The 57,024-nt window shown below is 72.5% G+C and carries 51 protein-coding genes (2 of these 51 only partly in view); 26 read left to right on the forward strand and 25 right to left on the reverse strand.

Annotated features, from left to right (window positions below; genetic code table 11):
• Positions 1 to 1,834, reverse strand: partial view of a (Fe-S)-binding protein gene (locus tag ABWI07_RS11830; RefSeq protein WP_353818528.1) — the 5' portion only. 314 nt of this gene lie to the left of the window's left edge; the window shows 1,834 of its 2,148 coding nt (coding positions 1–1,834); it begins with the start codon at positions 1,832 to 1,834; its stop codon lies beyond the left edge, outside the window.
• A gap of 286 nt (positions 1,835 to 2,120) precedes the next feature.
• On the opposite strand from ABWI07_RS11830, the gene ABWI07_RS11835 reads away from it, so the two are divergent.
• Positions 2,121 to 2,720: a TIGR03086 family metal-binding protein gene (locus ABWI07_RS11835; protein ID WP_149260480.1), complete on the forward strand. Its 600-nt coding sequence runs from the start codon at positions 2,121 to 2,123 to the stop codon at positions 2,718 to 2,720.
• Here ABWI07_RS11835 and ABWI07_RS11840 read toward each other — a convergent pair.
• The gene (locus ABWI07_RS11840) at positions 2,717 to 3,367 is read right to left on the reverse strand and encodes a hypothetical protein (protein ID WP_353818529.1); all 651 of its coding nucleotides are present in this window, start codon (positions 3,365 to 3,367) and stop codon (positions 2,717 to 2,719) included. The genes ABWI07_RS11835 and ABWI07_RS11840 overlap by 4 nt on opposite strands.
• 90 nt (positions 3,368 to 3,457) lie before the next feature.
• Positions 3,458 to 4,666: an acetyl-CoA C-acetyltransferase gene (locus ABWI07_RS11845; RefSeq protein ID WP_149260482.1), complete on the reverse strand. Its 1,209-nt coding sequence runs from the start codon at positions 4,664 to 4,666 to the stop codon at positions 3,458 to 3,460.
• A 163-nt stretch (positions 4,667 to 4,829) separates the two neighbouring features.
• Here ABWI07_RS11845 and ABWI07_RS11850 point away from each other — a divergent pair, with 163 nt between their 5' ends.
• Entirely contained in the window at positions 4,830 to 6,371 is a 1,542-nt protein-coding gene (locus ABWI07_RS11850) for a 3-hydroxyacyl-CoA dehydrogenase (protein ID WP_149260483.1), read from the forward strand.
• A 4-nt stretch (positions 6,372 to 6,375) separates the two neighbouring features.
• Here the strand turns inward: ABWI07_RS11850 and ABWI07_RS11855 are convergent, their stop codons facing one another.
• The 3 genes from ABWI07_RS11855 to ABWI07_RS11865 form a co-directional block, all read right to left on the reverse strand.
• On the reverse strand, positions 6,376 to 7,452 hold the full coding sequence (locus ABWI07_RS11855; protein ID WP_353818530.1) for a CU044_5270 family protein: 1,077 nt from the start codon (positions 7,450 to 7,452) through the stop codon (positions 6,376 to 6,378).
• A gap of 2 nt (positions 7,453 to 7,454) precedes the next feature.
• A complete protein-coding gene (locus ABWI07_RS11860; protein ID WP_235036930.1) occupies positions 7,455 to 8,024 on the reverse strand; it encodes an RNA polymerase sigma factor in 570 nt (189 codons plus the stop codon).
• 85 nt (positions 8,025 to 8,109) lie between these two features.
• Positions 8,110 to 9,612, reverse strand: a complete 1,503-nt coding sequence (locus tag ABWI07_RS11865; RefSeq protein ID WP_353818531.1) for an MFS transporter — start codon at positions 9,610 to 9,612, stop codon at positions 8,110 to 8,112.
• 111 nt (positions 9,613 to 9,723) lie between these two features.
• Here ABWI07_RS11865 and ABWI07_RS11870 point away from each other — a divergent pair, with 111 nt between their 5' ends.
• Complete coding sequence (locus ABWI07_RS11870; protein WP_149260487.1) at positions 9,724 to 10,437, forward strand: TetR/AcrR family transcriptional regulator C-terminal domain-containing protein; 714 nt, start codon at positions 9,724 to 9,726, stop codon at positions 10,435 to 10,437.
• A gap of 43 nt (positions 10,438 to 10,480) precedes the next feature.
• Here the strand turns inward: ABWI07_RS11870 and ABWI07_RS11875 are convergent, their stop codons facing one another.
• The 6 genes from ABWI07_RS11875 to ABWI07_RS11900 form a co-directional block, all read right to left on the reverse strand.
• Positions 10,481 to 11,707 (reverse strand): hypothetical protein, encoded by a 1,227-nt coding sequence (locus tag ABWI07_RS11875; protein WP_149260488.1) that lies wholly within the window; start codon positions 11,705 to 11,707, stop codon positions 10,481 to 10,483.
• On the reverse strand, positions 11,704 to 12,342 hold the full coding sequence (locus ABWI07_RS11880) for an RNA polymerase sigma factor (protein WP_149260489.1): 639 nt from the start codon (positions 12,340 to 12,342) through the stop codon (positions 11,704 to 11,706). Before ABWI07_RS11880 ends, ABWI07_RS11875 begins: the two co-directional genes overlap by 4 nt.
• 135 nt (positions 12,343 to 12,477) lie before the next feature.
• Entirely contained in the window at positions 12,478 to 13,644 is a 1,167-nt protein-coding gene (locus tag ABWI07_RS11885) for a CU044_5270 family protein (protein ID WP_353818532.1), read from the reverse strand.
• A complete protein-coding gene (locus ABWI07_RS11890; RefSeq protein WP_353818533.1) occupies positions 13,637 to 14,260 on the reverse strand; it encodes an RNA polymerase sigma factor in 624 nt (207 codons plus the stop codon). Before ABWI07_RS11890 ends, ABWI07_RS11885 begins: the two co-directional genes overlap by 8 nt.
• Positions 14,261 to 14,334: 74 nt before the next feature.
• Positions 14,335 to 17,694, reverse strand: a complete 3,360-nt coding sequence (locus ABWI07_RS11895; protein ID WP_353818534.1) for a S8 family serine peptidase — start codon at positions 17,692 to 17,694, stop codon at positions 14,335 to 14,337.
• A gap of 197 nt (positions 17,695 to 17,891) precedes the next feature.
• Positions 17,892 to 18,263 (reverse strand): CU044_2847 family protein, encoded by a 372-nt coding sequence (locus tag ABWI07_RS11900; protein WP_353818535.1) that lies wholly within the window; start codon positions 18,261 to 18,263, stop codon positions 17,892 to 17,894.
• A 14-nt stretch (positions 18,264 to 18,277) separates the two neighbouring features.
• Here ABWI07_RS11900 and ABWI07_RS11905 point away from each other — a divergent pair, with 14 nt between their 5' ends.
• The 6 genes from ABWI07_RS11905 (at position 18,278) to clpB (ending at position 29,023) form a co-directional block, all read left to right on the forward strand.
• Entirely contained in the window at positions 18,278 to 21,721 is a 3,444-nt protein-coding gene (locus ABWI07_RS11905) for an nSTAND1 domain-containing NTPase (RefSeq protein WP_353818536.1), read from the forward strand.
• A 336-nt stretch (positions 21,722 to 22,057) separates the two neighbouring features.
• Complete coding sequence (dnaK, locus tag ABWI07_RS11910) at positions 22,058 to 23,923, forward strand: molecular chaperone DnaK (RefSeq protein WP_149260493.1); 1,866 nt, start codon at positions 22,058 to 22,060, stop codon at positions 23,921 to 23,923.
• Positions 23,917 to 24,570, forward strand: a complete 654-nt coding sequence (grpE, locus tag ABWI07_RS11915; RefSeq protein WP_353818573.1) for a nucleotide exchange factor GrpE — start codon at positions 23,917 to 23,919, stop codon at positions 24,568 to 24,570. Before dnaK ends, grpE begins: the two co-directional genes overlap by 7 nt.
• 84 nt (positions 24,571 to 24,654) lie before the next feature.
• Complete coding sequence (dnaJ, locus tag ABWI07_RS11920; RefSeq protein WP_149260495.1) at positions 24,655 to 25,824, forward strand: molecular chaperone DnaJ; 1,170 nt, start codon at positions 24,655 to 24,657, stop codon at positions 25,822 to 25,824.
• Positions 25,825 to 25,829: 5 nt separating this feature from the next.
• Complete coding sequence (locus ABWI07_RS11925) at positions 25,830 to 26,276, forward strand: heat shock protein transcriptional repressor HspR (RefSeq protein ID WP_149260496.1); 447 nt, start codon at positions 25,830 to 25,832, stop codon at positions 26,274 to 26,276.
• Between the two features lie 149 nt (positions 26,277 to 26,425).
• Positions 26,426 to 29,023 carry an ATP-dependent chaperone ClpB gene (gene clpB / locus ABWI07_RS11930; protein ID WP_353818537.1) on the forward strand — a complete coding sequence of 866 codons (2,598 nt, stop codon included), beginning with the start codon at positions 26,426 to 26,428 and terminating at the stop codon, positions 29,021 to 29,023.
• Between the two features lie 90 nt (positions 29,024 to 29,113).
• Here clpB and ABWI07_RS11935 read toward each other — a convergent pair whose 3' ends face one another.
• The 7 genes from ABWI07_RS11935 to ABWI07_RS11965 all read right to left on the reverse strand — a co-directional run bounded on the left by ABWI07_RS11935 (position 29,114) and on the right by ABWI07_RS11965 (position 34,325).
• Positions 29,114 to 29,485 (reverse strand): hypothetical protein, encoded by a 372-nt coding sequence (locus ABWI07_RS11935; protein WP_149260498.1) that lies wholly within the window; start codon positions 29,483 to 29,485, stop codon positions 29,114 to 29,116.
• A gap of 22 nt (positions 29,486 to 29,507) precedes the next feature.
• A complete protein-coding gene (locus ABWI07_RS11940) occupies positions 29,508 to 29,963 on the reverse strand; it encodes a roadblock/LC7 domain-containing protein (RefSeq protein WP_149260499.1) in 456 nt (151 codons plus the stop codon).
• Between the two features lie 46 nt (positions 29,964 to 30,009).
• Entirely contained in the window at positions 30,010 to 30,693 is a 684-nt protein-coding gene (locus tag ABWI07_RS11945) for a hypothetical protein (RefSeq protein ID WP_353818538.1), read from the reverse strand.
• 64 nt (positions 30,694 to 30,757) lie between these two features.
• Entirely contained in the window at positions 30,758 to 31,177 is a 420-nt protein-coding gene (locus ABWI07_RS11950; RefSeq protein ID WP_235036931.1) for a hypothetical protein, read from the reverse strand.
• Positions 31,178 to 31,339: 162 nt separating this feature from the next.
• Positions 31,340 to 32,584 carry an RNA polymerase sigma factor gene (locus ABWI07_RS11955; RefSeq protein ID WP_353818539.1) on the reverse strand — a complete coding sequence of 415 codons (1,245 nt, stop codon included), beginning with the start codon at positions 32,582 to 32,584 and terminating at the stop codon, positions 31,340 to 31,342.
• Positions 32,563 to 32,913, reverse strand: coding sequence for a YciI family protein (locus ABWI07_RS11960; RefSeq protein ID WP_353818540.1), 351 nt, complete (start codon positions 32,911 to 32,913; stop codon positions 32,563 to 32,565). The genes ABWI07_RS11955 and ABWI07_RS11960 overlap by 22 nt, the downstream gene beginning before the upstream one ends.
• A 14-nt stretch (positions 32,914 to 32,927) precedes the next feature.
• A complete protein-coding gene (locus ABWI07_RS11965; protein WP_353818541.1) occupies positions 32,928 to 34,325 on the reverse strand; it encodes an MFS transporter in 1,398 nt (465 codons plus the stop codon).
• A 161-nt stretch (positions 34,326 to 34,486) separates the two neighbouring features.
• On the opposite strand from ABWI07_RS11965, the gene ABWI07_RS11970 reads away from it, so the two are divergent.
• The 5 genes from ABWI07_RS11970 (at position 34,487) to ABWI07_RS11990 (ending at position 41,142) form a co-directional block, all read left to right on the forward strand.
• Entirely contained in the window at positions 34,487 to 35,476 is a 990-nt protein-coding gene (locus ABWI07_RS11970; protein WP_353818542.1) for an NAD-dependent epimerase/dehydratase family protein, read from the forward strand.
• Between the two features lie 106 nt (positions 35,477 to 35,582).
• Complete coding sequence (locus ABWI07_RS11975; protein ID WP_353818543.1) at positions 35,583 to 37,208, forward strand: DUF7800 domain-containing protein; 1,626 nt, start codon at positions 35,583 to 35,585, stop codon at positions 37,206 to 37,208.
• 185 nt (positions 37,209 to 37,393) lie between these two features.
• On the forward strand, positions 37,394 to 38,782 hold the full coding sequence (locus tag ABWI07_RS11980; RefSeq protein WP_353818544.1) for a sigma-70 family RNA polymerase sigma factor: 1,389 nt from the start codon (positions 37,394 to 37,396) through the stop codon (positions 38,780 to 38,782).
• Between the two features lie 282 nt (positions 38,783 to 39,064).
• On the forward strand, positions 39,065 to 40,408 hold the full coding sequence (locus ABWI07_RS11985) for an NYN domain-containing protein (protein WP_353818545.1): 1,344 nt from the start codon (positions 39,065 to 39,067) through the stop codon (positions 40,406 to 40,408).
• 86 nt (positions 40,409 to 40,494) lie between these two features.
• Positions 40,495 to 41,142 (forward strand): tetratricopeptide repeat protein, encoded by a 648-nt coding sequence (locus ABWI07_RS11990; RefSeq protein WP_235036933.1) that lies wholly within the window; start codon positions 40,495 to 40,497, stop codon positions 41,140 to 41,142.
• 446 nt (positions 41,143 to 41,588) lie between these two features.
• Here the strand turns inward: ABWI07_RS11990 and ABWI07_RS11995 are convergent, their stop codons facing one another.
• A complete protein-coding gene (locus ABWI07_RS11995) occupies positions 41,589 to 42,113 on the reverse strand; it encodes a lipase family protein (RefSeq protein WP_500210836.1) in 525 nt (174 codons plus the stop codon).
• A 59-nt stretch (positions 42,114 to 42,172) separates the two neighbouring features.
• On the opposite strand from ABWI07_RS11995, the gene pyrE reads away from it, so the two are divergent.
• Complete coding sequence (gene pyrE / locus ABWI07_RS12000; RefSeq protein WP_353818546.1) at positions 42,173 to 42,709, forward strand: orotate phosphoribosyltransferase; 537 nt, start codon at positions 42,173 to 42,175, stop codon at positions 42,707 to 42,709.
• Here pyrE and ABWI07_RS12005 read toward each other — a convergent pair.
• On the reverse strand, positions 42,706 to 43,107 hold the full coding sequence (locus ABWI07_RS12005; RefSeq protein ID WP_149260509.1) for a hypothetical protein: 402 nt from the start codon (positions 43,105 to 43,107) through the stop codon (positions 42,706 to 42,708). The genes pyrE and ABWI07_RS12005 overlap by 4 nt on opposite strands.
• Positions 43,108 to 43,179: 72 nt before the next feature.
• Entirely contained in the window at positions 43,180 to 43,905 is a 726-nt protein-coding gene (locus ABWI07_RS12010) for a DedA family protein (protein ID WP_308800803.1), read from the reverse strand.
• Between the two features lie 169 nt (positions 43,906 to 44,074).
• Here ABWI07_RS12010 and fbaA point away from each other — a divergent pair, with 169 nt between their 5' ends.
• From fbaA to ABWI07_RS12030, 4 genes are all read left to right on the forward strand, one after another.
• The gene (gene fbaA, locus ABWI07_RS12015) at positions 44,075 to 45,097 is read left to right on the forward strand and encodes a class II fructose-bisphosphate aldolase (protein WP_149260510.1); all 1,023 of its coding nucleotides are present in this window, start codon (positions 44,075 to 44,077) and stop codon (positions 45,095 to 45,097) included.
• 76 nt (positions 45,098 to 45,173) lie between these two features.
• Positions 45,174 to 45,623, forward strand: coding sequence for a winged helix-turn-helix transcriptional regulator (locus ABWI07_RS12020; protein WP_149260511.1), 450 nt, complete (start codon positions 45,174 to 45,176; stop codon positions 45,621 to 45,623).
• A gap of 191 nt (positions 45,624 to 45,814) precedes the next feature.
• A complete protein-coding gene (locus tag ABWI07_RS12025; RefSeq protein WP_268843259.1) occupies positions 45,815 to 46,429 on the forward strand; it encodes a TIGR03086 family metal-binding protein in 615 nt (204 codons plus the stop codon).
• An 84-nt stretch (positions 46,430 to 46,513) separates the two neighbouring features.
• Positions 46,514 to 47,044: a GNAT family N-acetyltransferase gene (locus tag ABWI07_RS12030; protein ID WP_235036934.1), complete on the forward strand. Its 531-nt coding sequence runs from the start codon at positions 46,514 to 46,516 to the stop codon at positions 47,042 to 47,044.
• Between the two features lie 29 nt (positions 47,045 to 47,073).
• Here the strand turns inward: ABWI07_RS12030 and ABWI07_RS12035 are convergent, their stop codons facing one another.
• Positions 47,074 to 47,868 carry an SAM-dependent methyltransferase gene (locus ABWI07_RS12035; protein WP_149260514.1) on the reverse strand — a complete coding sequence of 265 codons (795 nt, stop codon included), beginning with the start codon at positions 47,866 to 47,868 and terminating at the stop codon, positions 47,074 to 47,076.
• A 271-nt stretch (positions 47,869 to 48,139) separates the two neighbouring features.
• Between ABWI07_RS12035 and ABWI07_RS12040 the strand changes: the two genes are divergently transcribed.
• The 3 genes from ABWI07_RS12040 to ABWI07_RS12050 all read left to right on the forward strand — a co-directional run bounded on the left by ABWI07_RS12040 (position 48,140) and on the right by ABWI07_RS12050 (position 50,991).
• Positions 48,140 to 49,009, forward strand: a complete 870-nt coding sequence (locus ABWI07_RS12040; protein ID WP_149260515.1) for a hypothetical protein — start codon at positions 48,140 to 48,142, stop codon at positions 49,007 to 49,009.
• A gap of 102 nt (positions 49,010 to 49,111) precedes the next feature.
• On the forward strand, positions 49,112 to 49,534 hold the full coding sequence (locus ABWI07_RS12045; RefSeq protein WP_149260516.1) for a DUF3151 domain-containing protein: 423 nt from the start codon (positions 49,112 to 49,114) through the stop codon (positions 49,532 to 49,534).
• Between the two features lie 173 nt (positions 49,535 to 49,707).
• Complete coding sequence (locus tag ABWI07_RS12050; protein ID WP_149260517.1) at positions 49,708 to 50,991, forward strand: adenylosuccinate synthase; 1,284 nt, start codon at positions 49,708 to 49,710, stop codon at positions 50,989 to 50,991.
• A gap of 23 nt (positions 50,992 to 51,014) precedes the next feature.
• Here ABWI07_RS12050 and ABWI07_RS12055 read toward each other — a convergent pair whose 3' ends face one another.
• The gene (locus tag ABWI07_RS12055; RefSeq protein ID WP_149260518.1) at positions 51,015 to 51,230 is read right to left on the reverse strand and encodes a hypothetical protein; all 216 of its coding nucleotides are present in this window, start codon (positions 51,228 to 51,230) and stop codon (positions 51,015 to 51,017) included.
• On the opposite strand from ABWI07_RS12055, the gene ABWI07_RS12060 reads away from it, so the two are divergent.
• Positions 51,217 to 52,059: a glycerophosphodiester phosphodiesterase family protein gene (locus ABWI07_RS12060; protein WP_353818547.1), complete on the forward strand. Its 843-nt coding sequence runs from the start codon at positions 51,217 to 51,219 to the stop codon at positions 52,057 to 52,059. The two genes, ABWI07_RS12055 and ABWI07_RS12060, sit on opposite strands and share 14 nt — an antisense overlap.
• Before the next feature lie 219 nt (positions 52,060 to 52,278).
• Here ABWI07_RS12060 and ABWI07_RS12065 read toward each other — a convergent pair whose 3' ends face one another.
• Positions 52,279 to 53,364: a magnesium and cobalt transport protein CorA gene (locus tag ABWI07_RS12065; RefSeq protein WP_149260520.1), complete on the reverse strand. Its 1,086-nt coding sequence runs from the start codon at positions 53,362 to 53,364 to the stop codon at positions 52,279 to 52,281.
• A 368-nt stretch (positions 53,365 to 53,732) separates the two neighbouring features.
• Here ABWI07_RS12065 and purD point away from each other — a divergent pair, with 368 nt between their 5' ends.
• The 3 genes in view from purD to purB are tightly spaced (at most 34 nt apart) and all read left to right on the forward strand, a layout consistent with a single transcriptional unit that may run on beyond the window.
• Entirely contained in the window at positions 53,733 to 54,983 is a 1,251-nt protein-coding gene (purD, locus tag ABWI07_RS12070) for a phosphoribosylamine--glycine ligase (protein ID WP_149260521.1), read from the forward strand.
• A 34-nt stretch (positions 54,984 to 55,017) separates the two neighbouring features.
• Positions 55,018 to 56,163: a low temperature requirement protein A gene (locus ABWI07_RS12075; protein WP_149260522.1), complete on the forward strand. Its 1,146-nt coding sequence runs from the start codon at positions 55,018 to 55,020 to the stop codon at positions 56,161 to 56,163.
• Positions 56,156 to 57,024: the 5' portion of an adenylosuccinate lyase gene (gene purB / locus ABWI07_RS12080; protein ID WP_149260523.1), read on the forward strand. The gene runs 442 nt beyond the window's last position; 869 of the gene's 1,311 nt are visible here — the first part of the coding sequence; its start codon is at positions 56,156 to 56,158; the stop codon falls past the right edge of the window. Before ABWI07_RS12075 ends, purB begins: the two co-directional genes overlap by 8 nt.

Raw genomic sequence — 57,024 nt, forward strand, 5'->3', positions numbered from 1 at the left:
TGACGCCGGGGACGGTCGCCATGATGTCGCGCGGCTGCTTGTAGACCTTGTTGTGGCGGCCGAGGAAGCAGGGGTCGTGGTAGGTGATGTTCTCCTCGATCGGCGTGACCGGGGTGAGCTTGCCTTCCTCGACGAGGTGCGCGAGCAGCTGGGTGTGGTGGACGACCTCGTAGTTCCCGCCGATCTGCGGGTACTCGTTGGCCAGGGTGTTGAAGCAGTGCGGGCAGGTCGCGACGATCTTCTTGACGCCCGCGTCGTTCAGCGTCTCGACGTTCTGCTGGCCGAGCATCTGGAAGACGAACTCCATGCCGAGGCGGCGGGCCGGGTCACCGGTGCACGCCTCCATGGGGCCGAGGACGGCGAACTTCACGCCCGCGATGTGCAGCAGCTCGGCGACGGCCTTGGTCGTCTTCTTGGCTCGGTCCTCCAGGGCGCCGGCGCAGCCGACCCAGAAGAGGTACTCGGTGTCCTCGGAGACCTTGTCGTCGACGACGTCGACCTCGAAGTCGAGCTCCTCGATCCACTCGAGGCGCTTCATCTCGGACATGCCCCACGGGTTGCCCTTGTTCTCGAGGTTCTTCAGCATGACGCCGGCCTCGGACGGGAACGAGGACTCGATCATGACCTGGAAGCGGCGCATGTCCAGGATGTGGTCGATGTGCTCGATGTCGACCGGGCACTGCTCGACGCACGCACCGCAGTTGGTGCAGGACCACAGGACGTCGGGGTGGATGACGCCGTCGTCGCCGACGAGGGCCTTGTCCACCTCCATGGCGAGCTTCTGCTCGTCGGTGAACTTCTGCTGCTGGTCCTCGGACGCCGTGAAGTAGGGCGCCTTGGCCAGCGCGTGGTCGCGCAGCTCCAGGACGAGCATCTTCGGCGACAGCGGCTTGCCGGTGTTCCAGGCGGGGCACTGCGACTGGCAGCGACCGCACTCGGTGCAGGTCGCCATGTCGAGGAAGCCCTTCCAGGTGAAGTCCTCGATCTTGCCGCGGCCGAAGACGTCCTCGTCGGGGTCGGCCTCCTCGAAGTCGAGCGGCTTGCCGCCCGACATCATCGGCTGCGCGGCGCCGAGGCCGTCCGGGCGGCGCTTGAACATGACGTTCAGCGGGGCCAGGAAGATGTGCAGGTGCTTGGAGTGGACGACGAAGACCAGGAAGACCAGCGCGACGCCGATGTGCAGCAGCAGGCCGACCGACTCCAGGACCTCCAGCGTGTGGTCGCTCAGCCCGTCGAACAGGTGCCCGACGGCGTAGGAGAAGTAGGCGCCCCTGCCGTAGTCGAGGTTGCCGCTGGCCCACTCCACGCCGCGGAAGAAGAACATCGTCCAGATCACGTTGAAGATCATGAAGAGCGTGATCCAGGCGCCGGACAGGTGCGAGCCCTTGAACCGGGACTTGCGGTCCAGCCGCTTCGGCGAGTTCTTGATCCGGATCGCGGTGAAGACGATCAGGCCGGCGGTGCAGGCGAGCGCGATCGTGTCCTGGACGAAGCCGATCGGCGGCCAGGTCTGCAGGCCCGGGACCTTGGCGTCCAGCCCGAACAGCAGCGCGACGGCCGCCTCCAGGTAGACCGTGATCAGCAGGATGAAGGCCCACATGACCGCGGCGTGCGAGACTCCGGCGAGCGTCCACTTCAGCAGCTTGCGCTGGCCGAGGACCTCGACGGCCTGGCCCTCCACCGCTTTGGCGGGCTCACGCTTGACCTGCAGCGTCCGCTGGGGGTCCGGCTGCCCGCTCTTGGCGATCGCGTACAGGAACAGCACTCGCCTCCCGGCGAGCGCCAGCGCGACCGCCGTTCCGGCGAGCCCGATGACCAACGTGATCCAGAACACTGTTCCGTCCTCCTGGGGTACGGGCGATGGCAGCCAGCGTAGGGCTCGCGTCAGACTGCTCTCCATCCGGGGCCCGAATACTACTCGGCAGTAGCTTACGCGTCACATCCCCTGGTCAGCACCATCTGTGCCGATTTCCGGACCGCCAAGGCCTTCGATCTCCGCCGCATACCCTCGCCAATACCCGCGCACCGATGAGTATCCGCCGGATCACGAGTCCATACCACGTGGCGGGACGCGTCCACCCGCGTCCCGTCCAGCGGTATCCGATACGGAGGGACTCCCGATGACCCCGATGCCCGACCTCGGCCCCGCCGCCCGGCGGATGGCAGGGCTGCTCGCCGACGTGCCCGACTCCCGGCTCACCGGGCCGACGCCCTGCGAGGGCATGTCGCTCGGCGCCCTCGTCGACCACGTGAACGGCCTGGCCCTGGCCTTCACCTGGGCGGCGAAGAAGGACTTCCCGGAGGGCCCGTCGCAGCCGCCGTCCGCCGACGCCGCCCGGCTCGACCCCGACTGGCGGGCCCGCGTCCCCGAGCGGCTCGACGCGCTCGCGGCGGCCTGGCGCTCCCCGGACGCGTGGCAGGGCATGACCCAGGCCGGCGGCGTCGACCTCCCCGGCGACCAGGCCGGCAACGTGGCGATGAACGAGCTGATCGTGCACGGCTGGGACGTCTCCCGCGCCACCGGCCGCCCCTACGACGTCGGCAAGGAGGAGATCGAGGCGTGCCTGGCCTTCGTCGCCCCGGCCGTCGAGCAGAGCGGCGGCCAGGGCATCCCGGGCCTGTTCGGACCGGCCGTCGACGCGGGAGCGGACGCGTCCGCGCTGGACCGCCTCATCGCCATGACCGGCCGGGACCCGTCCTGGACGGCGGAGCGGAGCTAGTCCTCCGAGGGCTCCGAGACCTGCACGAGAAGGTCGTGGACGAAGTACGCCTCCATCGGCCGCCCGTCGAGCTGGAACGGCACGACGTGGTAGTAGGCGTAAGGACTCCGCGTGGGCTCCCAGCCGAAGAACGCCTCGGCCTCCGGCCTCAGGACCGACCAGGGGCGCATGCCGTCCGCCGACCGCATCGGCTCACCCGCCCGGCGCACGAACCGGCGGTCGAGGACGTAGTCGCCGGTCTCGGTGTCCAGGCTGGTGTGCTCCAGCCAGAAGTCGGGCCAGAGCGGGAGGGCGAACCGGTGCCGGGAGGGGCCGCCGCCGACCGGATCGCCCAGGACCGCCGCCAGGTCCTTGATCTTCGGCGCCTCCATGGCGGCCCACCGGCCGGCCTCCTCCACCAGGCCGGCCGGCGGGTCGTCATACGGGGCCGGCGGTTCCGGGAGCGCCTCGGGGGCGATGCCGCGCATGTCGCGGAGCACGGAGAGCTGGTAGCCCTCCACGGTCATCGAGCGCGGGGGACGCGGCTCGGGGTCGGCGAACCGCTCGCACGACCAGCACCACCAGGGCTCGGGGCGGCCCATGCAGTCGCCCGTGTAGTAGACCTCACGGCTCTCGTGCCGCCGGTACGGCCCGTCGTCGACGGGCATACCGGCCACCACGGGGACCAGCGGGCCGTCACACCGTTCGCACCTCGGGTTCATGGCCCTTCAGACGCCGGCGGCCCCCGCGGTGTTCGGTCAGACCCGCTCGAAGATCGCGGCGAGGCCCTGGCCGCCGCCGATGCACATCGTCTCCAGGCCGTAGCGGGCCTCGCGGCGGTCCATCTCGCGGGCGAGGGTGGCGAGGACGCGGGCGCCGGTCGCGCCGACGGGGTGGCCGAGGGAGATGCCGGAGCCGTGCACGTTGACGCGGTCCCAGTCGGCGTCCTTCAGGCCCCATTCGCGGGTGACGGCGAGGACCTGCGCGGCGAACGCCTCGTTCAGCTCGATGAGGTCGATGTCGGCGAGGGCGAGGCCGGCGGCGTCCAGGGCCTTGGCGGTGGCCGGGACCGGACCGATCCCCATCGTCTCGGGCGGCACCCCGGCGCGGGCCCACGAGACGAGCCGGACGAGGGGCCGCAGGCCCAGCTCGGCGGCGCGTTCGGGGGTGGTGACGACGCAGGCGGCGGCCGCGTCGTTCTGGCCGCTGGCGTTGCCCGCCGTGACGGTGGCCTCGGGGTCCTTCCTGCCGAGGACGGGACGCAGCTTCGCCAGGCCCTCGACCGTCGTGTCGGGACGCGGGTGCTCGTCGGTGTCGACGACCGTGTCCCCCTTCCGCGACCGGACGGTCACCGGGACGATCTCCTCGGCGAACACCCCCGACCGCTGGGCGGCCACCGCGCGCTGGTGGGAGCGGACGGCCAGCTCGTCCTGCTCCTGGCGCCCGATGCCGTACTCGCGGCGCAGGTTCTCGGCGGTCTCCAGCATCCCGCCCGGAACGGGGTGGTTGACGCCCCCGGCGGTCACCCGGCCCTGCGCGAGCGCGTCGTGCAGTTCCAGGGACGGCCCGCGCACGCCCCAGCGCGCCGCCGTCGTGTAGAAGGGCGCGCCGCTCATGCTCTCCGCCCCGCCCGCGATGATCACGTCGCTGACCCCGGTCTGGATCTGCATGGCGGCGTTGACGACGGCCTGGAGCCCGGACCCGCACCGCCGGTCGAGCTGGCTGCCGCCGACCGTGACGGGCAGCCCGGCGTCCAGCGCGGCGACGCGTCCGATGGCGGGGGCGTCGGAGGTGGGGTAGCAGTGCCCGAGGATCACCTCGTCGACCGCGTCCCCCGGCAGGCCGGTGCGCTCGACCAGGGCGCGGACGACGGTGGCGGCGAGCTCGGCGGACGTGACGGTCTTGAGCGCCCCGCCGAACCGGCCGATGGGGGTACGCAGCGGTTCGCAGATCACCGCGTCGCGCATGGTGGGCTCCTCGGGACGGGGGTCGCGGGCACTTCGCAGGGTACGGCCCCCGCCCTGGAGGGCGGCGTCCGGGCTCGCGTCCCGCGGAGGGTTGAATGCTGGTACCCATGGCGGTGGCGAACCGGGACGTGGGCCGGAGGGCCGGACGAGTGCGGGAGGCGACGTGGAGCAGTGGGCGGGCCGGGCGACGACGATCCGGGTGATCGGGGCCGGGGCGATGGGGCGCGGGATCGCGCAGCTCGCCGCGGCGGGCGGGCTGACCGTGGAGCTGGCCGACATCCGGACGGAGGCCGTGATGGAGGCGGCCGAGTACGTCTGCGGCATGTTCGACCGGCTCGCCGCGAAGGGGCGCATGACGGCGGACGAGGCGGAGGCGGCGAAGGGGCGGCTCCGGCCGGTCGGCGAGCCGCTCACCCCGTTCCAGGACTGCGACCTCGTCGTGGAGGCCGTCCGGGAGGACATGGAGACCAAGCGGGAGCTGTTCCGGTCGCTGGAGAAGGTCTGCCCGGCGCACACGGTCCTCGCCACCAACACCAGCTCGCTGCCGGTGACGGCGATCGCCGCCGCGCTGGAGGACCCGTCCCGGGTGGCGGGGCTGCACTTCTTCAACCCGGTGCCGCTGATGCGGGTCGTCGAGGTGATCCCGGGGGCGCGCACGGCCGAGTGGATCCCGGACGCGCTCGCCGACCTCGTGAGGCGCCTCGGCCACACGCCCGTCCTCGCACCGGACGCGCCCGGCTTCCTCGTCAACCACGCCGGGCGCGGCCTGGTGACGGAGGCACTGCAGATCCTGTCCGAGGGCGTCGCCGAACCGGTGGACATCGACCGGATCGCCCGCGACGTGCTCGGCCTGAAGATGGGGCCGTGCGAGCTGCTCGACCTGACCGGGATGGACGTGTCGCACCCGGTGATGGAGTCCATCTGGACGGGCTTCTACACCGAGCCGCGGTTCCGCCCGTCCAGGATCGGCCGGGCCCGCATGGAGGCCGGGCTCCTCGGACGCAAGACCGGCGAGGGCTTCTACAAGTACGTGGACGGTGTGAAGCAGGAGCCCGCCGAGGCCGGTGCCCCGGCCACCGACTTCCGGCCCGTCTGGTTCCAGGAACCGCAGCACCGCGAGACGCTGGGCATGCTGCTGTCCGAGGCCGGCGTGGAGGTCGAGGCGGACGAGGAGCCGTCCGAGGAGGCCGTCCTGCTGGTCGAGGCCACGGCGGACATGAGCGTCGCCGAGCAGGTCGCCAACGGCCTCCCCGGAGAGCGGACCCTCGGGATCGACGGGTTCTTCGGGTTCTTCGGCCGGATCACCCTCACCGTGCAGCCCGCGCTCGACCCGGAGGCGGGCCGCGCGGCGCTCGCCGCCCTGCTCGCCACGGGACGGCCGGTGACCGTCGTGCGGGACGCGCCCGTCGCCGTCGCGCCGCGGCTGCTGGCGTCGATCGTCAACGTGGGCTGCGGCATCGCCGAGCAGCGGCTGGCCAGTCCCGCCGACATCGACACCGCCGTCCGGCTCGGGCTCGGCTACCCGCGCGGACCGCTGGAGTGGGGCGACCACGTGGGCGCCGAGCGCGTGTTCGAGGTCCTGGTCCACATGCACGAGTCGACCGGCGACCCGCGCTACCGTCCGAGCGCCTGGCTGGACGAGCGGGTGTCGCTCGGCCTGCCCCTCACCGAGACCGGGACCGCACCGTCCGACCTGCTCGGCTAGCGCCTCAGCCGGTCGGCTCGACGGGGTAGGCGGGGACCTCGTCCGTCCAGCCGTAGGAGACGAGCGCGCTGTAGGAGAAGACCGTGCCGGGCCTGGTGCCGCGCGCCGCCCTGCCCGGCTTCACCATCACGGACTCCTGGGCGAGGAGCCGCCCGCTCGCCGGGTCGATCACCAGCCGCTCCTCCACGACGGTGTCGCCCGTGCGGACCTGCCGGGCGACGCCGTCGCCGCGCCGGCCGAGCGGGTCGGTGACGGGCCCGAGGGTGCGGATGCCCGGCGAATCGGCGAGCAGCCGGTAGACCGCGGCGCGCACCTGCGGCCGCACCGGCGCCGCGCCGATCTTCTGCGCGTTGCTCATCAGCCATTCGGCGGAGTCGACACGGCCCGGGACCTGTTCGAGGGCCCGGTCCAGGAACCGCCGGAGCCGCTGCGGGTCGGCGGGCAGTCTCCGCACGTCGGGTGCCGTGGCGCCCTCCCAGTCGGCGAGCCGGAACGCCTCTCCGCCCTTGACCTTCGACCTCGTCCAGGGGGTGGCGCCGCCCGCCGACGACCCGGTGCGGTGCGGCGACGGCTCGCCGGACGCACCGGGCCCAGGAGACATGACGGGGCCGCCGGAGGGCGCGGGGCCGAGGTCGCGGCTGCTGACCCGGCGCCCGCCGACCCATGCGTGCTTGCCGGGCCCGGCGTCCCAGAGGCCGATCTCCCGGACGGAGTAGTACTCGCGATCGCCGACGATCACGTGGCCGCCCTCCCTGGTGACGGCCGACCAGTACCGTCCGCGACCGGCCGGGGCGCCCTCCGCCTTGGTCGCCGCCGCCAGCAGCACGGTGCGGGCCGACCCCGGGGGCTGGTCGGGCGCCCGGGGCGTCGTGCCGGACGACAGCACGACGGCGCCCGCGGCCGCGGCGGCCGCCACGGCGAGCCCGAATCCGCCGAGGGCGAGCCGGGGCGTCCGGAACGTGCGCCGGGGCGCCCGCCGGGGCGAGCGGATCTCGCGCTCCAGCCGGGCCCGGCCGCGCGCCGCCGCGCCCTCCTCCGGCCGCTCGTCCAGCATCGTGGCGATCATCTGGAGTTCGTCCATGGTCAGGTTCCTTCCGTGTCGAGCGCGGCGCGCAGCTTCCCGCGCGCACGGTTGAGACGGGAGCCGACGGTCCCGTAGGGGACGCCGAGCGCCTCGGCGACCTCGGCGTGGGTGAGGCCGCTGAGCGCGACGAGCAGCACCACGTCGCGGTCCTTGCGGGACAGCCCGCCGAGGGCCCGGGCGAGCCGCGGCTGCATCCCCTCGGCGGTCACCCGCGCGGCCACGCGGTCCTCGTGGCCGCCGGGGTCGCGGTCCGCGCCGACCTTGGCGAGCGCCCGGTAGCGGCGGGTCTCGGCGCGGCGGTGCTGGGCGATCAGGTTGGTCGCGATCCCGAACAGCCAGGGCCGGACGGTGCCGCGCGCCGGATCGAAGGCGGCGCGGCGGCGGAACGCGGCGAGGAACGTCTCGGCGACCACGTCGTCGGCGGTCTGCGGGCCGAGCCGTCCGGCGACGTAGCGGTGGACGTCGGCGAAGTGGCGGTCGTAGACGGCGGTGAAGCGGTCGCCGTCGCGGACGGACGAGGCGAGCAGCGCCTCGTCGTCCACCCGTTCGGTCTCGGTCGGGGCGGTCACTCGTCCGCCCCTTGTGCGGGGTCCGGCATGGGCACCTCCGGGGGGATGGTCGTCATCCTTACTCCGCCGTTCCCCGGATCCGCTTTCACGCCGATTCGGGGACCTTCTCCGGCCGGGCGCCTCCGGCGGACGTCGCGGCGCCGCGCAGCACGAGGGCCGCGAAGAGGGCGGTGGCAAGCATGACGCCGGAGGCCGCCAGGGAGCCCACGGAGACGGCGTGGGCGAAGGCGTCCTTCGCGGCGTCCGCGAGGCCGGGGTCGCCGACCCCGAGGGCTTCGCCGAGGGAGCGGCGGGCGGCGGCGGGGGCGGAGTCCGGCAGGCCGCGGGCGTAGGCGGCGGAGACGACGCTGCCGAGGACGGCGACGCCGAGCGCGCTGCCGAGCTCCTGCCCGGCATCGTTCACCGCCGAGCCGACCCCGGCCTCCTCGACCGGGACGGCGGCCATGAGCGTGCTGTAGGCGGGCGGTGCGCCGAGTCCCGCGCCGAAGCCGATGACGACGAGCCCGGTCGCGAGCGCGGCGTAGCCGTCGTCCGGTCCGGTCAGCCCGAGGGCCAGGAACCCTGCCGCGAGGACGGAGAACCCGGCGACGAGCGCGGGGCGGGCGCCGAAACGCGACTCCAGCGACGCGCCGAGGCCGTTGCCCGCGGCGGCGGACACGGCGACGGGCAGCAGCGCGAGCCCGGCCTTGAGGGGCCCGTAGCCGTGCACGAACTGGAGCAGCTGGGTCAGGGCGAACAGCGTCCCGGACAGCGCGAACCCGAACAGCGAAATCATGGCGGCGGCCCCGGAGAAGGCGCGGTCGCGCAGCAGGCGCAGGTCGAGCATCGGTTCCGGGTTGCGGTGCTGCCAGGCGGCGAACAGGGCGAGCGCGGCGGCGCCGACGGCCAGCCCGCCGAGCACGCGGGCGCCGGTCCAGCCGTGCGCGGGGCCGGAGATGACCGCCCACACCAGCGCCGACATGCCGACCGTGGACAGCACGGCGCCGGGCACGTCCGCGCGGCGGCGCGGCCCGCGCGACTCGGGGACGACGGCCAGCAGCCCGGCGACGGCGGCCGCGGCGACGGGCACGTTCACCAGGAAGACCGAGCCCCACCAGAAGTGCTCCAGCAGGACCCCGCCGAGCGTCGGTCCGGCGGCGAGCCCGGCCATGGACGTCGCGCCCCAGATGGCGAACGCCTTGGCACGCTCGTCCGGGCCGAAGACCTGCGCCATGATCGACAACGTCCCCGGCATGAGGAACGCGCCTCCCACTCCCATCAGCGCCCGCATCGCCACGAGCTGGGCGGGGCCCTCCGCGAAGGCGGCCAGCAGGGACCCGGTGCCGAACAGCGCGAAGCCGATCAGCATCGCGCGGCGGCGCCCGTGCCGGTCGCCGAGGCCGCCCGCCGTGATCAGCAGCCCCGCGAAGACCAGCGAGTAGGCGTCGATCACCCATTGGACGTCGGACGTGGTGGCGTCCAGGTCCCGCAGCAGGGACGGGATCGCCACGTTGAGGACCGTGTTGTCGACCACGACGACGAACAGGCTGAGGCACAGCACGCCGAGGATCTGCCAGCGCCGCGAATGCGGGGACGGCGGCTCGCTCATGGTCACTCCCTGGTTTCTCGTACAGCGTTCGAGTTAGCTCGCACACTGTACGACTTGCCTCGTACGGTGTTCAAGTCCCGGTACTGTGTACGAGAGAGGGAGGATGTGCCGATGGCCGACAAGAGCAGGGCGCCGTCCGTCTGGATGCGGCCGGAGCGCGCGCGACGCGCCCAGCCCGCCCTCAGCCGGGATCAGATCGTCGACGCCGCGCTCGATCTGCTGGACGCCGAGGGGCTGGACGGCCTCAGCATGCGCCGCCTCGGCACCCGGCTGAACTCGGGCGCGACGTCGGTGTACTGGCACGTCGCGAACAAGGACGAGCTGCTGGAGCTCGCCCTCGACCGGGTCATGGCCGAGGTGGCCGTCCCGTCGGGCGGCGGCTGGCGGGCCGCCGCGACCGGCTACGCGCGCGGCCTCCGCGCGATGATCCACCGGCATCCGTGGACGGTGACGCTGTTCGGCAGCCGCCCGATGATCGGCCCGAACTCGACCCGCGTCCTGGACGAGGTCCTCGCCGCGTTCCGCGCCGCCGGGTTCACCGGGTTCGACCTCGAGTACGCCTGGTCCGCGGTGGTCGACTACGTCATCGGCGCGGCCGGCAGCGAGGCGAGCTGGCAGCGCAGCCAGCCCGGCACGTCCGCCGCCGAATGGGTCGAGAACCTCGGGCCCTACCTGAACCGGCTGGACGAGGAGCGCCCCGGCCTCGCGTCCCACATCCGGGAGATCTGGATGAAGGAGACCGGCGACGTCCTGGAGGGCCGCTTCGCCTTCGGGCTCGACTGCGTCCTCGACGGCCTGGAAGCGCGCAGGCCCCCCGCCCGGTAGCGGACGGGAGGCCCGCGGCGGCGGAGGGCGGGTCGGGAGCGGGTCAGAAGGGCAGCTCCGCGGGCGGCTTCGGCCTGGTGTCCGTCCAGCGCGGCGAGCGGTCGGCCTCGTAGGAGATGACGAAGCCCGGCTTCATCTCCGCGTACGGGCCGCCCGGTTCGGTCAGCTGGTCCTCCAGGGCCAGCAGCGCGCCCGTGCGCTCGTCGAAGACGATCACGTTGCGGGAGCGGTACGTCCCCTGCTGGGCCTTCGGCGTACCGAACTCACCGGTCTCCGTGATGGCCCAGTCGGGCGTGGCCAGCGCGACCCCCCGGCGCCCCAGCGGGTCGGTCACGCGGCCGATCGCGCGGATGCCCGGCTGCGCGGCCAGTGCCTTGATCAGACCTGACCGGACCTTCGACGACACCGGGGCGGACAGCAGCGTCGACGTCCGGCGCATCTGCAGGCGGGGGATGACACCCTCCTTGAGCTTCTTGCCCCCCGACCCATTCGGGTTCACCGCCCGCTCCATCTCCGCGGGGCTGAGGATCTCGGCGAGCTCGGCCGGGTCGGTCGGCAGGTTCCGCAGATCTCCCAGCGAGGCCCCGCCGCTGCCCAAGCCGTAGAACCTCCCGCCGCCCTTCGGGTCGACGCCCACGTTGGGACCGTTCACCCGCCACTTCGTCGCCTTGGTGGTGTAGGTGTGGTAGGCGTCGCCCGACCAGACGCGGATGGACGACGGCGAACCGGCCCTGCGCCACAGCGCCTCGTCCCGCGGGGTCTGCGGGCGGGCGGGGAGGTCGCGGTCGTAGTACGCCTCGCCCATCCCCTTCCTGGCACCGGCCCAGTGGAACATCTCGCTGTGCGCGCCGAAGATCGCGTACGTGCCCGTCTTCGCCCGCACGACGTAGGCCTGGCCGCTGATCCTTTCGGCGGACCAGTAGTTGCCGGTCGGCTGCTCGGCGGCCCTGTCCGCCGCCACGAGCACCGCCTGCTTGTTCAGGTCGACGGCCCCGGGAGGCGTGCCGGGCGACGAACCCGGCGAGCCCTGGCCGGTGGCCACGATGGCGACGGCCGCGGCGGCGCCGGCCGCGACCAGCCCCACCCCCAACCGGACCGGCCACCCGAAGCGCCGCAAGCCCGTCCGGGGCGACCGCAGGCGCCCGCCGCCCGATGCCATCGCGTCCTCCAGCATCGCCAGCGCCCGCGCCGAAGCGTCCGCCGACGGGGGCGGCGGCTCGCCCAGCAGCCGCCGGACCCGGGCTTTCTCGTTCATGTCGGTCTCGTTCACGCGGGCTTCTCCTCAACGATCAGCGCGGGATGGGTTCCGCCGAGCGACTCCCTCAGGCGGCGCCGGGCACGGTGCAGCCGGGACGCGACGGTGCCGGTCTTGAGGCCGAGCGCCTGCCCGACCTCCTCGTAGGTCAGGTCGGCCAGCGCCACCAGCAGCAGGACGTCCCGGTCCCCGCGCGGCAGCCGGGCCAGCGCGGCGGCGAGGTCCTCGCCCGCGCCGCCGGCCGTGACGCGCGCGGTGACCAGGTCCTCGTGCCCGTCCTGGACGTGCTCGGCGGGCGTGCGCGCCAGCGCCCGGTAGCGGCGGCCCTCCGCGCGCCGGTGCAGCCCGATCAGCCGGGTCGCGATCCCGTACAGCCACGGGCGGACCGACCCCCGGTCGGGGTCGAACCGGCCGCGCTTGTTGAACGCGGCGAGGAAGGTCTCCGCGGCGATGTCGTCCGCCGCGTCGACGCCGAGGCGCCGCGCCGCGTACCCGTGGATCGCGGCGAAGTGGCGGTGGAAGATCTCCGCGAACGCGGCGGGCTCGCGCCGCGACCGGACGATCGCCGCCGCGTCGGAGGCGTCGGCGCCGGACGCGGCCGGCGCCGCGCCGCGCCGCGCCCCGGGATCCGGCGGGGGGTGAGAGGCCATGAAGGTGATCCTCGTCGTCGGGGGGAGTTCTCGGTCATCCCGCTCTCAACCGATCCCCGGATCCCCCTTCACGCGGAAGCGCCCCCCGCCCGGACGTCGGGCGGGGGGCGCGGGGGTCCTGCGCGGCGCGGCCGCTCAGAAGGGCAGCTTCGCGGGCGGCCTCGGCACGGTGTCCGTCCACCCCGTGTCCCGGACGACCCAGTAGTTGATCACGAACCCGGGGGGCTGCTCCCGGTAGGCGCCGCCGGGCACGGTCAGCACGTCCTGCTCGGCGAGCAGCTCACCGGTCGCCTTGTCGAAGACGAGCTCCGACCGCGACCGGTACTCCCCCCGCTCCTGCGGAGGCGCGCCGAACTCCCCGTCCACCTTCGCCACCGGGTTGTCGACGGCCAGCGCGACGCCGGTCCGCCCGAGCGGGTCGGTCGCGGCGCCGAGCGACCGGACGCCGGGCTGCGCGGCCAGCGCCCGCATCAGCCCCGCGCGGACCCGGGGCGGCAGCGGGACGTCCTCCAGCAGCGACGCGGTCACTCCGAGCCAGCGCGACGCGGGCAACGCGGGCGAGGCCCCCTTGGCCCGCCTGGCGATCAACCGGTCCCTCGGCGTGTCCAGCGTGAAGAACATCCTGGCCAGCGCGTCAGGATCGTCCGGCAGGTTCTGGATCTCCTCGACGGTCAGCTCCTTGCCGCCGGTCCCCTGGACGTAGAACCTCCCGCCGCCCTCGCCGTCGGGATCGTCCGTCTCCCACTTCGTCGCCTTCTGGGCGTAGGTCCAGTAGTGGTCGTTCGACCAGACCCTGAACTCCTTCGGCGAGCCGGCGCGCCGCCACGCCGCCGCGTCCCGCTCCGTGAGCGGCCTGGCGGGCAGGTCCCGGCCGTAGCCCACGTTCCCGCCGCCCCGTTCGGCCGCCGACCAGAAGAACGTCTCGCTGTGCGCGCCGACGATCGCGTACGCGCCGGTCTTCGGCCGCATGATGTACGACTGGCCCTGGATCTGGTCGGAGAACCAGTACTTGCCGGTCGGCTGCGCGGCGGCCTTCTCCGCCGCCGCGAGCACGGCCTGCCGGCCGAGGTCGACGGCGGGCGCGGGCGGCGCGGGCGACCCGGATCCGGTCACCGTCACCGCGACGGCCACGGCCGCGCCGGAGGCGACCACGCCGAGCCCCGCCTTGAACCGCCATCCGAGACGGACGCGGCGGCGGGACGCCGGCTCCTGGAACATCCGGGCGCGGGCCTCGGTCATCTCCCGCAGCGTCGGCGGGGCGGGCTCCCCGTACGCCTCGCTGATCGCGCGCAGCTCATCCATGGTCGTCCTCCAGATCACGCGTCGGGTCGGTGCCGCCGAGCGCCTCGCGCACCTTCTTCCTGGCCCTGCTGAGCCGCGACCCGACCGTCCCGTACGGGACGTCCAGGGCGGCGGCGACCTCCTCGTGGGTGAGGTCGGCGAGCGCGACGAGCAGCAGCACGTCCCGTTCGCCCGCGGAGAGCCCGGCGATCGCCCCGGCCAGCCGGCCGCGCAGGCCCTGCGCGCTGACCCGGGCGTCCACCCGGTCGGCGTGCCCGGCCTCGTCCTGGACGGGGCCGAGCCGCGCCCGCGCCCGCAGGCCGCGCACCTCGCCGCGCCGGTGCTTGCTGATCACGTTGGTCGCGATGCCGTAGAGCCAGGTCCGGACGGCGGCGCGGGACGCGTCGTAGCGCCCCCGCACGCGGAACGCCTCCAGGAAGGTCTGCGCGGCGATGTCGGACGCGGCGTCCGGCCCGAGCCGCTTGGCCGCGTACCCGTGGATCTCGGTGAAGTAGGCGTCGAAGATCTCGCCGAACCGTTCGGGGTCGCGCAGGGACATCCGCATGACGCCGGAGTGGTCGGCCCGCCCCGGACCCCCGTCCCGGGGCGGGTCTGCGGTGAGGGGTTCCCCTGTCATGTGCTGCCTTTCCGTGGCGCGGGCGGCGGTCACTGACGTATCACCCGGAGCCCCTCACCGCTTTCACGACACGGCTACCGGACGCGGTAGGCGCGGATGACCCGCTGGTCGACGCCGCTGCCGCCCGCGTCCTTCGCGCTGACGCGCAGCGAGACCGCCTGCCCCTCGACCGGCGCCGGGAGCGGGGCGCTGAACCGCCCGCCGCCGAGGGCCTTCACCCGGGCCTCCTGCCAGGTCGCGCCGTCGTCCACCGACGTCCAGAACCGCAGCCCGGTGATCGCGGCCTTGCCGGAGCCCGCCATCCGCGCGGCGGTGAGCACGGCGGGCCTCCCGGACGGCTGGTTGCGCAGGTCGAGGTTCAGGTCGTAGTCGACGAGGAGGAGCGGCAGGTTGGCGCTCTCGTGGCCGCCCGGCGCGCCGGAGCGGAACGTCCAGGACGTCGAGGTGCGGATCGACACCGGGACGACGGCCGACGCGTCGTTCTCGTACGTCAGCCGGTACCCCGCCTCTTCGGCCGGGACGGTGAACTCGCCGAACGGCCCGTTCCTCTCGCCGATCTTCTTGGCCCCCGCGAACAGCGCCATGCGCCCCTTCACCTCGTGCATGGCGCAGTCGAAGCCGTCCGAACGGGTCTGGAGGTCGACGAGCGCGACGCGCATGCTCTGCCCGGTGCGGGCCGCGGGGTAGCGGGCGCAGCCGCTGGGCGTGACGCCGGTCCCCGAGTACGGGCCGGGGCGCAGCGGCTGGCGGCCCCAGCGCTCGGAGACCCGCCCGCCCGGCTTCAGTTCGCCGAACGGCCCCTGGTCCACCCAGAAGTCCTCACCGAACTTGACGAACCCCTCGTCCCCCCACAGCAGGCCGGAGCCGGTCGAGACGTAGTCGGTCCGGGACGTTCCGGGCTTGACGTCCCCGTTCGCCTCGAACATCAGCAGGCCCTCCGGGCTGATGCCGTAGCGCTTCTCGCCCATGGGGATGCCCGCGTCCCCGTCGAACGCGGCGAACCGCTGGTCGACGCGGGCCATCCGCTTGACCTCGGCGGGGGTGACGACGTGCGTCAGGTCGGCGGGGACTCCGTTGCCCAGGGGGTGCAGGACGTCGTAGACCGTGCCGGGCGCGCTCAGCCGGTGGTTGGTGTACGCGCGGAACGTCCCGGTCTCCACGCCGTCCATCCGCTGGGCGTACACGGGCGCCTTCGCGGGATCGAAGGAGTAGGCGCTGAACCACCACAGCCCCTGCCCTGCGTCGCGGACCATGTCCGCCGACAGCATCGACTGCTGGGTCTCGACGCCTTCCACGCGCGCGCCGACCTTGACGGCGGCGGCGCCGTCGAGCGTGACGGTCGTGGGCCCGTCGACCGCCACCTCTGGGTCTCCGGCCAGCGCCGAACGCCAGTCGCCGGTGTCGTCCACGTTGCCGAGGACCGCGTAGCGGCCGTCGGGGACGCGGACCTTCGCCGTCCCGGTGGCGTCGACCCACTGGGAGAACAGCGCCATGTCGGCCAGGTTGACCACGGTGGCGGAGGCGGAGAAGTCCGCCGGGTCGGTGCCCGGCAAGGGGGTGGCCTTGATCGTGAGGTCGTGCGACGAAGGCTCGACGTAGAACGTGACGGGCGTTTCGAGGGTTGCGCCGCCGCCCGTCGCCGTCACCACGGCCGTGTACAGGCCGGGACGGCCGGCGAGCTTGGCCGCGTCCACGGTCAGGGCCGCCTGGCCGGTGCCGCCCGCCGGGACGTCCACGCCGGACGGGACGCTCGCCGCGCCGCCCGCCGCGCGCCCGCGACGGTCGACGACCTTCACGCTCAACCGCATGCGGACGGGACGGGGGGCCTGGGACGTCCAGCCGAGCTTCGCGGACAGCGCCTTGTGCTCGGGGAACCGCGACGTGCCGAGATCGACGATGCTCTGCGCGGCGAGGACGGGGCTCTTCGCGGCCTCGCCCGCGTCGAGGCGTCCGGCCCCGCGCTCGAAGGCGTCACCGCCGGTCGCCGGGTCGGCCGTCCCGACGAGGGCGGCCTTGAGGCGGGAGGGGCCCCAGTCCGGGTGCTTCGCGGCGAGCAGCGCGGCGGCGCCGGCGACATGCGGCGTGGCCATCGACGTCCCGGACGCCTTGGTGTAGCGGGCACCGGTCGGGGTGCCCATGGCCGTTCCCTCGGCACGGGCCGCGATGATGTCGACGCCCGGCGCGACGATCTCCGGCTTGGCGACGTGCCCGCGCGGTCCCCGGCTGGAGAACTCGGCGAGGCGGTCGCGGGCGTCGACGGCACCGACGGTCAGCGCGGCGTCGGCCGTACCGGGCGTGCCGACCGACCCGACCAGGCCTTCGTTGCCCGCCGCGACGACGAACAGCGTCCCGTGCCGCTTCGTGAGGTCGTTCAGGGCCAGCGAGAGGGGATCGGCGCCGTCGGTGGGGACGCCGCCGAGGCTCATGTTGACGACGTCGGCGCGCGGCGCGGCCCACTCCATCCCGGCGATCACGCTGGAGTCGGTGCCGGAGCCCTCGTCGTCCAGGACCTTGCCGATCAGCAGGTCCGCCTGCGGGGCGACGCCCCGGCGCTCCCCGTGGGAGGCGGCGCCCGTTCCGGCGACGGTCGAGGCGACGTGCGTGCCGTGTCCGACCCGGTCGGCGGTGTCGGGCGACTCGGAGAAGTTCTTCGTCTGGGTGATGCGCCCCTTGAGGTCGGGGTGCCCGGCGTCCACACCCGTGTCGAGGACGGCGACCTTCGCGCCCTCGCCGGTGTACCCGGCGCTCCAGGCCGCGGGCGCGCCGATCTGCCGCAGGTTGGAGTCCAGCCGGTGGGCGGCGGGGGCCCGGGGCGCGGCGAGCGCACCGGGCGCCGTGGTGAAGCGCGCCTTGACCTTGCCGTCCAGCCAGATGTGCCGGATCCCGCCGGTGGCCTTGACCGACGGCATCCCGGCCAGCGCGCCGCCGAGCCGCGGCGCGTCGCCCTTGGGCTGCCGGACGGCGGTGGCGCCGATGCTCGGGAGCTCCCGCGTCGTGCTGAGCGTCCCACCGAGCGCCTTGCGGGGGCTCGTCCCCGCGGACCGCTGCACGATCAGCGGCAGGTCGCCGCTGCGGGCGTCGTCGTAGCCCTGCGCGATCAGCGCGGTGACGTCGAACAGCTCGGGGTCGATCACCCGGCCGACCAGCCCGGCGACGTCGACCGGGGTGACGACGACGTGCCCGTCCGGGCGGACCTCCTTGCGGAAGGAGTGCTCCTCCCGGCCGGGCGCCGGCGTCACCGACACCAGCGGGGGCCTGCCCTTGATCGTCCGGACGGCGACCACGTCCCCGGTGAGCAAGGTCACCTTCCATGAGCCGCCGGGGTCCAGGCCGCCCGCCGGCGGTGCCGCGTGGGCGGGCGGGGGGACCGCGGCCAGCGTCCCGGCCGCGAGCAGGATGCCGAGCAGGGCCCGGCTCCGGCGTCTGTGCGTCATCGAGTCTCCTCTGCCATGGCCGTCCCGGAACGGACGGTCTCCATTGATCAGCCGAAGCGACTGATCGACTTCACGGCAGAGCCCCCGATCGATCCGGCCTCGTCCCGATGCCGGGGACCGCACGCCTCATGGGCGGCGGACGGCCGCCCCCGCGAGACCGGCGCCGAACTGCCGATGGCCGCGGGGCGATGACCTGGTCAGGTGTCCCGATGTTCTGGTGCGGACCATTCCGCGGTGACCTGGAAATGGGCTTCGGACGCCGTTTTGGCGATCATCATGTCGGCCTCTCCGGACACCTTGATGCCAAAAGTGATCTCCAACCTGGCGGGCGGGTCCTCGACGGCGCGCAACTCCCGGGCGATGCCCTCCACCGCGGGAACGACGCCGGAGATGGCGTCCTGCAGTCTCGCCCCCGCGGTCTCCAGCACCCGGCCGGTCCGGCCGACCTGCCGGATCTCCTCACGCTCGGAGGGATCGACCTCGACGGCCAGGTGACCGCCGCCTTCCAATGGGATATCCAGATGGGTCACATTCGGCAGCGTACGCCATTCCAGGTCATGATGATTCATTTATCGTTGCTCCTGTGCGGACCACTGTGCCAAAACGATCAGTCGCCAGAATTCTCGATGCGGACGGGGTACCGGCGGGGGCCGCGTTCCCGGTCACCGGCCGGTACGTGATCACGGCCGCCCATGTCCTGAACGGCGCCGCCGGCGTTCCGTTCGATACGCAGACTCAGCCCGCGGGCCACTTCCAGGTGGAATTTCTCGGGCAGGGGCCGCTGGGGGCCGCGGTCTCCGCATGGAACCCGCTGTTCGACGTGGCGGTCCTTCGCCTCCTGCATGATGCGCCGCAGGACGTACGGCCGGTGCCGCTGGTCGACAAGGCTGCATTCGACGAGCGCGTGGCGATGCTCGGCTTCCCCAACGGGAAGGACCGGGGCGTCTGGAGTGTCGGGATTCTCCGCGGTCCGCAGGCCGACGGGTGGCTCCAGGTCGACGTCGAGGACGGCAGCCAGTTCACCATCGAGGGCGGTTTCTCCGGAACCCCGGTCTGGCACATCGGCCGGGGCGATGTGGTGGGCATGGTCGTGGCCGCCTGGTCCGGATCACGCGTCCGCAGCGGTTACGTCGTGCCCACCACGACCTTGCTGGAGGCGTGGCCCGAGCTTCGCGAGGCGGTCCGGCCGCCATCGCCGTTCCGCGGCCTGCTGCCGTTCGACGAGGAGCACGCCGACTCGTTCTTCGGCCGGGCCGACGACATCGAGCGGATCACCCGCCTCATCACCGAGCGGCCGGTGGTGACGGTCACCGGTCCGTCCGGCGTCGGGAAGTCCTCGATCCTCCAGGCGGGCGTGGTGCCGCGGGTGCGCGAGGACGGCGGCACCGCGGTCGTGCTCTTCCGACCAGGTCAGGGCCGAACAGCGCTGCACGCGCTCGCGCAGTCGCTCATTCCGGGACGGCATCGGCCGGCCGAACGGCTCGACCAGGTCGACGCCATGGCCGCGCACCTGGAACGCGGTGGAATGCCGGATCTTTTGACGGTCTTCTTGCAGCACCTGAACGCGGACCGCCTGGTGCTGGTCGTGGACCAGTTCGAGGAGATCCTGAACGCGCCCAAGGAGGAGCGCACCGCCTTCGCCAAGGCGCTCGCGCACGCCGAGCAGCCCAGGTCCCCACTGGCCGTGCTGTTCGCGTTACGGGCCGACTACCTCGCGCCGATGCTGAGCGACCCGCGTCTGGCCGCCTTCGTCGCCGGGGACCGCACGATCACCATGGGTGAGATGTCGCCCGAGGGTCTGCGCGCCGCGATCATCGAACCGGTCCGGCGCACGCCGCTCGTCGAGTACGAACCCGGGCTTGTCGAGACCCTGCTGCGCGACCTCGGCGTGGGTCCGGGGCGCCTTCCCCTGTTGCAGTTCACCCTCAAGGAGCTGTGGGACCTCCAGTCCGACGGCCTGCTCACGCACGAGGCGTATGCGGGGATCGGCGGGATCAGCCACGGCCTGGACCGTTTCGCCGAACGTCTGTGGGGAGAACTCGGCCCCCACGAGCAGCGATCCGCCGAGCGCCTCCTCACCCAGTTGATCCGGCCCGATCCGGACCGGCCGGAGATCACCCGGAGGATCGCGCCGCGCGACCAGCTCACCGGCGAGCAGTGGCGCCTCGCGCAGCGGCTGGCGGTGTCACGGCTGGTCGTGCTGCCCGAGGACGGGCAGAGCGTGGAACTGGCCCACGAAGCCCTGGTGGCCCACTGGAAGCGGCTGAGGGAGATCGGCGACAGCACGCGCGATTTCCGGCTGTGGCAGGAAGGGCTCCGCCAGCGCATCGCCCTGTGGCAGCGGCACGGGAGGGCCCCGTCCCGGCTGCTCTCGCGAGCCGACCTCACCGACGCGCTGCGCCAGTCACGGCAGCACCCCGACGATCTCAGCCCGGACGAGCACGCCTACATCAGGGCGGGCGCGCGGCGCCGCTGGTCCGTGCGCAGACGGTGGGCCATCGCAGCGGCGGCCGTGACGGCGGCGGCCCTGTTCGTCTGGGTCCCGCTCAGCCGGGGCCTCAGCGACAACGCCGCGCAGACGCTTCTCGAACGCGCCCGGCAGCAGCAGGCCTCCGACCCGTACGGCGCCGCCCAGCTCACACTCCGCGCCTTCCGGACCCGCGACAACGAGGACACCCGCAGGAGGATCCACGACCTCTACCGCGACACCGGCCGGCTCACCCAGGTGATCCCCGACACCTCTACCGGCCTGGTCAATCTGGAGGGCCGAGCCGAAACCGGGGGAGACCTCTCCGGAAAGATCAGTACCGACGGGCGGACCCTGGTGACCCGTGCTCCCGACGACACGGCCGTCGCCTGGCGCCTCGCCGGCGGGCGCGCGACCCCGGTGACGCTGCCCGCCGAGGGCGGCCTGTCGACCGGCGCGGTCGCGGTCAGCGCGGACGGCCGCTACGCCGCGGCGGGCCACCTCGCCTCGATCAGGAACCTGACCTCGAGCGGGTCTCAGAACGGCCGGTGCACGGCCGGGAACACCCCGGAGGCGTTGACAGCGCAACGATTCTGCCTGGTCGTCACCGACCTGGCACGCAAGCGGACCGCCATGGCCGTCATCCTGCCCAAGGGCAGTCAGATCAGGGGCGTCTCGCTGGACCGAACCGGGCGGACCCTCGCAGCAGCCGTGGCGAACAGGGGTCGGATCACCCTGCGGCGCTGGAGTGTCGACGGGGGGAAGGCCCAGCCGTCCGTTCCGCTGCCGATCAGCTCCCGCGAGGCGATCTCACTGTTCCGCCTCACCCCCGCCGGAGCCGTCCTCAACTATCTGAAGTTCCCGAAGGGAGCGGGCGGCGGTGAGCAGAGGGCCATCGGGAACAGACTGCTGCTCGTGTCCCCGGACGGCTCACCGCAGGTGCGCGTCCTGGAAGAGTCCTTGGCGGGCGCGGTGGTGGCGACCAGCGCGGACGGCCGCCGGCTGGCCGCGGCCGTGGAGATCGACAAGGTGACGCAGTTCGACATCTGGGACATGAGCGCCGGCCGCATGATCACTCGGATCAAGGACCCGGGTCTCGCCGAGGCCGTCGGTGCTCTGACGTTCGACCCCACAGGCTCCGTCCTGTACGACACGTGGTGGAAAGTCGACCTGCCCGATGCCTCGACCCTCGAGGAAATGCAGAAGTTCGCGCAGGAAGTGAGCGCACTGCCCGTCACCCGCTGGTCGCTCCCGGGCGGCCGGCGCCTCGGCGCCCTCCGCGTCCCCGCGGCCTGGCCGGCCCTGCTCCCCCTTGGCCGTGACGCGTTCGCCCTTGTCAAGGGCAACCAGATCGGCCTGCTGCTCCCCACACCTGGACGCACCGCGTCCGGCCTGCTCGACGCGATGACCGAACAGGCCAGGGACCTGGCCGTGTCGGGATCCGGCGGCGTCACCAAGCGGGAGCTGGCGCACCTCTGCAGGCTCTACGGGAACATGCCCGAGTCGTCCGAGATCACCAAGCTGATCCCGGCCGGCGCCCACAAGGGCGAGGTCTGTTAGACCCGCCGACGGCCGATCCAGGGTGGAACGCGGCGGTCGAACCAGCGGTCGGGCGCGACGTCGGCGGCGTCCTACGAACGAGGCGCTCCTCCTGGCGAGGGAGGGCGCTCTCCTCCCTCCAGGCGAACTCCGAGCCGACGGGACCGCTCCGGGAACCGGAATAGGCCGCTCACTCGTCCTGTTGTAGAGGTCGTCAGCAAAGTTGAGTCCGACCGACTCAAGTCATTTGACAGGAACGAGGATGCCGGGCAACCTTGCGGACAGAAGACTCAACCGGCCGCGCCTCGGGGGCGACCGGGGCTGCGATATCACCGGATACGACGGAGGACGAGAAACATGGCACGTGCGGTCGGCATCGACCTCGGGACGACCAACTCGGTCGTCGCGATCCTGGAGGGCGGCGAGCCCACCGTCATCGCGAACGCGGAGGGGTCGCGGACCACGCCGTCCGTCGTCGCCTTCGCCAAGAACGGCGAGGTCCTGGTCGGCGAGGTCGCCAAGCGCCAGGCGGTGACCAACGTCGACCGAACGATCCGGTCGGTCAAGCGCGAGATGGGCACCGACTGGAAGACCAAGATCGACGACAAGGACTTCAACCCGCAGCAGGTCAGCGCGTTCGTGCTGCAGAAGCTGAAGCGGGACGCCGAGTCCTACCTGGGCGAGACGGTCACCGACGCGGTCATCACCGTCCCCGCCTACTTCTCCGACCACCAGCGGCAGGCCACCAAGGAGGCCGGCCAGATCGCGGGCCTGAACGTCCTGCGCATCATCAACGAGCCGACCTCGGCGGCCCTCGCATACCACCTGGAGAAGGAGAACGAGGCCACCATCCTGGTCTTCGACCTCGGCGGCGGCACGTTCGACGTGTCCCTGCTGGAGGTCGGCGACGGCGTGGTCGAGGTGAAGGCCACCAGCGGTGACAACCACCTCGGCGGCGACGACTGGGACAACAAGGTCGTCGACTGGCTGGTCGAGCGGTTCAAGAACGCCAACGGCGTCGACCTGTCCAAGGACAAGATGGCGCTGCAGCGGCTCCGCGAGGCCGCGGAGAAGGCCAAGATCGAGCTGTCCAGCTCGTCCGAGACGCAGATCAACCTGCCCTACATCACGGCGTCCTCCGAGGGCCCGCTGCACCTCGACGAGAAGCTCACCCGGGGCGAGTTCCAGCGGATGACCGCCGACCTGCTCGAGCGCACCAAGGCGCCGTTCCAGTCGGTGCTGAAGGACGCGAACATCACCGTCGACAAGATCGACCAGGTCGTGCTGGTCGGCGGCTCCACCCGGATGCCCGCGGTCTCCGAGCTGGTCAAGGAGCTGACCGGCGGCAAGGAGCCGAACAAGGGCGTCAACCCGGACGAGGTCGTCGCGATCGGCGCCAGCCTCCAGGCCGGCGTGCTCAAGGGCGAGGTCAAGGACGTCCTGCTGCTGGACGTGACCCCGCTGAGCCTCGGCATCGAGACCAAGGGCGGCATTTTCACCAAGATCATCGAGCGGAACACCACGATCCCGACCAAGCGGTCGGAGACGTTCACCACCGCCGACGACAACCAGCCGTCCGTGGAGATCCAGGTCTACCAGGGCGAGCGCGAGATCGCCGCGTACAACAAGAAGCTCGGCACCTTCCAGCTCACCGGTCTGCCGCCGGCGCCGCGCGGCGTCCCGCAGATCGAGGTCACCTTCGACATCGACGCCAACGGCATCGTGAACGTCAGCGCGAAGGACCAGGGCACCGGCCGCGAGCAGTCGATGGTCATCACGGGCGGCAGCGCGCTGCCCAAGGACGACATCGAGAAGATGATGCGCGACGCCGAGCAGTACGCCGAGGAGGACCGCAAGCGCAAGGAGGAGGCCGAGGTCCGCAACCAGGCCGACACCCTCGCGTACTCGACCGAGAAGTTCCTGCGGGAGAACGACGAGAAGGTCCCCGCGGAGCTGAAGACCGAGGTGGGCGACGCGGTCGCCGAGGTCAAGAAGGCCCTGGAGGGCACCGACGTCGAGGCGATCAAGGGCAGCGCCGAGAAGCTCGCGCAGGTGAGCCAGAAGATGGGCGCCGCCATGTACGCGCAGAACCCCGAGGGCGCCCAGGCCGGCGCCGAGGACCACGGGCCGACGGCCGGCGCCCAGGGCGGCGAGCCGCAGGACGACGAGGTCGTCGACGCCGAGATCGTGGACGAGGACAAGCCGAAGGGTGATGCATCGTGACGTCCTCTCCCAACGAGGGCGAGGAGAAGGAGGGCCCGGTGATCCGCGACAAGCGGCGCATCGATCCCGAGACGGGGGAGGTCCGGGAGCGGGCGGGGGAGTCCTCGCCGGCCCCGGAGGCCCCGGCGGACGGGGGCGCCAAGGCCACCGATGAGGAGGTCTCCTCTCTGAAGACGCAACTGGCGGAACGGCTCGCCGACCTCCAGCGCCTGAAGGCGGAGTACGACAACTACCGCAAGCGCGTCGAGCGCGACCGGGTCGCGGTCCGCGAGCAGGCCCTCGGGCAGGTGCTGTCCGAGCTGCTCCCGGTGCTGGACGACATCGGCCGCGCCCGTGACCACGAGGAGCTCACCGGCGGGTTCAAGTCCGTCGCGGAGAGCCTGGAGGCGGTCACCGGCAAGCTCGGCCTGGAGCGGTTCGGGGAGAAGGGCGAGCCCTTCGACCCGGTCGTGCACGAGGCGCTGATGCACTCGCACTCGACCGAGGTGACCGAGACGTGCGTCACCGACGTCCTCCAGCCCGGGTACCGGATCGGCGAGCGGGTCCTGCGGCCCGCCCGCGTGGCGGTGGCCGACCCCGCTCCGGACTCCGGAGCCGACGAGTCCGGCGGCGAGCCGGGCGAATCGAACGACGAACCGGGCGAATGATCCTCAGGGGGCCCGCCCGGACGGGCGGGCCCCGCAGGGGCCTGAAGACATGTGGCAAGTGGCGATAGCAGAAGGCGGGGCGCCGTGAGCACCAAGGACTACCTGGAGAAGGACTACTACAAGGTCCTCGGTGTCGCGAAGACGGCCTCCCAGGAGGAGATCAAGAAGTCCTACCGGAAGCTGGCGCGCAAGTACCACCCGGACGCCAACAAGGGCGACACCGAGGCCGAGGACCGCTTCAAGGAGGTCTCGGAGGCCTACGACGTGCTGTCCGACGAGAAGCGCCGCAAGGAGTACGACGCGGTGCGCTCGATGCCGGGCGGCTTCCGCGGCCAGCAGGGCGGCGGCTTCCCGTTCGACCTCGGCGACATCTTCGGCCAGTCGGGCGGGACGCAGACGGGCGGCGCCGGGGAGCGCATCGGCGACCTGTTCGGCGGCCTGTTCGGCGGGCGCGCCGGCGGCGGCGCCCGCACGGCGGGGACGCGGCGCGCGCGGCGCGGCGCGGACGTCGAGACCGAGGTGACCCTGTCGTTCGGCCGCGCGATGAACGGCGTCACCGTCCCGATCAAACTGACCAGCGAGGCGGCCTGCAACAGCTGCCGCGGGACGGGGGCCAAGGCCGGCACCGTGCCGCGGGTGTGCCCGAACTGCGAGGGCACCGGGCACGAGACCCGCAACCTCGGCAACTTCGGCTTCCAGGAGCCGTGCAAGGAGTGCCGCGGCCGGGGACTCGTCGTCGACGACCCGTGCCCGACCTGCCACGGCAGCGGCCGCGCAACCGGCACCCGGACCATCCAGGCCCGCATCCCGGCGGGCGTGGCGGACGGGCAGAAGATCCGGCTGAAGGGCAAGGGCGCGCCCGGCGAGAACGGCGGCCCGGCCGGCGACCTGTACGTGAACATCAAGGTGCTGCCGCACAAGGTGTTCGGCCGCAGCGGCGACAACCTGACGCTGACCGTCCCGGTGACCTTCCCCGAGGCGGCGCTCGGCGGCGAGATCAGGGTGCCGACCTTCCAGGGGCAGCCCGTCACGCTGAAGCTGCCCGAGGGCACGCCGAACGGCCGCAAGTTCCGCGTGAAGGGGCGCGGCGCACCGCGGCGCGACGGCACGAAGGGCGACCTGCTCGTCACCGTCGACGTGCACGTCCCGCAGAAGCTCGACGAGCAGTCGCGCGAGGCGCTCGCCAAGCTCCGGACGGCGGGCGCGGGCGACGACCTGCGCGCCGACCTCCTCCAGCAGGCCAGACAGGAGTGATCTTCATGGATCCCTTCGGCGACGACACTCCGGTCTACGTGATCTCCGTGGCGGCGCAGCTGTCCGGGCTGCACCCGCAGACGCTGCGCACCTACGACCGGATGGGCCTGGTGTCCCCCGGCCGTACGGCGGGCCGGGGACGCCGCTACTCCATGCGGGACATCGTGATGCTCCGCGAGATCCAGCGGCTCTCCCAGGAGGAGGGCATCAACCTGTCCGGCATCAAGCACATCCTGGAGCTGCAGCGCGACAACGCCCGGCTCCGCGAGGAGCTCGCCAAGGCGCACGCCGCGCTGGAGGAGCTCGCGAACGAACTCGAATCGACCCGTGCGGTCGCGGCGCGGCTGGCGCAGCAGCGGCGGCACGGGGAACCGAGCGGCACTCCCGGCGCCGACCTCGTGCCCATCAGGCGGACGAGCGTCGTGGTCTGGCACGAGCGCAACTCGGACTGAATAAGGCAGTTGTCGGGGGTCTGGGGGTTGTCCCCCAGAAGGACAGAGCAGTTGTCGGGGGTCTGGGGGTTGCCCCCCAGAAGGACAGAGCAGTTGTCGGGGGTCTGGGGGTTGCCCCCCAGAAGGAACACGGCTTACGGGGTGGGGCGATGGACTACAAGCTGACGCAGAAGAGCCAGGAGGCGCTGTCGATCGCCGTCCGCAGGGCGGCGGCCGAGGGGCATCCCGAGGTCGAGCCGCAGCACCTGCTGGTGGCGCTGATCGGGCTGCCGGACGGGACGGCCGTGCCGCTGCTGGAGGCGGTCGGCGCCGACTGGCAGGTGATCCGCAGGCGGGCGGAGGAGCAGCTCGCGGCGATGCCGAAGGCGCAGGGGTCGACGGTGGCGACGCCGCGGCTGTCCGGCCAGCTCCAGCGGTCGGTCAACACGGCGGCCAACCGCGCGCAGCAGCTGGAGGACGAGTACGTCTCGACCGAGCACCTGCTCGTCGGGCTGGCGGCCGACGGCGGCCCGGCGGCGGGCCTGCTGAAGGAGTTCGGCGCGACGCCGCAGGCGCTGCTGGACGCGTTCGAGAAGGTGCGCGGGCACGCCCGCGTCACCAGCGAGAACCCCGAGGGCACCTACCAGTCGCTGGAGAAGTACGGCGTCGACCTGACGGCGGCGGCCCGCGACGGCCGGCTCGACCCGGTGATCGGCCGCGACTCGGAGATCCGCCGGGTGATCCAGGTGCTGTCGCGCCGGACGAAGAACAACCCGGTGCTGATCGGCGAGCCCGGCGTCGGCAAGACGGCCGTGGTCGAGGGGCTGGCGCAGCGGATCATCGCGGGCGACGTCCCCGAGTCGCTGCGTGGCAAGAGCCTCATCTCGCTCGACCTCGGCGCGATGGTCGCGGGCGCGAAGTACCGCGGCGAGTTCGAGGAGCGGCTCAAGGCCGTCCTGAACGAGATCAAGGAGAGCGAGGGGCAGGTCGTCACGTTCATCGACGAGCTGCACACCGTCGTCGGGGCGGGCGCGGCCGAGGGCGCGATGGACGCCGGCAACATGCTGAAGCCGATGCTGGCCCGCGGCGAGCTGCGGATGATCGGCGCGACGACGCTGGACGAGTACCGGGAGCGGATCGAGAAGGACGCGGCCCTGGAGCGCCGGTTCCAGCAGGTGTTCGTCGGCGAGCCGTCCGTCGAGGACACGATCGCGATCCTGCGCGGGCTGAAGGGCCGGTACGAGGCGCACCACAAGGTGCAGATCAACGACTCGGCGATGGTGGCGGCGGCGACGCTGTCCGACCGCTACATCACCTCCCGGTACCTGCCGGACAAGGCGATCGACCTGGTGGACGAGGCCGCGTCCCGGCTGCGCATGGAGATCGACTCCCGGCCGGTCGAGATCGACGAGCTGCAGCGCGCCGTCGACCGGCTGAAGATGGAGCAGATGAACCTGGAGAAGGAGACCGACGAGGCGTCCCGGCAGCGCCTCGAACGGCTCCGCGCCGACCTCGCCGACAGGCAGGAGCAGCTGAGCGGCCTGAACGCCCGCTGGGAGCGGGAGAAGGCCGAGCTGAACCGGGTCGGCGAGATCAAGGAGCGGATCGACCAGCTGCGCGGCGAGGCGGAGCGGGCCGAGCGCGACGGCGACCTGGAGACGTCCTCGCGGCTCGTCTACGGCGAGATCCCGGCGCTGGAGAAGCAGCTGGAGGAGGAGGCCGAGGCGACCGAGAACCGCGACACGATGGTCAAGGAGGAGGTCGGCCCCGACGACGTCGCCGACGTGGTCGCGTCCTGGACGGGCATCCCGGCGGGCCGGCTGCTGGAGGGCGAGACCGCCAAGCTGCTGCGCATGGAGGACGAGCTCGGCAGGCGGCTGATCGGCCAGGAGGCCGCGGTCCGCACGGTGTCGGACGCGGTGCGCCGCGCCCGCGCGGGCATCTCCGACCCGGACCGCCCGACCGGCTCGTTCCTGTTCCTCGGCCCGACGGGCGTCGGCAAGACCGAGCTGGCGAAGGCGCTCGCGGAGTTCCTGTTCGACGACGAGCGGGCGATGACCCGCATCGACATGAGCGAGTACTCCGAGAAGCACAGCGTCGCCCGCCTGGTCGGCGCGCCGCCCGGATACGTCGGCTACGAGGAGGGCGGCCAGCTCACCGAGGCCGTCCGGCGCCGCCCCTACTCGGCGGTCCTGCTGGACGAGGTGGAGAAGGCGCACCCCGAGGTCTTCGACATCCTCCTGCAGGTGCTGGACGACGGCCGCCTCACCGACGGCCAGGGCCGCACGGTCGACTTCCGCAACACGATCCTGATCCTGACCTCCAACATCGGGTCGCAGTTCCTGGTCGACCCGACGCTGGAGAACGGGGCCAAGCGGGAGGCGGTGTGGAACGCCGTCCGGAACTCGTTCAAGCCGGAGTTCCTCAACCGCCTGGACGATGTGATCCTGTTCGACGCGCTGTCGACCGACGAGCTGACCCGCATCGTCGACCTCCAGGTGGACCGGCTGGCCGGCCGCCTCGCCGACCGGCAGCTCACGCTGCGGGTCACGCCCGCGGCCCGCGAGTGGCTGGCGCTGACCGGCTACGACCCGCTGTACGGGGCGCGCCCGCTGCGCCGCCTCGTGCAGACGGCGATCGGCGACCAGCTCGCCCGCGAGCTGCTGTCCGGGGAGGTCCGCGACGGCGACGAGGTGGTCGTCGACCTCGACGAGGCCGCCGACAGCCTGACCGTCAAGCCGTCCGGCGGGCTGACGCTGACGAATTAGCGGAGAGGGGGCGGCCCCGGGGACGAGGTCCCCGGGGCCGCCTTCGCGGGCCGTTCCGCCGGCGTGGGGTGTGGGCGGCGGAACGGCGGGTCAGATCTCCAGGTTCTCCTCGATGTCGCGGAGGCGGTGGCGGGCCAGGGCCAGGTTGCCGCGGTTCCGGTCGAGGGCCATGTAGAGGAAGAGGCCCTTGCCCTTGCGGCCCGTGACCGGCCGGATGACGTGGTACTGGCTGGAGATGCTGATCAGGATGTCCTCGATCTCCTCCTGGATGCCGAGCTGGTCCATCGTGCGGAGCTTGGCGCGCACCACCTCGGTGTTCCCGGCGGCCGCGACCTGGAGGTCGAGGGCCTTGGAACTGCCGAGGTGGCCGAGCGCCATCCCGCTGTTGTAGTCGACGACGGCGACGCCGATGGCCCCGTCGATCGACATCATGTCCTTGAGGGCGAGGTCGAGGTTGGACATGGTGCTCCCCTTTCGTTCGTTGTCATGAGCGGCGCGTGCCCGTGAGGTGGGCGGCGATGGCTCGGGCGGCGGGGCGCGACTCCAGGTGGAGGCGCCCCACGTTGACGTCCGGGTCCGCGAGGACGGTGAGGGACGCGGTGGGGCCGGCGGCGTAGCTGACCACGTAGCCGTCCACACCGCGGATCACGACCTCGTGGAAGGCCCCGCCGTGCGCGGTCTCCGCGATCCGGTGCGCGAGGGACAGGCCCGTCGCCGTCACGGCCGCCATGCCGGAGGGTTCGACGGAGTCGGGCAGGTCGTGCGCGATGAGCAGCCCGTCCACCGAGGCGACCAGGCCCCCGTTGAGCTGCGGGACGCGGGCCCGCAGCGCCCTCAGTTCGGCCACCACCGCCTGTTCGGTCGCCCGCGCCGCCTGCTCGGCCGCGCGGGCCGCCGCGGCCGTCGTGCCCGCCGTGACCGCCCCCGCTCGTTTCGCCACCTTCGTCAGCCTTTCGATCAAGTGAGCCACTCGGTCCCCAGCACGGTCAGCGGAGCTCCACCAGCGCCGCGTGGAGCCGGACGAGCAGGTCGTGGTCCGCCGGCGCCCAGTCGGCGGGGATCTCCTCGCGGATCGGCGGGGCGGCCGCTCCGTCCGGCCGGGCGGGCGGTCTGTCCGGCGGGCCGGTCCGCACCAGCGACGCGGCGGCGAGCCCGCGCACGGCGAGCAGGCAGCCGAACACCGTCCGCCCGAGGTCGCGCGCCAGTTCCCCCGGGGTGCGCAGGCCGTCGGCGTTGATCAGGATCTCCGCCTGGACGCCGGTCAGGATGACGCGCTGCCGGCCGACGCGCCGGACCGGCACGACCGGCGCGGTGTCCACGCCCGCGTCGGGCCAGGCGGCGTCGAGGACGGCGCGGCGGCGGCGCCGCTCGTGGACCAGCGTCGCCACGGTGATCCGCCTGGAGCCGCCGCTCGGCGGCCCCTCGGTGAACACCGGCTCGGCCTCCGAGGCGAGCAGGAGGCAGGCGGCGTCGAACGTCGCGAGCAGCGCCGGCAGCTCCGGGTCGGGGCCGTCCGGCCGGGCGGCGGGTTCCGGCGCGTGCCGGCTCTCCGCGCGGGTGACGGCCCCGCGTTCGACGTGGAACGCTCCGTCACCGCCCACCCGCAGCACGCCGGTGGCCTTCTCCCGCTCCAGGGCCGCCAGTGCTCCGCCGACCCGTCCCGCGCTCACGTGCGCCCGGTCATTCGCGTGCGCCCGGTCATTCGTGTGCGCCACGCCGTCCACGTGCGCCATGTCATCCGCCCGTGATCTCGCCGAGGAGGTCGCGCATGCGCAGCCGGGCCAGCGCGATGTTTCCCCTTTCCCGATCGAGCAGCAAATGGACGAATAGATGCCCGTCGAGATTGGCGCCCGCGAGGGCCAATAAGTGATATCCACCCGTACCGCAAACGATGATCTCCTCGACGTCGTCTCCCGCCGCGGTGGCGCTGAGCGCCGGCGACGCCAGCACCGCCCGCACCACGTCGGTCGCCCCGGCCGCGTCCTCGTGCTGGTCGACGACGTCCTCCCGGCCGGCCGCCGCCACGGCGAGCCCGCTGGCGCAGTCGACGAGCGTGACCCGCCGCGCCCCCGGAATGGTCATCATCGACGCGAGGCAGCCGTCAATGCCCAAGCCCATTTCCCCACCGAATGAGAGTTGCAAGGACTCGACCATAGCCAGAACATTGCCGCCAGCAACACTAATCAGTAAATTTCCCGCGACGGCCAAGAATGGGGTATAAATACCGCCCGGTATGACCACCGGTCAGGCTCGTGTGAGGCGCCGCGCCCGGAATCGGCTCCCTCCCCGCCGCCGGTTCGGGGTCGTCCGCAACCGTCAGTCCGCGCGCCGGACCTCGGCGAGGCGGCGGGCCAGGTAGCGGCGGTCGGCCTCGGTGCGGGCCAGCGCGAGGGCCTCCCGGTAGGCCGCGGCGGCCTCGTCCGGACGGCCGAGGCGGCGCAGGAGGTCCGCCCGCGTGGCGTGGAGCAGGTGATAGCCGTCCAGGCCCTCGATGCGGTCGACCAGGGCCAGACCCGCCGAGGGGCCGTCCGCCATCGCCACCGCGACGGCGCGGTTGAGCCGGACGACCGGCCCCGGGCTCATCGCTTCGAGCCGTCCGTACAGGGCGGCGATCTGCGGCCAGTCGGTCTCGGCCGCCGTGCGTGCGGTGGCGTGGCACGCGGCGATGGCCGCCTGCACCTGGTACGGGCCCGGTTCACCGCGGCGCAGCGCCTCGTCGACGAGCGCGGCGCCCTCGGCGATCGCCGCGTGGTCCCAGCGACGCCGGTCCTGGTCCTCCAGCGCGACCAGGTCGCCCGACCCGTCCGTCCGGGTGGCGTGCCGGGAGTGCTGGAGCAGCAGGAGCGCGAGGAGCCCGGCGACCTCCGGGTCCCCTGGCGCGAGGCCGTGCAGGAGCCGGGCGAGGCGGATCGCCTCCGCGCAGAGGCCGGCGCGCACCGGGTCCGCGCCCCCGCTCGCCGCGTAGCCCTCGTTGAACAGCAGGTACACCACGCCGAGGACGGACGCGGTGCGCTCGGGCAGCAGGTGCGCGGGCGGCACCCGGTACGGGATGCCCGCCTGGCGGATCTTCCGCTTGGCCCGGACGAGCCGCTGCGCCATCGCGGGCTCGGCGACCAGGAACGCCCGCGCGATCTCCCCCGTGGTCAGGCCGAGGACGGTGCGCAGCGTGAGCGCCACCCTGGCCTCGACCGGCAGCGCCGGATGGCAGCAGGTGTAGATCAGCCGGAGCCGGTCGTCGGGCAGGCCGCCCGCCTCGGCCGGCTCCTCCGCGCCCGCCGTCGCCCCCAGCTCCCTGAGCTTCGCGTCCTCCGTGGCGCCGCGCCGGATCCGGTTCAGCGCATGGTTGCGGGCCGTCGTGGTCAGCCACGCGCCCGGCCGGCGCGGCACCCCGTCCCGCGGCCAGCGTTCGAGGGCGCGCGCGAACGCCTCCTGGGCGCACTCCTCGGCGAGGTCCCAGTCGCCCGTCATGCGGATGAGGGTCGCGACGACCCGGCCCCACTCATCGCGGAAGGCCGCCGCGACCGCGTCTCCGGCCTCCGTCAGTCCTCCCCGAACGGCCACAGCGGCCGCACCTCGATCGACCCGTACCGCGCCGACGGGTGCTTGGAGGCGATCTCGACGGCCTCCTCCAGGTCGGCGCAGTCGATCAGGTCGAAGCCGAGGATCTGCTCCTTGGTCTCGGTGAACGGACCGTCCGACAGCAGCGTCTCGCCTTCGCGCACGCGGACGGTCGTCGCGGTGTCGGTGGGGCGCAGCCGGTCGCCGAGCTTCCGGACGCCGCGGCCCTCCATCTCCTTCACCCAGGCCTCCGTGTCGGCGATCATCGCCGTCAGCTCGTCCGGGGACAGCTCGTCCTTCTCGACTCCGCAGATCATCATCAGGTACCGCATGGTTCCTCCTCGTATCAGGTTGTGACCTTCACCGGCTCCGGAACTCGTCGCCGGGCCGGCGTCTTGAGCAGCGCGACCGCGACCACGGCCCCCGCGAGGGCGATCCCGGCCGAGGCGGCGAAGGCCGCGCGGAACCCGGCGGCGGGCTCGGCGACGTCCGCCCAGGACAGGACGGCGGTGGACGCGACCGCCACACCGAACGCGCCGCCGAACTGGAACGCGGCCGTGTTGATCCCGGACGCCAGGCCCGCGTCGCCCTCGGTGGCCCCGGCGAGGGCGGCGACCGACCCGGCGACCCCGGACGCTCCGAGCCCGAACCCGAGCAGCACCAGCCCGGGCAGCAGGACGCTCGCATAGCCGCCCGCCGGCACGCGTGCCAGTGCGAGGCAGCCCGCGGCCATGAACGCCAGCCCGGCCGGCGCGACCGCCCGAACGGTGACCCGCCGGAGTGCCGCCTGCGCGGTGAACGACCCGGCGACCGCCGCCACCGGCAGCACCGCCGTGGCGAAACCGAACACGAGCGGCGAGTAGCCGAGGACGCCCTGCGCGTACAGCGACAGCGCGAGCGACGTCCCGAACACCGTCATCGCGGCCGCCAGCGCGACCGCGTTCCCGCCGGTGAGGCGGCGCGACCGGAACGTGCGCAGCGGGATGAGGGGCGCCGCCGACCGCGATTCGGCGAGCACGAACGCCAGCCCGGCGGCGACCGCGACCGCGAACGACCCGGCCGTCCACGCGCTCGCCCAGCCCTTCTCGGGAATCCGGACGACCCCGTGCACCGCGGCCGACGCCGCCAGCGTCACGGTCAGCGCGCCCACCGGATCGTAGCCGCGGCGCGTCCCGCCGCGGCTCTCGTCGAGCAGCGACGGCCCGAGAGCGAGCAGCACCAGCGCGACCGGCACGTTCAGGAAGAAGATCGACCGCCAGCCCGGCCCGCCGGTGAGCGGGCCGCCGGCCAGCAGCGCCGCCGTCGCGCCGAACCCGCCCACGCCCGCCCACACGGCGATCGCCCGGTTCCGCTCCGGCCCCTCCGCGAACGCCGCCGTCACGATCGACAGCGCGCTCGGCGCCATCAGCGCCGCCGACACCCCCTGCGCCACGCGGGCGCCGATCAGCACCCCGCCGCTCCAGGCGGATCCGCACAGCAGCGACGCCGCGAGGAACAGGCCCGTCCCGGCGAGGAAGGTCCGGCGCCGTCCGGCCAGGTCGGCCATCCGGCCGCCGAGCAGCAGCAGGCCCCCGAACCCGAGCAGGTAGGCGCTCAGCACCCACTGCGCCCCGCCGCCGGTGAACCCGAGGTCGCGCTCGACCGACGGCAGCGCCAGCAGCACGATCTGCGAGTCGAGGATCACCATGAAGTTCGCCGCGCACAGCAGCCCGAGCGCCGCCCACCGGCGCGTGTTCCCATCCATGTCTCCCCCTCCGCCGGATTGCCTCTCCCCCTGTCGACACTCGGCACCGGCCGATTTCGACACCCTGGAGGAGATTTCGCGAGGAAGACCGAACGGCGGCTCTTTACGCTGTGAGCGTGCAGCCGTTCCGTACAGAACGTACAGAAGGCAGAGTGCTCCCCATGAGGCTTCTGATGCTGGGCGGGACGGAGTTCGTCGGACGGGCCGTCACCGAAGAGGCACTCGGCCGCGGCTGGGATGTCACGGTCTTCCACAGAGGGCGCCACGAGCCGCCCCAAGGGGTCGCGTCGCTGCACGGCGACCGCACGGCCGAGGGCGGCCTCAAGGCCCTGGAGGACGGGGAGTGGGACGCCGTCGTCGACACCTGGTCCGGGGCGCCGCTCGCCGTCCGCGGCACCGCGCGCCTGCTCGCCGGCCGGGTCGCACGGTACGTCTACATCTCCAGCCGCTCGGTGTACCGGTTCCCTGAGCCGGCCGGGCTCGGCGAAGAAGCCGAGGTGGTGGACGGCTCCCCGGACGACGGCGATGTCGAGGACTACGCGGCGTTGAAGCGCGGCGGGGAACTCGCGGCGCTCGACGCGTTCGGGGACGACGCGCTCCTGGTGCGGGCGGGTCTCATCCTCGGCCCCTACGAGAACATCGGGCGGCTGCCCTGGTGGCTCACGCGCATGGCGCGCGGCGGCGACGTCCTGGCTCCCGGCCCCCGCGACGCCGGCTTGCAGTACATCGACGTCAGGGACCTCGCCATATGGACGCTCAATGCCGTCGAACAAGGGCTCGGCGGGCCCTACGACCTGGTCAGCCCGCCCGGCCACACGACGATGGACGAGTTGCTCCAAGCCTGCGTCGACGTGACGGGCTCGGACGCGAACCTCGTCTGGACGGCCCCCGAAACGATCCTGGAGGCGGGCATCCGGCCGTGGATGGACCTCCCCGTCTGGCTTCCGCCTGGGGAGGACTACGACACCCTCCACAAAGGCAACGTCACCAAGGCCCTTTCGGCAGGGTTGCGTTGCCGGCCCGTCCAGGAGACGGTCGCGGACACCTGGGAGTGGCTCCGGTCGATAGGCGGCACGGCCCCGCAGCGCCCTGACCGTCCAGTGCTCGGCCTGGATCCCGAGAAGGAGAACGAGGTCCTGGGATCGCGCTGACCCCTACCCGTGCGCGAGATCGTCCCTCACGGCCCGGCGTCGTGCGCGGCTTGTCTCAGGGCCGGGCTGTGGACACATGGGCGCCCGTCCGCTAGAGAGGCGTTCTATGACCGCTTTGGTACTCGGCCCCCACCTCCGGCACGTGAGTCACCACACCGCGACGATCTGGGTGGAGACCGACCGTCCGTGCGAGGTCAGGGTCGTCAACCGGGAGCAGGGGGTGGACGCGTCCGCCCGCACGTTCACGGCGCACGGCCACCACTACGCCGTCGTCGAGATCGACGGGCTCGCGCCGGGGGCCCGGATCCCGTACGAGGTGGTGGCGGACGGCGAGACCGTCTGGCCCGAGGCAGGCGGCGGGCTTCCCCCGTCCCTCATCAGGACGCTGCGCGAGCACGGCGAGCTGCGCATCTCCTTCGGCTCCTGCCGCCGCTCCCCCGGCACCGTGGAGGAGTACGGGCACGACGCCCTCACCGCGTTCGCGGACAGGCTCCGCACGGGCGGGGACGACGTCGCCTGGCCGGACGTCCTGCTCATGGTCGGCGACCAGGTGTACGCCGACGAGCTGACCCCGCAGATGCGCGAGTTCATCAGCGGCCGCCGCGCCCCGGGCTCGCCCCCGGACGGCGAGGTCGCCGACTTCGAGGACTACACGCAGCTCTACAAGCTCGCCTGGCACGACGACCCGGCCGTGCGGTGGCTGCTGTCCACCGTCCCCACCTTCACGATCTTCGACGACCACGACATCCGGGACGACTGGAACACCTCGTACACGTGGCGCCAGGAGATGTGGTCTCAGCCCTGGTGGAAGGCCCGCATCACGGGCGGCATCGGGTCGTACTGGATCTACCAGCACCTCGGGAACATGGCGCCGCAGGACCGGGCGTCCGACCCCGTCCTCGCGGCCGTCCGGGCGGCCTCGGACGAGACCGGCGACGCGGGCGCCGTCCTGGACGAGTTCGCCGAGAAGGCCGACAAGCGCCCCGACAGCACGCGCTGGAGCTACGCCCACGACTGGGGCGGCACGCGCCTGATCGTCGTCGACAGCCGCTGCTCCCGACTGCTCACGGCCGACCGGCGCGGCATGCTCGACGACGACGAGTTCGACTGGCTGGACGGCCAGTGCCAGGGCGGCATGGACCACCTGCTCATCGCCAGCTCGCTCCCCTATCTGCTGCCCATGGCGATCCACCACGCCGAGTCGTGGAACGAGGCCGTCGCGGGCGGGGCGTGGGGGAAGCGGGTCGCGGCGCTCGGCGAGAAGGTCCGCCAGGCCGCCGACCTGGAGCACTGGGCCGCGTTCGAGCGGTCGTTCCGCGCCGTCGCCGCCGACGTGGTCGCCGTCGGGCGCGGGGAACGCGGCCCGGCGCCGGCGAGCATCTCGTTCCTGTCCGGCGACATCCACTACTCCTACCTGGCGCGGATCACCAAGCCCGCCACGCAGTCGAAGATCAGCCAGGTCGTCTGCTCTCCCCTGCGCAACCCGCTGGAGGGCAAGTTCCGGTGGGCGAACCGCCTCGCCTACTCCCGGACCGCCGGGGGACCGTTCCGCGCACTGGCGAAGATGGCGAAGGTCCCCGTCCCGCCGATCCGGTGGCGGATGACGAACGGCCCCTGGTTCGACAACGCCATCGCCACCGTCGAACTGTCCGGACGCGACTGCCGCGTGCGCTGGGAGACGCCGGGGGACACCGGCACGCTGTCCGAGATGGGGCGCGCCGGCATCACGTGACGCACGGGGTGCGTTCGCTCCGCCCCCTCGACAGAGCGAACGCACCCGCCCGCGTGGAACGGCCCGCCCCTGACGCCTTCCACACACCTCCAACGGCGCGGCGCCCCGGCTATGACGCGACCCGCCGATACATGTGCGACCAAATTGAGCGACAACAAGTGGTCAATCAGTCACAATGAGCAAGCATGGAGCGAGGGGACGACGCGACGGGGCCCGGCGGCGCCGAGGCCGGCGACGCCGTGCTCATCTACCGGGTCCGCCAGGGCGAGGACGCCGCCTTCGGCATCCTGTACGAACGGCACCTGCCGGCCGCGCGCAGGCTCGCGGGGCAGCTGACCGAGCGCGACGCCGCCGAGGACGCCGTCCAGGAGGCCTTCACGAAGGTCCTCGCCGTCCTGAAGCGCGGGGGCGGGCCCGATTCCGGGTTTCGGCCCTACCTGCTCACGGTGGTGCGGAGGACGGTCTACGACCGGCAGCGCGCCGACCAGCGCCTCCACCGCACCGGCGACATCGAGGCGTACGACGTCGAGGAGCCCTTCGACGACCCGGCGGTCGAGGAGCTGGAGCGTTCGCTGATCGCGCGCGCGTTCCTCTCGCTGCCCGACCGCTGGCAGACCGTCCTCTGGTACACCGAGGTCGAGGACGGGAGGCCGGCCGACGTCGCCCCGATCCTCGGCCTGACCGCGAACGGCGCCGCCGCCCTCGCCTACCGGGCCCGCGAAGGGCTGCGGCAGGCCTATCTGCAGATGCACCTGGAAGACCTCGAAGCCGACGACGCGTGCCGTCCCGTCCTGGCCAAGCTCGGCGCCTACGTGCGGGACGCGCTCCCCTACCGCGACTCCCGCAGGGTCAAGCGGCATCTCGACCGCTGCAAGCGCTGCAAGGGCCTGCACGGGGAGCTGGCGCAGGTGAACACGGCCCTGCGCGACATCATCGGCCCGCTCATCCTCGGCTCGGCGAGCGCCGCCTACCTGGCGTCCAGAGGCGGCCTCCTCCTGTGGCTGCGCGACCTGCCCCGGCGCCGGCAGATGATCGCCGCGGCCGTGGCGGTCCTCGCCGGGGCGGTGGCGCTGGGCCTGACGCTCGCGTCGGACGAGCAGGCGGCGCCCGTCCCGGACGGGCCGCCGCCCGCCGTCGCCGAGCCGGCCGTCCCACCCGCTCCCAGGCCGCCCGCCTCCAAACCGCCCGCCTCCAAACCGCCCGCCTCCAAACCGCACGCCTCGAAGCCGCCGGTCACCAGACCGCACGCGAAGCGTCCCGCGTTCGTCCGTCCGATGGCGGACACTCCCCGCGGCCGGCCGTCCCGCCCCGCGCCGAAGCCACGACCGCATACCGGCCCGCCGCACGCCGCACCACCCGCGCAGAAGCCCTCCACGCCCCGCCCGACTTCGCCCGTTCCTCCGACCGCACCCCCGGGAGGCCTGCTGGTCGACATCGAACTGCGGGTGCCGCTGCTGTCCGCCGAGGTACGCGTCCGCCTCGGCGTCGACACGCCATGCGGCCAGGCCCGCTTCATATGGCACCGCACCGCGCCTACGGCACCGCGCCCGGCCGCGCCCGCCACGAGGAGATGAAGCGGGGGTCGCGGGCACGTCCGGACTGAACCCGCGACCTGATTCTTCCCGTAAAGATCCTCCGGAAGGGCCGGACGGAGCCTAAAGGGCTGGTAGCGTCCGCCGCGGCTCCCGATTCCTTGTTACCGGGGAGTCGCCAACCGGCGGCTTGCCATGAAAGAGTGGCGAATCGCCGTAACGGCCTACCGGGCAGACGGGCTTCACTACGCTATAAGCGCCCGGGGTCGCTTACGCCGAAGTGGGCACGCTGTGAACTCCCGTGTTGAGGAAGGACGGTGCCGCATGGATCGCTGCGCGCTGTTCGTGGACGCCGGCTACCTGCTGGCTGACGGTGCCATGGCGGTACACGGCACGCGCCATCGCGAGACCGTCTCATGGGATTTCGGCGGCCTCCTGCAGCTGCTCGGCAACCTCGCCAGGGAGCGCACCGGCATGCCGCTGCTGCGCTGCTACTGGTACGAGGCGACGGTCGAGGGGCGCCGCACCCCCGAGCACGACGCGCTGGCAGACCTGCCCGGCCTCAAGCTGCGGCTCGGCCGGATCCGCCCCGGCCGCCGCGAGGGCGTCGACGCCGAGATCCACCGCGACCTGATGGCCCTGGCCCGCAACTCCGCGCTGGCCGACGCCGTCGTGGTGAGCGGCGACGAGGACCTCGCGCAGGTCGTCGCCGACGCCCAGGACCTCGGCGTCCGCGTGACGATCGTGCACGTCGCCGTCGACGGCAACTGGACGATCTCCCGGGTGCTGCGCCAGGAGTGCGACGACCTCATCGAGATCGGCTCCGGCCACCTGCGCCCCTACGTGAACCTGCTCGCCGGCGCGGACAGCGGCTCCTCCTCGCTCGGGACGAGCCCGCTGTCCAACGGGCACGGCGCGACGAACGGGCACGCGAGCTCGCTCGGCCCGCTCCAGACCACCTCGAACAACGGGCCGCCCCCCGCGTCCCCGCTGAGCGTCCCGCCCCCGCCCCCGGCCTCCACCCCGGCCCCGCCCGTCCGCGACCTCGGCCCGGCCATGACCGGCGGGTTCGGCAGCGGATCCGCGGCGACCGGCGGCTCGGGCACCGGGACCGGCCCCATGCCGCTGCCGGGCGGCTCGGGCGGCGGGTACGGCGGATCGCCCTACAGCTCCGGCGGGCAGCCGCTCCCTTCGCAGCCCGCCCCGGCCCCGGCGGCCGGGCCGTCCTCGACGCAGGCCCCGGCTCCGGCCCCCTCCGCCCCGCCGCGGAGCCTCGGCCCGCAGTACACCTCCTCCCCCGTCCCGGCGCCGTCCCCGCCGCCGCCCCCGCAGACCCTCCAGCCGCAGACGATGCAGTCCGGCGGCCAGCAGCACGGCCCCTACACCGGCCCTCAGCAGATGCCCGTCCCGGCACAGCAGACGCCCACGCTCTCGGACGCCGTCAAGGCCGCCCACCAGGAGGGCCAGGACTTCGGCGAGTCCGTCGCCCGGGACGCCCCCGCCCTGTGGCTGGAGGCCGTCCTCGCCCGCAAGCCGCGCATGCCCTCCGACCTGGAGGCCAGGCTGCTGCAGGGCTCCTCCCTGCCCATCGACTTCCTCCTGCACGACGAGGTGCGCCACGCCCTGCGCCGGGGCTTCTGGGACGCGCTCGAACGTTCACGCAGGTGACCTGACGTCCGCTCATTAGCACCGGTATTCCACGATCATCATCGATTCGCCCGCTTCGGCCGGGCGGTGCCGGGTAGCGTTGAACCGTGACGCATGTGACGGAAGACGATCTCGACGATCTGGAGTTCGACACCCTGCGCACCGGCGATCACATCTCGGCGGCCCGCCGGCTGGCCGAGCTGGCCGAGTCGGTGTCCGGCGGAGTGTCCCGCGCCAACGTCCTCCTGCGCGCGGGCGAGCAGTGGCAGCACGCCGGCGACCACGCCAGGGCGGCCGAGCTGTACCGCCGGGCCATGGAGGACGGCGGCGAGACCTACGGCGACGCGCGCGCCTACCTCGCCGACGCGCTCTTCGAACTCGGCCAGGCCGACGAGGCCCGCGCCCTCGTCGAGCAGATCCGCGACGACAAGCCGCGCGACCCCGAGGTGTACCGCGCCGTGGCCGAGGTGCTCTACGCCCAGGGCGACGCGACCGGCGCCCACGAATGGGCCACCAGCGGCGCCGACGTCGTCCTAGCCCTCCGCGACCGCGCGGTAGGCACCGGCATAGGCGGCGGCCCCGACGAGGGCCCGTCCCCGGAAGCCGACACCCTCACCCCGGGCCTGGACGACGTAGCCCTGGCCGAGGACAGCCTGGAAGCCCTCCTCCGCCTCCGCTACCGCGCCCGCATAGACCTGGGCCGCAGCGAAGACGACTACGACGCACTGTTGGACGACCTCCTAAAGAACTCTTAGTTACCCAGGGGGAGCGACCCCCCTGGAACCCCCCGTTGCGACGCGGGCGATCCTCACGCCGCCGTTGCGGCTCTTGTGCCCGTGACGGCGTGTGCGGCGTCGCTGCGGTCGCCCGCGTCGGCGGGCATGCGCGTTGCGCTCGCTGCACTCGCTCCACGCACCTGCCCGCGCCCCGGCTGAGCACCCACTCCAAGAGGGCGTGAACCGCCCACGCCCAACGCTCTTGGACGTGCCACGCCGAACGCTCTTGGAGTGGACCTGAGCGACGGCGCGGGTCGGGCGGCCGGAAGGCGCTCTAAGCGCCTGGAGGCCGCACGAACCGCCGAGCCGGGCGACCGCAGCGCCACGCACAAACCCGCACGGGCACAACCCACCAGCACCGTGGCGTGAGGATCGCCCGGCTCGCAACGGGGGTTCCAGGGGGTCGCCCCCCTGGGAAGACACAGTCACAACCTGGCTATTAGTTCGCTCAGGGACTGGGCTACTGCGGTGGGGGGGTCGTGCTCGGTTGTCGGCCAGCCTCGTAGGTGGGCCTCTCTGATGGCCTGGTCGTGCTCGGGGGAGGCGGAGCGGTCCGAATGGGTGCGGAGGTAGCCGCAGGGCGCCTCGGGCCAATCTGGGGCCGTGGGGAGGGTGTCCTGCGGGGCGCCGTGGTCGTGGCGAGCGGGGCGGGGTAGGTCGGCGTCGACGAAGACGTAGCCGCCTACCGGGCGGTGGGCGGCGCGCTGGGCCAGGGCGATGCCCGGCAGCAGGGGGCCCGCGGCACCGTGGGCCACGAGGACGAGCGGGGCCACCGGGTCGGTGGCGGTGATGGTCAGCGAGACGCGGGCGATGTAGCGGGGGCCGTCGTCGCCCGGGACGTCCGGGGCCACCACGTCCAGGCCGTAGGAGCGGAGCATCTCGGGGAGGTCGCCCCAGGAGGCCGCGGTGGCGCCGGGGGCGTGCAGCAGGACGACGGTTCCGGGTGTCACCCCGCGAACCGTACACGCCGGGGCCGGGGCGCGTACGCAGGGTGAATAGGGTTCTGCACGTGAGCGATCGAGATGAGCTGCTGCAGAAGATCAAGGACAAGGCCGTGGTGCACGGGGACTTCGTGCTGTCCTCCGGCAAGCGGGCGTCCTGGTACGTGGACCTGCGCCGGGTGACGCTGGACGGGGCCGCGGCCCCGCTGGTGGGCCGGGTCATGCTGGACGAGACCGCCGACCTGGACTACGAGGCCGTCGGCGGGCTCACGCTCGGGGCCGACCCGGTGGCCACCGCGATGCTGCACGCGGCGGCGGCGCGCGGCCGGGCGCTGGACGCGTTCGTCGTCCGCAAGGCGGGCAAGGCCCACGGGCTCCAGCGCCGGATCGAGGGGCCGGACGTGGCGGGCCGACGCGTCCTCGCGGTGGAGGACACCTCGACCACGGGCGGCTCGGTCCTCACCGCGGTGGAGGCGCTACGCGAGGCGGGAGCGGAAGTCGTCGCGGTCGCGACGATCCTGGAGCGCGGTGCGGCCGGCCGGATCGCCGAGGAGGGGCTGGAGTACCGGCACCCGTACGACGTCGCCGACCTGGGGCTCGGCTAGCGGGCCTTGATGAACCACTGGGCGCGCTGCCCGTTCGGCTGGCGCGGCTGGACCTCCCCGTAGATCACGACCTGCAGGGAGCCGCCGTTGGAGGCGGCGACCGCCAGGGGCGCCTCCTTGAACTGGAGGGTGTCGCCGGTGCTGAGGGGGCCGTTGGCGAGGACCTTGCCGCCGGCGTCGGCGACGCGGACGACGACTTTCGTGGGCTGGCCGGTCACGTGGATCACCAGGGGCAGCGCGGCCGTGGGCGACGTCGTGGCCTCGCTGCCGCTCGGGGTCTTGCGCCCGCCGTCGCTCGAAGCCGAGACCCCGGTGGCGGGGCCCTTCTTGTCGGGTTCGCTCATGATCGCGTTGACCAGGGCCATGCCGCCGACGATGAGCAGGGCCAAGGCTGCCATCACGGCCAAGGCCGCGATCAGTATGCGCGCGAGACCCCTAGGGTCCGACCGGTGACGTCCCACATGGGGAGGTTAGCGATAACTGTCACCGCTGAGCGACGGACGGGACTCTTCGGGACCATTCTTATTCGGACCGTGGTCCGTTTTGCGCCCCTTCAGGACCTCCCGAATGATCGGAATGACCGAAAGAACCAAGATGACCGCTACGCCCGGGAGGATGTACTTCTCAACGTCGGGCACTTCGGACCCGAGGAAGTGGCCGAGGAGGAACAGCGCGTCCGTCCAGACGATGCCGCCGATCGCGTTCCAGACGAAGAACTTCTTCGCGTCCATGCCGAGCATCCCGGCGAGCGGGTTCAGGAACGTCCGAACGATCGGGATGAACCGGGCGAGCACCACGGCCTTCGCGGGACCGAACCGGTTGAAGTAGTACTCGGCCTTCTCCACCCACTCGTGCTTGAAGATCCGGGAGTCGGGCCGGTCGAAGAGCTTGCGGCCGTAGCGGGCGCCGAGGAAGTGGCCGAGCTGGGCGCCGGCGATCGCCGCCACCGGGCCGCCGATGAGCAGCCAGGGCAGCGACAGCGGCTGGAACTCCTGCCCGTTGACGGTCGAGACCGCCGTGAGGATCCCCGCGGTGAACAGCAGCGAGTCGCCCGGGAGGATGCAGCCGACCAGAAGGCCGGTCTCCGCGAAGATGATGGCGAGCACGCCGATCGTCGCGAACGTGCCGAAGAGCTGCAGCCACGCGGTGGGGTGCAGCCACTCCATGATGTCAAGGGGAAGGGCAGTGAGATCCACACCGCGAGCGTACCTTTCCCCACGCTCCGATTAGGCGAGATACTGAGCGCGGACGGCATGCCCGAACCGGAAACCGCGTGACCTGGGCACTCACTGGGTACGCGGACGTCCGGGAGCTACCGCCCGGCCGGATGCCCGGCGGCACCCTGCGTATGAAAGGACGCTGACAATGCCCATCGCAACGCCCGAGGTCTACGCGGAGATGCTCGACCGTGCGAAGCGCGACGGCTTCGCCTTCCCCGCGATCAACGTGACGTCCAGCCAGACGCTGAACGCCGCGCTGCGCGGGTTCGCGGAGGCCGAGAGCGACGGAATCGTGCAGGTGTCCACCGGCGGGGCCGAGTACCTGTCCGGCTCCACGGTGAAGGACATGGTCACGGGCGCGACCGCGCTGGCCGAGTACGCCCGGGTCGTGGCGGCCAAGTACCCGGTGAACATCGCCCTGCACACCGACCACTGCCCGAAGGACAAGCTGGACGGCTTCATGCGGCCGCTGGTGAAGATCTCGCAGGAGCGGGTGGCGCGCGGCGAGGAGCCGCTGTTCCAGTCGCACATGTGGGACGGGTCCGCCGTCGAGCTGCACGAGAACCTGCAGATCGCCGCCGAGCTGCTGGAGGAGTGCGCCAAGGCCCGGATCATCATGGAGATGGAGATCGGGGTCGTCGGCGGCGAGGAGGACGGCGTCGCCAACGAGATCAACGAGAAGCTGTACACGACGCCGGGCGACGCGATCGCGACCGCCGAGGCCGTGGGCGTCGGCGAAAAGGGCCGCTACATCCTGGCCGCGACGTTCGGGAACGTGCACGGCGTCTACAAGCCGGGCTCGGTCAAGCTGCGTCCCGAGGTGCTCAAGGAGATCCAGGACGCGGTCGGCGCCAAGTACGGCAAGGACAAGCCGTTCGACCTCGTGTTCCACGGCGGCTCCGGCTCCACGCTGGAGGAGATCCGCGAGGCGGTGTCGTACGGCGTCGTCAAGATGAACATCGACACCGACACCCAGTACGCGTTCACCCGTCCGGTCGCCGAGCACATGTTCCGCAACTACGACGGCGTGCTGAAGGTCGACGGCGAGGTCGGCAACAAGAAGCAGTACGACCCGCGCTCGTGGGGCAAGGCGGCGGAGGCCGCGATGGCCGCCCGCATCGTCGAGGCCGCCGAGAACCTCCAGTCCGCCGGCAAGAAGCTGAAGTAGTGGAGCGGGCCGGGGGCCGCACGGCGGGCCCCCGGCCGAGCCCGTTGCCTGACGAAACGCGGGTAGGGTCGAAGGCGTGGCACTGCCCCGCACGTACGAGTCGCAGAACTGCTCGGTCGCCCGCTCGCTGGAGGTCGTGGGCGACCGCTGGACGATGCTGGTGATCCGCAGCGCCTTCCAGGGCGTGCGGCGCTTCGACGACTTCCAGGACGCCCTCGGCGTGGCCCGCAACGTCCTCACCGACCGGCTCAACCGGCTCTGCGACGAGGGCATCATGCGCCGCGTCAGGTACCAGGAGCGGCCGGACCGGTACGAGTACCGGCTGACCCGCAAGGGCGTGGAACTGTGGCCCGCGGTCATGACCCTGATGATGTGGGGCGACCGCCACTACGCGCCGGACGGCCCGCCCCTGGTCATCGGCCACCGGGGCTGCGACGGCACGCTGACCCCCCGTTTCACCTGCGATTCCTGCGGGGCGCAACTCGGCCCCGGCGACGTCGATCCCCGTCCCGGCCCGAGCGCCTGATCTGGCGGTACAGCGCACCTTCCCCGCGAAACGTGCGCCTTTCTCGATAAACGCCGACGTTTCATTTTTCTCGGCGGCCGCAGGATTGGCTCCGCCAGGGCCGCCGATGAATTCTCCGCGCGGCGGCGGTCTGCCCTGGTGACCGTCCTAGCGAGCGGAGGAGCCGAATGCGGGAATCGGCCGGCGCGTCAATGTCCCTCCCACCGAGTACGCCCCTCCCTTCGAGCCCGTCCCCGCCATCGAGCGCGGGCATCCTGGAGTGCTCGATCGGTTTCCTCCTGACCGCCGTCCAGCCCGTCACTCGGCGAATGCTCACGCGCCCGACGCCGTGCGCCGAATGGGATCTCCACATGCTGCTGCTGCACATCGGCGACTCCCTCGCCGCGGTGCACGAGGGTTTGGCGGCGGGCCGGATCGGCCTCCGCCCCGTCGCTGTCGAACCGGCCGGCGACCCGGTGTCGGCACTGCGCGTGCAGGCCGTTCGCGTGCTCCGCCACGCCAGGGCCTCCGCCGCCTGCCCGGGCCGCGGCACGAGGGCGGCGATCGGCGACCTGCGGATCCCCGGCGAACTGGTGGCCGGCGCGGGTGCTCTCGAAGCGGTCGTGCACGGTTGGGACGTCGCGCAGGCGACCGGCGCAAGGCAGCCCGTCCCTCCAGGTCTGGCCGTGCACCTCCTCACGGTGGCGAGAACCCTGGCGCCGCCGGACGGGCGCTGTCCCCTCTTCCGCGAACCGGTCGAAGCGGGTCCGCACGCGTCGCCCGGCGAACGCCTCGTCGCCTTCCTCGGCCGCCGCCCGCCGCCCTGACGGGCCGGCCGCCGCCCGGATCGCGGCGCGATGCACCGGGCTCGTGGGTTGCTTCACACAACTTCATGCGGTCCAATAAGTTGTGTGAAGCAACTCGATGTGCGCAGCGCCGCTCGCATTGACGCCGCGCTGGCCGACGTCCGGATCCGCCCGTACGGGATCACCGACGGCCCCCGCGTCCGGCGGATGTCGGAGCGGCTCTCGGCCGCCAGCCTCTACACGCGCTTCTTCTCGGGGACGCCCCGCATCCCCGACCACTACATGGGCCTGCTCGACCGCCTCGACCACTGGGACCGCGACGCCCTCGTCGGCCTGGACGGCGACGAGATCGCCGGCATCGCCGAGTACGTCCGCGACCCCGCGCGGCCCTGGCGGGCGGACGTCGCCGTCCTCGTCACCGACCCGTGGCAGCAGCGGGGCCTGGGCACCACCCTCGTCGGCCACCTAGCGCGACTGGCCGCACGGCGCGGAATCAACGAGTTCGACGCGGACATCATCCTCACGAACCGGCAGGGGCTCCACTTCGTCCGGCACGGCTGGCCGTCCGCCCGCTCCACCCTGGACGGCGGCGCGGCCCACTTCACCCTGCCTCTCGCCGGCGCCACCATTCGCTGAGGCCGGTCAAGAAGGTTCGGCACGTCCGCTCATGGTTTGCGGGCCACGCCGCCGTAGAGGCCGACCTGTTCGGGCGGGACGACCGGGCCCTCGGGGCGCCAGGACGTGATGTAGCCGAGGCCGGGGTCGACCGGTTCCAGGCCCGTGAAGAACCCGTTGATGGCGTCGCGGTTCCGGGGAGTGATCTGGGCGCTGGGAGCCTGCCTGGTGTACTCCTCGGCGGCGTCGGACGCCCCTTGCGGGTTCTCCTCGGGCGTGCCGTGTGAGATCACGAGGTAGGAGCCGGGCGCCAGCCGGTCCACCAGCCTTGCCACGATGCCGTGCACGCCGTCCTCGTCCGGGAGGAAGTGCAGGATCGCGACCAGGAGGAGGGCCACGGGCTCGTCGAAGTCCAGCGTGGCCGCCGCGTGCTCCAGGATCGCGTCCGGCTCGCGCAGATCGGCCTCGACGTAGTCGGTGGCGCCCTCGGGGGTGCTGGTGAGCAGGGCGCGCGCGTGGACGAGGACGACGGGGTCGTTGTCGGCGTAGACGACGCGGGCCGCGGGCTCGATCCGCTGCGCCACGTCATGGACGTTGTCCTGCGTCGGCAAGCCCGTCCCGATGTCCAGGAACTGCCTGATGCCGGCCTCACCGGCCAGGTACCGGACGGCCCGTCCGAGGAACGCGCGGTTCTCCCGGGCGACCAGGCGCATGCTGGGAATGATCTTCAGCAGCCCGTCGGCGACCTTGCGGTCGACCTCGTAGTTGTCCTTGCCGCCCAGCAGGTGGTCGTAGACGCGGGCGGGGCTCGGGACGGACGTGTCGACGCCCTGCGGCCTGCTCATCGGTTGATCGTAGGCGGACGCGGCGGCGAGCTCCAGATGCGTTCCGCGGCTCCGGACGCGGCATCGCTCCGCCGTGCCGCCGGCGAACCGCCGCCCCTGGTGGGAGCGCGGGCGGCACGGCGATTACTGACCGGTAGCGGCCACGGGGACGGCACGGAGACGCTGCACGGGATCTTGAGATCGGGAGAAGTGGATCTTTACAGTGTGGACTGGTTGGAACGTTCTCAAGCGCTGCGATCGCGTGCGCCCGCCAGGAAGGCACCCCACCCCCATGAAGTTCTCCACTTCCCGTGCCCGGATGCGCGCCCTGCTCCGGTCCGCCCGGCTGCTGTCCGCTCTCGCGCTGACCGTGCCGGCCGCCGTCGTCGCCCTCGGCGCCGCGCCCGCGGCCGCCGACTTCGGCGAGAACGCGCCCGTCGAGTTCGACTTCGGCGACTGCCCCGACCAGCTGCCCGTCGGCGCCGACCCCGCCAACTGGCAGTGCGCGGTCATCGTCCTCAGCGGCGGCACGATGAAGCTCGGCTCGATGACGCAGCAGATCACCGAGCCGGTCACGATCACCATGCAGTCCAGCTTCGACCCCGAGACGTCCGAGCCCGTCAACATCTTCGTGAGCATGCGGTCGAAGGCGATGACCGTGCCGGACGGCGCGCTCGGCATCCCCGGGACGGGGTCCCTCCCGCTGCTCGGCCTCAAGGTCAAGACCCAGTACGTCGGCAGCTTCAGGCTCTACACCACCGACCAGGGCCAGTACGCCTCCACGATCGACATGAGGATCAAGCTCAAGAACGATCTGCTCGGTGACGGCTGCTACATCGGCTCCAAGAAGGCACCGATCTCGCTGAACCTCGTCGGCGACGACGGCTCGGTCGAGTGGTTCGACAACGCCATCGCCATGAAGATGAACGACACGACGTTCTCCGTCCCCGCGAGCAGCTGCGGGGCGCTCGGCTGGCTCGTCGACTTCCGCGCCGGACTGCCGTCGGCGTCCGGGAACAACGCCGCGAACTTCCAGATGTACCTGACGAGCAAGAGCTACACCGAGTTGTTCCCGGCCATGCGGACCCAGGTCAAGGGGGCCGGCTCGACGGCACCGAAGCTGACGGACCTGGTCGCCTCCCTCTTCGGATCCGGCAAGTAGCACGCGGCGGGTGCGGGCAGCCCCTGTCCCCTGGGCGCGTCCGCGCCCAGGCGGCGGGGGCCCGCGCCCCGGGTTGTCGGGCGCCCGCCGGGGCTGCTTACGATGGCCCGCATGACCCAGAACCTGCTCGGCGGCCCCGCTCCGACCGAACTTCCGGACAACGAAGAGGCCCGGACGGCCCTGGAGAACGGCATCGACCCGTTCGAGGTCGCCGCGCGCCACCCGGACTACCCGGGCGCCTGGGCCGAGCTGGCCGACCGCTCCTTCGCCAAGGGCAGCGTCATCGACTCCTACGCGTTCGCCCGCACCGGCTACCACCGCGGGCTGGACCAGCTGCGCAGGGCAGGCTGGAAGGGCCACGGCCCCATCCCCTGGGAGCACGAGCCGAACCGCGGCTTCCTGCGCGCCCTGCACGCCCTCGCCCGTGCCGCCGCCGCCATCGGCGAGGACTCCGAGGCCGAGCGCTGCCGGACCTTCCTCCGCGACAGCAGCGCCGCCGCGGCCGACGCCCTCAACGGCTCCTGACGCAGGCGGTCCGGCGGCCGGACGGGCCGTCCGCCGGACCCGCCGCCCAAGGCCCCGGCCGGGGGCGGATCCGCCTCCGGTTTCCTTGCAGCCCAGCTGAGGGTACGCTTTGATCGCAAGAGGCCCCTTCGCTTGCGGCGACCGGGGCCTTCGTCGTGGGAAGGAAAAGTGGCATGCCTGCCATCGTTCTTGTCGGTGCCCAGTGGGGAGATGAGGGCAAGGGCAAGGCGACAGACCTGCTCGGCGGGGACGTCGACTACGTCGTCCGCTACCAGGGTGGCAACAACGCGGGCCACACGGTGGTCATCGGCGACAAGAGCTACGCGCTGCACCTGCTGCCGTCCGGAGTGCTGTCGCCCGACGTCGTCCCGGTCATCGGCAACGGCGTGGTGATCGACCCGGCGGTGCTGCTGCAGGAGATCGACGGGCTGCGGGACCGCGGCATCAGCTGCGAGCGGCTGCTGATCTCGGCGAACGCGCACCTGATCATGCCCCACCACCGCGCCCTCGACAAGGTCACCGAGCGCTACCTCGGCAAGGCCCGGATCGGCACCACCGGCCGCGGCATCGGCCCCACCTACGCCGACAAGATCAACCGGATGGGCATCCGGGTCCAGGACCTGTTCGACCCGAACATCCTCACCCAGAAGCTCGACCTGGCCCTGCGCGAGAAGAACCAGGTCCTCACGAAGGTCTACAACCGCCGCCGCATCGAGACCGGGCCGATCGTCCAGGAGTACCTGGCCTACGGCGAGCGCCTCAAGCCGTTCGTCGCCGACACCACGCTCGTCCTGAACAAGGCGCTGGACGACGGCAAGGTCGTCCTGCTGGAGGGCGCGCAGGGCACGCTGCTGGACATCGACCACGGCACCTACCCGTTCGTGACGTCCTCCAGCCCCACGGCGGGCGGCGCGTGCGCGGGCTCCGGCGTCGGCCCCACCAAGATCACCCGCGTGATCGGCATCCTCAAGGCGTACACGACCCGCGTCGGGTCCGGGCCGTTCCCCACCGAGCTGCTGGACGAGCAGGGCGAGTACCTGCGCACGACCGGCGGCGAGTACGGCGTGACCACGGGCCGCGACCGCCGCTGCGGCTGGTTCGACGCCGTCATCGCCCGCTACGCCACCCGCGTCAACGGCATCACCGACTACTTCCTGACGAAGCTGGACGTCCTGTCCGGCCTCGAACGGGTCCCGGTGTGCGTCGCCTACGAGGTCGACGGCGTCCGGGTGGACGAGCTGCCCACCACGCAGACCGAGTTCCACCACGCCAAGCCGATCCTGGAGTACCTCGACGGCTGGCAGGAGGACATCACCGGCGCCGAGAAGTTCGAGGACCTGCCCGCGAACGCGCAGGCCTACGTCCGGGCACTGGAGGAGATGTCCGGCGCCCAGATCTCCGCAATCGGCGTAGGCCCGGGCCGCGACCAAACACTTTCCTTGCGACCTCTCGTTTAATGCGCTTTTCTCCTCCTTCGGGCCTAGCGGCCCTCCATCGTCGAAAAACGCGGGCGATCGCTGGCATCGCTCCGTCTCGCCTTGGCGGCTCGCTGCGCGATCAGGTTCTCGCTTCGCTCGAACCTGCCTTCGGACGCGATCGCAACCATTGAGGTCGTCGCGTGGTTGCTGTGGTGGCCGGGGTCTGCGCCCGCGCGTTCGGTCACGGACGGTAGCGTGCGTTCGGTGATCTCCATCATCGAGGTGCACGGACATCGTGGGGCGCGGGGCCTCCGTCCGGAGAACACCCTGCCCGGCTTCGCCCATGCTCTCGACCTCGGCGTCGACACCATCGAGCTGGACGTGGGCATGTCCTCGGACGGCGTCGTCGTCCTCGGCCACGACCAGGTGGTGTCCCCCGCCGTCCTCGCCGACACGGGCCCCGCCTGGCCGGGCGACCCCGCCTACCCCTACGTCGGCAAGCCCGTCCGCGAGCTGTCCCTAGCCCAGCTGCGGACGCTCGACGCGGGCCTGAGCTGCGACGCCGCCCCGATGCCCGGCACCCGCATCCCCACGCTCGCCGAGGCGTGCGCCCTCCTGGCCCCCGCGGACGTGGGGCTCTCCGTCGAACTCAAGACGGACCCGACCTGGACCGACGAGGAGGTGGAACTCCTCACCGCCGCCGTCGCGGCCGTCCTGAAGACCTTCGGCTGCACCGAGCGCTCCCGGCTCCTGGCCTTCGACTGGCGCGTCCTGGCCGAGGCCCGCCGCCACTACCCGGACCTGGGCCGCGTCGCCCTCATGGAACGCAAGACCCTCGCCCCCGGCACCGGCTGGCTGGCGGGCCACTCCCCGGCCGACCCGGTCGCCGCCGCCTTCGCCCTGGGCGCCACGGCCGTCTCCCCCGAACACGCGATGACGACACCGACCCTGATCGACCAGGCCCACGCCCTGGCCCTCCCCGTCATCGTCTGGACGGTCAACACCCCCGCAGACATGACCCGCTTCATAACCCAAGGCGCAGACGCAATAGTCACCGACTACCCCGACCGCCTGCACGCCCTCCTAGCGGCGACCCCAGTCCTCTGATCCGCAAAGCCCAGCCCTTCGCTCTGGGTCACGACGCTCAGCCACCGCCGCAACCCCGCAGCGACCTCAATGGCTGCGATCGCGTCCGAAGGCAGGTTCGAGCGAAGCGAGAACCTGATCGCGCAGCGAGCCGCCAGGCGAGCCGGAGCGATGCCAGCGATCGCCGCGTTTCTCGACGATGGAGGGCCGCCAGGCCCGAAGGAGGAGAGAAATGCAGTGTCAGAGCCAGCCGTTGCGGCGGAAGCCGCGGTAGAGGGCGAAGCAGGCGAGGGTGATGACGCTGAGGATCATGGGGTAGCCGTACTGCCAGCGGGTCTCGGGCATGTGGTCGAAGTTCATGCCGTAGACGCCGGCGATGGCGGTGGGGACCATGAAGATGGCGCCCCAGGCGGAGATCTTGCGCATGTCCTTGTTGTCGGCGACGGTGACCTGGGTCATGTGCGCGTGGAGGATGGGGTTGAGGAGCTCGTCGTAGGACTCGACCTGCTCGCGGACGCGGGTGAGGTGGTCCTCGACGTCGCGGAGGTACTCCCTGATCTCGGCCGGGACGAAGCGGCGGCCGGACAGGCTGCGCAGCGGGCCGGCGAGCGGGCCGACGGCGCGCTTGAGCTGGATGACCTCGCGCTTGAGCCGGTAGATGCGCCGGGACTCGTCGGTGCGCTCGGGCGAGAAGACGGCCTCCTCGACCTCGTCGATGTCCTCCATGACGGCGTTGGCGACGCCGACGTAGCCGTCCACGACGCGGTCGGTGACGGCGTGCAGGACGGCGGCGGGGCCGAGGGCGAGGCGGCCGGGGTCCTTCTCCAGCTGGCGGCGGACGGGGCCGAGCGCGCCGTGGGCGCCGTGCCGGACGGTGACGACGAAGTCGGGGCCGCAGAACAGCATGATCTCGCCGGTCTCGACGACCTCGGCTCCACCGGGGCCGCTGGAGACGTAGCCGACGGTCTTCATGACGACGAAGTGGACGCCGTCGTAGCGTTCGAGCTTGGGGCGCTGGTGGGCGTGGATCGCGTCCTCGACGGCGAGCGGGTGCAGGCCGAAGACCTCGGCGAGGTCGCTCAGCTCGGCGGCGGACGGCTCGTGGAGGCCGACCCAGACGAAGCCGGCGCTGTCGCCGTCGGGGACGAGCCGGCCGTCGCGCACCAGGCGGACGGCGTCGGCGACGGTTTCGGTGCTGACGCGGTGGCCGTCGATGTAGGCGGCCCAGTCGATGACCGCCGAGTCGCGGTTCGGAGCCTGCACGCCGCTCGGGCGGCCGCGCGTCTTGAAGAGCACGCGGCTGGGGCGGACTCGTGTCATGGCCATGAGGTGCTCCTAACCCGCCGGCCACGCACGCAGCGCGCGCTCAACCCCCGCTGGTCAGCGAAGGGAGCGCGCGAGGGCGAAGGCCGGGCGCCAGATGGAGGCGGACGGAGGGACAGCCCTGTCCGGACTGTGAGGGTTCTCTGGCGAACTGCAAGTATCACCAGGACTCATCCCGACCACCTCCTTTCACGCGCCTCGACGGCGGGCGGTCAAGCCCGTCGCAGCCTACCAGCCGATATGTAGGACGCCGCCCGTATCGGTGAGGTTCACACGCCCCCCGTGTGACGGCGGCCTCACCCCGCTCCATCCCCGTCCGCACGGGGGTTATGCGCCCCCGGCGCGGCAGCGCGGACCAGTAAGCTCACGACGTGCGAGTACTCGTCCTTGGATCGGGTGGCCGCGAGCATGCGCTCGCCCGCGCCCTGCACCGCGACCCTGCCGTCACCGCCCTCCACTGCGCCCCGGGCAATCCGGGCACGGCAGAGATCGCGGACAACCACCAGCTCGATCCGACGAACCGCACGGCGGTGGTGGAGCTGGCCACGCGGCTCCGGATCAGCCTGGTCGTCGTCGGGCCGGAGGCCGTGCTCGTGGCGGGCGTGGGTGACGCCCTGCGCAAGGCCGGCATCCCCTGCTTCGGGCCGGACCGGGCCGCCGCCAAGATCGAGGCGTCCAAGGCGTTCGCCAAGGAGGTCATGGCGGCGGCGGGGGTGCCGACCGCCGACTCGCGGGTCTGCGAGTCGACCGGGCAGGCGGAGGAGGCGCTCGACGCCTTCGGCCCGCCGTACGTGGTGAAGGACGACGGGCTGGCGGCCGGCAAGGGCGTCGTGGTCACCGAGGACCGCGACGAGGCGCTGCGGCACGCGGACGCCTGCGAGCGCGTCGTGGTCGAGGAGTACCTGGACGGCCCCGAGGTCTCCCTGTTCGCGCTGTGCGACGGGCAGCACGCCGTCCCGCTGCTGCCGGCGCAGGACTTCAAGCGCGCCTACGACGGCGACGAGGGCCCGAACACGGGCGGCATGGGCGCCTACACGCCGCTGCCCTGGGTGCCGCCGGGTCTGGTGGACGAGGTCATGGCCGCGGTCGTCCAGCCGACCGTCGACGAACTGCGCCGCCGCGAGACCCCGTACGTGGGCGTGCTGTACGCCGGGCTCGCCCTGACGTCCAGGGGCGTGCGGGTGGTGGAGTTCAACGCCCGCTTCGGCGACCCCGAGACCCAGGTCGTCCTGGACCGGCTGGCCACCCCCGTCGCCACGCTCCTCCAGGCGTGCGCGATCGGCGGGCTCGACCCGGCCCTACGGCTTGAATGGCATCCGGGCGCGGCCGTCACGGTGGTCGTGGCGGCCGAGGGCTACCCTGCCGCTCCGGTGAAGGGCGACGAGATCACCGGCCTGGACGAGGCCGCCGCGGTGGAGGGCGCCTACGTGCTGCACGCGGGCACCGGGCTCGGCGGCGAGGGGCAGCCGGTCGCGAGCGGCGGGCGCGTCCTGAACGTGGTCGGCACCGGACCCGATCTCGGCGCCGCCCGCGCCGCCGCGTACGAGGCCGTCTCCAAGATCGGTCTGCGCGGCTCCCACCACCGCACCGACATAGCGCTGAAGGCGATCTCCATGCCATGATTACTTGATTACAACTAATCAAGTGAGGTCAGGCATGGCTTCCTCCTCCGTGCCCGTACGCGAAGAGGTCTACCGCGTCACGACGCTGGAGCTCTTCTTCGACCTGGTGTTCGTCTTCGCGGTGACCCAGCTCAGCCACGTCCTGGTCAAGGAACTGAACGTGCTGGGCCTGCTCCAGATCGTGCTGATGTTCGGCGTCCTGTGGTGGATGTACGGCGGCTACGCCTGGCTGACGAACACGCTCACGCCAACGACGACGGGACGGCGGCTGCTGCTCCTGGTCGGGATGGCCGGGTTCTTCATGGTCGCCCTGGCCACCCCGACGGCGTTCAAGGGCGGCGGCGTGCTGTGGGGCCTCGGGTACCTGGTGCTGGTGCTCGCCCACGTGACGCTGTACGCGCAGGGCAATCCGCACATCCTGCGCGTCCTGCCGGCCAACCTCCTCGCGGCGGTGCTCATCATCGTCGCCGGGATCCTCGACCACGGGCCGGGGGTGTACGTGCTGTGGACGCTCGCGCTCGTCGTCCCGATCGTCCAGCCGTACATCGTGCCGCCGGGCGGGCTGTTCACCATCCAGCCCGCGCACATCGTGGAGCGGCACGGGCTGCTCGTCATGATCACGATCGGCGAGTCGGTGATCGCGGTCGGGGCGGGCGCCGAGCACGCGCACCTGGACCCGGGCCTGGTCGTCGCCGTGCTGCTCGGGCTGGCGCTCGCGGCCGCCGTCTGGTGGAGCTACTTCGCCAGGGACGACGAGCGCGCCGAGGAGTCGCTGACCGCGGCGGACGACCTGCGCCGCACCCAGATGACGATGTTCGGCTACTTCTACGCCCACATCCCGCTGGTCGTCGGGATCATCGTCGCGGCGGCCGGGATGGGACAGGCCGTCGGGCACGCCTGGGACGCCCTGCACCTCGGCCCCGCGCTCGCGCTGGCCGGCGGCGTCGCGCTCTACCTGGCGGGCGACGTCGCGTTCCGCCGGATCGTGCGCATCGGGCCGTCCCGGATCCGGCTCGGCGCCGCCGCGGTCGCGCTCGCGGCCACCCCGCTCGGCCTCTGGCTGGCCGCCGCGGAGATCGCCGCCCTCGTGCTGGTGATCGTCGCCGCGCTGGCACTCGAACACGCGGCGACCCGGCCGGACGCGGCGGTTCCCGGCCTGGGACAATCGTCGGGTGATTGAGCGCTACACCCTTCCGGAGATGGGACGCGTCTGGAGCGACGCGCACAAGTACGAGCTGTGGTGCCAGGTGGAGGTCCTCGTCGTCGAGGCCCACGCCGAGGCCGGCACGATCCCTCCGGAGGTGGTGGAGCCGGTGCGCAAGGCGCCGCCGCCGACGCCGGAGGCGGTGCACGCGATCGAGGCGGTGACGCAGCACGACGTGATCGCCTTCCTGTCGGCGTGGGCGGACAACACCGAGCCCCGGGAGGCGGCCCGGTACGTCCACTTCGGCATGACGTCGTCCGACCTGCTCGACACCGCGCTCGCGCTCCAACTGGTCGAGGCCACCGACATCCTGCTGGAGAAGGCGGACGCGCTCGTCGCGACGCTGCGCGACCACGCGCTGGCCCACCAGGCGACGCTGCGGGTCGGGCGGACGCACGGCATCCACGGCGAGCCGGACGTGTGGGGCCACCGCGTCGCCGACTTCGCGTTCGCCATGGCCCGGTCGCGCGACCGGCTGCGGCGCGCCCGCGAGGCCGTGGGCGTGATGGCGATCTCCGGCGCGGTCGGGACGTACTCCAACATCGACCCGGCGATCGAGCTGCACGTCGCGCGCAAGCTCGGCCTGAAGGCCGCCGACGTGTCGACGCAGGTCGTCATCCGCGACGGGATCAGCGAGTGGGTGTCCGCCCTGGCGATCATGGCGACGGTGTGCGAGGCGATCGCGCTGGAGGTGCGGCACGGGCAGCGCACCGAGGTCCGGGAGCTGTGGGAGCCGTTCGGCAAGGGCCAGAAGGGCTCCTCGGCGATGCCGCACAAGAAGAACCCGATCATCTCCGAGCGGCTGGCGGGGATGGCGCGGATCGTGCGGGCGCAGAT

It is taken from the genome of Actinomadura sp. NPDC000600 (assembly GCF_040492135.1).
Taxonomy (GTDB): Bacteria; Actinomycetota; Actinomycetes; order Streptosporangiales; family Streptosporangiaceae; genus Spirillospora.

Excerpts from the sequence above, each read along its gene's own strand:
- ABWI07_RS11835 (WP_149260480.1), top strand. The coding sequence starts at position 2,121 with ATGACCCCGATGCCCGACCTCGGCCCCGCCGCCCGGCGGATGGCAGGG.
- ABWI07_RS11840 (WP_353818529.1), bottom strand. The coding sequence starts at position 3,367 with ATGCCCGTCGACGACGGGCCGTACCGGCGGCACGAGAGCCGTGAGGTC.
- ABWI07_RS11845 (WP_149260482.1), bottom strand. The coding sequence starts at position 4,666 with ATGCGCGACGCGGTGATCTGCGAACCGCTGCGTACCCCCATCGGCCGG.
- ABWI07_RS11855 (WP_353818530.1), bottom strand. The coding sequence starts at position 7,452 with ATGGACGAACTCCAGATGATCGCCACGATGCTGGACGAGCGGCCGGAG.
- ABWI07_RS11865 (WP_353818531.1), bottom strand. The coding sequence starts at position 9,612 with ATGAGCGAGCCGCCGTCCCCGCATTCGCGGCGCTGGCAGATCCTCGGC.
- ABWI07_RS11870 (WP_149260487.1), top strand. The coding sequence starts at position 9,724 with ATGGCCGACAAGAGCAGGGCGCCGTCCGTCTGGATGCGGCCGGAGCGC.
- ABWI07_RS11880 (WP_149260489.1), bottom strand. The coding sequence starts at position 12,342 with ATGGCCTCTCACCCCCCGCCGGATCCCGGGGCGCGGCGCGGCGCGGCG.
- ABWI07_RS11885 (WP_353818532.1), bottom strand. The coding sequence starts at position 13,644 with ATGGATGAGCTGCGCGCGATCAGCGAGGCGTACGGGGAGCCCGCCCCG.
- ABWI07_RS11890 (WP_353818533.1), bottom strand. The coding sequence starts at position 14,260 with ATGACAGGGGAACCCCTCACCGCAGACCCGCCCCGGGACGGGGGTCCG.
- ABWI07_RS11895 (WP_353818534.1), bottom strand. The coding sequence starts at position 17,694 with ATGACGCACAGACGCCGGAGCCGGGCCCTGCTCGGCATCCTGCTCGCG.
- ABWI07_RS11900 (WP_353818535.1), bottom strand. The coding sequence starts at position 18,263 with ATGAATCATCATGACCTGGAATGGCGTACGCTGCCGAATGTGACCCAT.
- dnaK (WP_149260493.1), top strand. The coding sequence starts at position 22,058 with ATGGCACGTGCGGTCGGCATCGACCTCGGGACGACCAACTCGGTCGTC.
- ABWI07_RS11925 (WP_149260496.1), top strand. The coding sequence starts at position 25,830 with ATGGATCCCTTCGGCGACGACACTCCGGTCTACGTGATCTCCGTGGCG.
- clpB (WP_353818537.1), top strand. The coding sequence starts at position 26,426 with ATGGACTACAAGCTGACGCAGAAGAGCCAGGAGGCGCTGTCGATCGCC.
- ABWI07_RS11935 (WP_149260498.1), bottom strand. The coding sequence starts at position 29,485 with ATGTCCAACCTCGACCTCGCCCTCAAGGACATGATGTCGATCGACGGG.
- ABWI07_RS11950 (WP_235036931.1), bottom strand. The coding sequence starts at position 31,177 with ATGGTCGAGTCCTTGCAACTCTCATTCGGTGGGGAAATGGGCTTGGGC.
- ABWI07_RS11960 (WP_353818540.1), bottom strand. The coding sequence starts at position 32,913 with ATGCGGTACCTGATGATGATCTGCGGAGTCGAGAAGGACGAGCTGTCC.
- ABWI07_RS11965 (WP_353818541.1), bottom strand. The coding sequence starts at position 34,325 with ATGGATGGGAACACGCGCCGGTGGGCGGCGCTCGGGCTGCTGTGCGCG.
- ABWI07_RS11970 (WP_353818542.1), top strand. The coding sequence starts at position 34,487 with ATGAGGCTTCTGATGCTGGGCGGGACGGAGTTCGTCGGACGGGCCGTC.
- ABWI07_RS11975 (WP_353818543.1), top strand. The coding sequence starts at position 35,583 with ATGACCGCTTTGGTACTCGGCCCCCACCTCCGGCACGTGAGTCACCAC.
- ABWI07_RS11980 (WP_353818544.1), top strand. The coding sequence starts at position 37,394 with ATGGAGCGAGGGGACGACGCGACGGGGCCCGGCGGCGCCGAGGCCGGC.
- ABWI07_RS11985 (WP_353818545.1), top strand. The coding sequence starts at position 39,065 with ATGGATCGCTGCGCGCTGTTCGTGGACGCCGGCTACCTGCTGGCTGAC.
- ABWI07_RS12005 (WP_149260509.1), bottom strand. The coding sequence starts at position 43,107 with ATGGCAGCCTTGGCCCTGCTCATCGTCGGCGGCATGGCCCTGGTCAAC.
- fbaA (WP_149260510.1), top strand. The coding sequence starts at position 44,075 with ATGCCCATCGCAACGCCCGAGGTCTACGCGGAGATGCTCGACCGTGCG.
- ABWI07_RS12025 (WP_268843259.1), top strand. The coding sequence starts at position 45,815 with ATGTCCCTCCCACCGAGTACGCCCCTCCCTTCGAGCCCGTCCCCGCCA.
- ABWI07_RS12035 (WP_149260514.1), bottom strand. The coding sequence starts at position 47,868 with ATGAGCAGGCCGCAGGGCGTCGACACGTCCGTCCCGAGCCCCGCCCGC.
- ABWI07_RS12040 (WP_149260515.1), top strand. The coding sequence starts at position 48,140 with ATGAAGTTCTCCACTTCCCGTGCCCGGATGCGCGCCCTGCTCCGGTCC.
- ABWI07_RS12045 (WP_149260516.1), top strand. The coding sequence starts at position 49,112 with ATGGCCCGCATGACCCAGAACCTGCTCGGCGGCCCCGCTCCGACCGAA.
- ABWI07_RS12050 (WP_149260517.1), top strand. The coding sequence starts at position 49,708 with ATGCCTGCCATCGTTCTTGTCGGTGCCCAGTGGGGAGATGAGGGCAAG.
- ABWI07_RS12055 (WP_149260518.1), bottom strand. The coding sequence starts at position 51,230 with ATGATGGAGATCACCGAACGCACGCTACCGTCCGTGACCGAACGCGCG.
- ABWI07_RS12065 (WP_149260520.1), bottom strand. The coding sequence starts at position 53,364 with ATGGCCATGACACGAGTCCGCCCCAGCCGCGTGCTCTTCAAGACGCGC.
- ABWI07_RS12075 (WP_149260522.1), top strand. The coding sequence starts at position 55,018 with ATGGCTTCCTCCTCCGTGCCCGTACGCGAAGAGGTCTACCGCGTCACG.